Below are 50,138 nucleotides of genomic sequence, written 5' to 3'. Positions count from 1 at the left end.
GGTATTCGTTCCCCAGCCTCCTTTGCGCCAGCCATAAGGAAGACCGGCTTGCGTGGTGGAAGCGGTTTCCAGAGAGGGGTTGGGGACGAGGTTGTCGGAAGATGCGTTTGCCGCGTTGTCGGTCCAAACTAAAGTGAAAAAACAAACCACAAAAACAATGGTAGTTAAATAAAATAATTTTGTTTTTATAAATTTGCTTTTCATTAAGATTTTAGATTTTATTTTTTAGATCTAAGATTGATTTTTGGCTGACATCAGTTCAATCACTTTCTTCAACAGCTCGTCTATCTGGACGCGGATGGCTTTTATAAGGCTTTCTTTCTGCTCCGGCGTCATCTTGGAAACATCTGAAACTTTATAAGCCCCGCTGGAAATGAAAGGTTTTTGAACTGTTCCGGTTGATTCATTTGACGCGCCGGGATTTTTACTTTCTGAGGACGACTCCGCCGAACCGAAAAGTTCATTAAGTTTTTCTCTTGTTTTAGGACCAGCCAGGCCGAAGCCTGTCGTGTCCGGCGTTCCGGCTCCAACCAAACCGTACTTCTTCTGGAATCTCTGCACCGCCCTGACCGTGGCCGGGCCGTAAAATCCGGTAACTTTGCCTTCCGGATATATTTCCGGATCCCTGGCTAGCATATTCTGTAAAATTTCCACCCTTTCGTCATTCATTCCCACGGCGAATTTTCCGGAAAGAAGCTCCGCCTTCACGTCCTGGGTTATATCGGAAATATTTATAACACCGAAAGAAATCCCCCCGCTCTGCCCGCCCGCTCCTCCTCCTTGGTTGGTATTACCGCTCTGTGAAATTATTGGATTTTCCTGTTCTTTTTGAGACTTATCATTTGCTTCCGAAGAGTTAGCGTCTTCCGATTTTTCAGACGAGCTTGAAATCGTTTGAGCAAATGGAGAAAAAATCATTCCTCCTCCTCCGCCCCCGTTGTTGTTATTGTTATTGCCATTGTTGGAATGTTCACCCGAATTTCCGTGACTCTGCTCTGATGAAGATGAAGCTGACTCCGAGCTTTGCGCCGCGCCGGAAACACTTGAACTAGATAAGGATTTAAATGAAGACGAAGAAGATTTAGCCAGAGACGACGATGATTTTAACGAAGACGAGGAAGACTTTTTAACCGAAGAGCTTGAAGATGATTTTTTGGCGGATGCGGACGATGAGGATTTTACCGTTGAAGAGGATGAGGATGATTTGGACGAAGCAGTCGCCGCGGAAGAAACAGCGCTTGAAGATTTACTGCTTGTCGCCAGTGAAGACGACGAGGAAGATTTAGGCAAACTGGAAGCCGCCGCCGAAGAAGAAAAATTAGTTTCTTCTATTGAAGAGGCGGAGCTTGCCACACCGGACGAAGAAAACGCCGAAAAACTGTTTGACGACTCAACAGAAGAAACCGCGGAAGAGGAGGAACTTAGCTCCACTTCTTCTATTTTATAATCGCTGAACTGCACATCCATAAAATCAGTTCTGATGCCGCCATAACCGGCGGCGGTGATTGCCGAACCGCCGTAGCTGGTATTATTGTCTTTGGCCTGGGCGATGAGCGCCCAGGAACCTGTCTTGCCGTTGTCCATATAAAGCTTTATGTCCACCGTGCCGTCGGCGCTGGTGGAAACTTCGCTGCGCAATCCGATCCAGACGTTCTGCGGTATAAGATTGGGATTGGAAGAAGCGTCGTAGGCGCCGTTAAAAACTTTTTCCTGCGCCAACGTGTAGTAATTGCCGTTTTTCTTTTTCTTTATGACGGAAGTCCCGTCCACTCGTATGCCGGTATAATACAAATTGTCGCCGTTCTGGTAACGGTTAAAAAGGAGCAGGCCGTTGGATTGGTTGCGGTTGGTGCTGGCGCTCAAATTATGCTTGGTTATTTTGTAATACACCTCTTGTTTTAAATCCTGCCACTTCGTTCTGGTAACGAGACGAAAAATGTTTTGCGGATAATAGCCGCCGTCGGTGTCTTCCGTGTTGTCGCCTTCGTAATATATTCTCCACGGATCGTCTTTGGGCAAAGGCCCCTGGATGGTGGAGCTGTAACCGTTCTTTATATAAAAATATGCTCCGGAGTTGAGCCACCAGCTCGCGCTGGCGCTGTCGCTCATACTGCCTTCTTCGGCCAGCACGATGTTAGCGGAAAATAAATCCACGAAAGGCGACTGCACTCCGGCCAGCTGCCATTTGGACAGAAGCGCCAGATCTTTAAAAATATTTTTGGCAAACTTTCCTCCGTTTAAAAACAGGAAAGCGAAAGCCGTATTTGCTTTAATTGCCAATCGTCTCGGCGCGCAATTCCCTGACCGACACTTCGCTGTAAGCGGGGTTAGCGTCCCAGGTTTTTAATCCGATGCCGCCGGACTTCGGCATTTCATCGGTATTATACTTTAACACCCACTGGTTGTTAACAAGGCATCTGATGCTGTTGCCGTTGACGCTGACTCCGTAATCGTTGTTAAGCCAAGGCTCCATAAAAGGTATCGGCAAACGGCCGCTTTTACCAAGTGTTTTCGTCTTGCCGTTGACCGTCTGGTAAATTCTCGCGTACTCGCCGTAATGAGAGAAAGTACAAGACATATAATTTTTAGGATCATTGTATCTGGCAATAATCGTGAAAGTGGAGCCCTTGTTCCAATCCAGCTTCGTTCTGAAATTATAATCTGTCCAGTCTTTGGAGCCTGCCAAAACCGTCATGCCGGCAGTGGTGGAAGCGTTAGACGCGATATGCAATGTCCCGCCTTTAACGAAAACTTCTCCGGACAGATTCTTCCAGCCGGAAATATCGTCAAAGTTGTTCGCGGCGTAAGGCGTAGACATGCCAGAAGTATCGGTAAGATAAATAGGCGGAATTGAAATTGAAGAGCTCGAAGAAGAAAATTCCGGTTTTGACGATGACGAAAGCGCGGCAGAGGAACTTACAGATGAACTTGAAGATTGTTTTTTCTTATTAAGGGCGGCTTGCTGTTTCTTTTTTGCCTCTTCTTCTTTTTTCTTCTGTTCCGCCGTGACCGATTCTTTGACGGTCAAATCTTCTTTAAACGACGCCAAAGCAAGCTCAACATCTTCACCAGTTTTAACTTCCTCAACCTTAATATCTTTTACATAAATTAAACTGTTTCCCAATTCCCTGTCCCAGGTCTTTAATCCGATCCCTCCGTTGGCCAAAAGCGGACTTAAATAGTAGGCGTAAGCCACCTCGTTGCCATTGACGTAACATCTCACCGTGTCGCCGATAACGGAGATACCAAGCCGAACATTTTCTTTCGGTATATCGTAGATGTTTTTCTTATCTACTATATTTCTGGTTTTTCCGGCAATTTTTTGTTCTATTCTTAGATTGTCGTCGCTGAAAGCGCAGGCAGCGTAGTTATCTTCGTCTTTAAACCTGGCCGCCAAACTGACATGAGTCCCTTTTTTCCAGTCAATGGCGGTATTGAAAATATAGTTGGTCCAAGGATAAGACCCGTCCAAAAAGACGAAAGATCCGCTGGTGTCTTCTCTTGAACCGAGTTCAATCGTGCCCCCATTCAATTCAACCTGTCCCCATGTTCTTTTCCATTGGTTTTCGTTGGAAAATTTTTCTTCATAAGGCAATTTTTTGCCTTCTCCACCGGATAAATATTCAACAAGATATTCTCCTGACCACTCCGGAGACGGCTCTATTCTTTTGAGCATGTAGTGATAATCCCATTTATAATTGAAGCTGAAACCGCTGTCCTGCGGCCATATCTGGCGGAAAGCCATTTCATAATTTTGTTTCATAAGCTCTGAAATAACTCCTGTCGCGCCGTCATAATTTTCCGTCTGTTGGCCGTAATCGCCGAACGGATAAGAAAAACTTATAACTTTTCCTCCCAGCTTTTCTTCAATGGTTTTTCTGGAATTGGCCAACTCGTCACTGATTCTCTTTTTATAATCCGCGTCATTCTCAAGCCGTCCATCGCTCTCATAAAACATTTTATTGCTCAAAAAGTTTCCTTTCTCGCCTTCGGAATTTATTTTTATGAACCCCCCGTCTATCTGCACGGCGTGGGATTGGACGTCCCATCTTCCGGATTTAACCATTCTCTCCAACTCTTTTTGAGAAAGGTAATATTTTGAGTTGTATGGCGTTTCCGGCAAAGAAGCTCCAGTGGCAGCAAACATCACCGCTTTATAATCAAGCGCTTTAAGCAGGGGGTCGGCGGGGTAATAGCTATCTTTTCTGCCGTCGTCAAAAGTCAGAACAAAAGACTTTTCCGGCAATTCTTTTTCACCCTTTATAAAAGCGTAAAAATCTTCCATCGTTACTGTTTCGTACCCGGCCTTTTTAAGCGCGAACAAATGCTCCCTGAATCGGTCTTTGGTCAGGCTGAACCTGTCCGGATTCTCGTCAATAATGCCATGGTAGACAAGAACTGGAACGGAATTGGCGTTTTTCTTATGAGCAGAATTGCTGGATTCAAGACCACCATTATTTTCTTTTTTAAATGCTGAAACCGCGCTAGCAATCAAACCGCTATTATTGTTTCTGGAAAAAGCGATTTTATACTTAAAAAAATTTGCAAAACTTATTGCGCCGACACTATATTTTTGCGGAAAATCTACAAGCAAGAAACTACCGCTCACCATGGCAAGACCAAGCATCATTATGAATGCAAAAAATAATATTTTTACTTTTACTATGTGTTTATTTAATATCATTTTTATTTTATCTTGTTCCCCACTTTCTATTCTGTATGGTGGCAAGAGCGTAAAAAAGAATATAACTTAGGAAAAACATGTTTAAAAATGTCCAAATGAATGTATAAAACCAATATTTATCTTTAGGTGATAAAATTCTGTAATATACAACAATTATGCAATTTATTAACAATGACCCAGCTATAAAATAAAACGGATAAACGCCATTTATGGCTATATCCCAAACAAAAACTTTTAATGCTATAAACGGCGATACTAATGTTGTGAGGGTAAGTGGAAAAAAATAACTAAAAGCTACGAATGGTTCTTTTTTCCAAATAAACTTGCCTGCAATTATAGAGTTAACAAGCCAGCCTTTTTTCCACCTAATCTGTTGTTTTATAAACTGTTTCCATTTAGCCGGAGCAATAGTATAAGCCTTAGCCTTATCAGTATATACGGTTTTATAACCTTGTTTTATAACCCAATTTGTAAGGCCTCTGTCGTCACCCCATGTTATAGGCAAACCCCAAAAAGTTTCTCCTAACCACTTGTCAATTATAGGAAGAACAATGCTTTTTCTGTATGCCGATGAACACCCGCTGCAGCAAAAAACAGAAGCAAAAGATGATTCTGCCGCTTTAGATATACGAAAAGCTATGTAATAGTGAGCAGCTTGCATTCTTGTAAGTAAATTTTGATCTGAATTTTCTATGTAAGCATGCGCGCAAACAGCCCCTATTTCAGGATTGTTAAAATATTCAACAAGTTTTGGCAAGGTGCTTGGTTCAATATAACTATCGCTGTCTAATTGAATAATAATTTCTCCTTTTGCCCTTTTAAAACCTTCCGCCATCGCATGTCTTTTGCCTTGATTTATTTTCCAATCAACTACAGTTAAATTATCAAACTCTTTTTGGGCCTTTTTTAAGACCTTGATCGTTCCGTCTGTACTTCCATCATTTACAACTATCACTTCGACTTTATCTGTCGGATAATTAGATTCAAAACATTTTGATATTGTCTTGTATATTGCATCTTCTTCATTTTTACAAGGTATCACAAAAGTAACTGACGGTTCGTAGTTTGTATATTGCTTTACTTCTTTAATTTTCTTATCAACGGAGGGGTAAAGAATAGTTCCTCCAAGTCTCGATAATCTAAATAAAGTAACAAATAGTGTGTAAATATAAACAACAGGGCTTTTAAAGAAATAAGAAGCACTGTGTGTTTTTAACAACGTTATTAAAAACACAATAAGACCCATCAAGATATACAACGAAACTTGGAATAGTATACTTGAATAATTTAAGCTCCAGAAATCAACGCTCTTTTTTAATTTTAAGCTTTGTGTAGTCATTTTTATCTCCCTATACCTTTATAAACAATTCCGCTTTGGGTGAAGTCTTCTTTGTTAAGGCAGTTGCGGCCGTCTACGACGACTTCTGCGCCTTTCCTCTTCAGATAATCCGGTGTCATTTCTTTAAACATCTTGTGATTGGTGGCCACGATAACCGCCACAGCGCCGTCTAATGCTTCGTCCAAACTCTGCGTCGTTGACTGTTTCAACACAAACGGGTCGTAAGAGGCAACATTTGCCCCAACAGCTTTAAGATGTTTGATTATTTCAAACGAGGGACTCTCGCGGCTGTCGTCTATGCCCGCTTTGTAAGCCAGCCCGAGCACTGCTACTTTGGCTCCGTTGATAGCTTTCTTTTTCTCATTTAATCCGGCAATGGCTTGCTCCACCGTGAACTTTGGCATATGGTTATTTATTCTTCTGGCCTGTCGCAAGAAATCGTGCTCAAAGCCTTTTTCCTTGGCATACTCAATAAGGTAATAAGGGTCTACCGGAATGCAATGGCCGCCCACGCCGCAACCAGGATAGTGCGCCATAAAAGCGAACGGCTTGGTGGCGCAGCCGTTGATGACATTGACAATATCTATGCCAAGCTTGGCAAACGACATTGCCAGTTCATTGACGAAAGCGATGTTGATGTCGCGGAAAGAATTTTCCACGACTTTTACCGATTCCGCTTCTTTGAGCGAACCCATCGGCTTGATGGTGCCGGTGATAATGGAACCGTAAAAATCCAAAGCCATTTTTAAACCTTTTTCTTCCAAACTGCCCACGACGCGGTTAATATTTTCCACGTTGTATTTCGGGTCGCCCGGATTTATTCTTTCCGGACAGTGGGCGACGTAAAAATCAACACCCGCTTTCATATTGGTTTCTTTTTCCAGAATGGGGATAACGATGTCGTCGCAGACACCAGGATTGACGGTTGATTCCAAAATTATGAGTTGGCCTTTTTTTACAAACGGCGCGATGCCGCGGCAAGCTCCTTCCACCGGCCTCAAGTCGGGCATATGATTTTCATATACCGGCGTCGGCACGCAGATAACGACGATATCGGATTCTTTAACTTTGGCAAAATCGGCAAAAGCTTTCATCGTCGTTCCGGCTTTGAGTTCGCGCTCGGCCAACTCGTCTTTAAACGGGCTTTTGCCGGAGTTAACAAGTTCAACTTTTTCCTTATTTATGTCTATGCCGAAAACTTCGTAACCTTTCTTGGCCGCGATAAGCGCCAAAGGCAGACCTACGTACCCGAGTCCTATAACGGCTACCGTTTCCGATTTTTTGCCGGTTCTTTCCGCTCTGGCGGCAACTTCCGGCTTAATTTTTATGGTTTTTATCATAATTTTTAAATTAACTTAAAGTTTATTAATAATGTGTTAATAATAAAAAAACCGCTCACCTTATAAAGCGATGACCGGTTGCGCCACTTGCTCCGCGCGGCTTCAGGCGCCCAAATTTAGCCGCGTTTCCTTGCTTTCATCTAATGTTATTGAATTGTTTTTGCCAAATAAAAAATCCATAACCTTGTTTTAATAATTTTTTAATATTGGTTATGGAATGATTATGTTTAGAAGTATACTCGGATTAAAATTTTTGTCAAGTCTTGCCACTTTATTTTAATAATGATACTTTCAGAATTCTTGACTTATTAAAATATAAGTGATAGGAATGACAATTGTTTCCAAGTTATTGATAGTATCTTAAAAATTTTTTATGGGAGGAAATTGTTATGAGAGGAGCGGTAATGACAGGGAAGGTCGAAGTAGAAGCAACGGAACGCGGGCTTGTGTTTAATTGTTTGGAGGGTTTTAAAATTGAGGAGTTGAAACAAAAAGATGGACTTTATATCGAAACGGAAAATGATACTCTTCTACTTCTCCACCCCCAAGGTGATTCCAGGCTTATTGTCAAGAGTCTTAATATAAATCTTGAGAGTAACAATAAGCGTGGATGCTATGGAAATTATATCTTAACCCATGATAGTAAAATAATCGTGGGTGAATGTTTCGAATATAAGGTTGGCAAAGGGGAATGCAAAACGGAGGTCGTTTCATCATTTGCACTACTATCAAGGCAGGAGGCCGAAAGAAAACTTATCGGCAAGATATCGGAAGTAATGGAAAAACAAAGCGCCATGGGGAAAACCGAGCAAATAGAAAGTGTTTAGTTTCTAACTTTATAATTCTTAAGAAAGAGGAGCTGTATGAAAAAAGTAACCAGTTTTAATTTGAAAGAAATTGAGTCAGGAACAACAGTTATTATGAAAACAGATGGAAGCCGATATGAAATAGGTGTTTTCAGCTCTGGTATAGTTAAGTTGGGGGCGCCAAACAAGTTAGTTCCGGCAATTAAAAGTAACAACTCCAAAATATACAAAATTATGGAGAAACACGACATTGTAATAAATGTCGGCGAGCCGCTAAGCTATACGAATGATGGCCAGCAAATAAGTACAGGAAAAATAAACGAGATTATTATCCGTTGCGCCTGACGTTGCTTTCTCGCAGACAATACAGCAATCAGCAAAGCGTTTTATTTCAAGTTAAATTTTAGATCGAAAAAACGGACGCGTGTCCGCGAAGTTAAACTTTATTTTCTTTTTCTGAAAGGAGAAAAAGCAATGAAGAATGGAGTCTTAGTTGCTGTTTTGTTGTTTTTAGGACTGCTGTGGCCTGTTGGTCATACGCAGGCCGAAAAACTGCCGATTTTGTTTTTTAATTTTAACGAAAACGGTGGTTCAATCGTTGAAAACCTGGGGTCGTCCAGAAGCGAAGTTCCTTCGGCTCCAATGATAAACAAGGATGGATTTTTGGCGGATTTGCACTCACTGCCAAAAGTCGGACCGTCCGGACTGGAAGACGACAGGGCTTTTGACAATACAGCTTCAACCGGCCACAGGCGGCTCGGCGGAAGAGTTGAAACCGCCACTGTTGTTGAAAAAAGCCAAAACTTGTTTTCTTTAACGATGACGTTGTGGCTTATGGTTGAGTACGCCAATTTTGATGGCAATGGATGCTTTTTGATTTACAATGGAGATGATTTCGGTTACAACATCTCCCTTGAAAATCAATACTTGCGCTTCCAGGTTAATGGCAAATCCGTTGATTCCCTGCCAATTGTCAATAAAACGGGTTGGGTTTTCGTCGCTGTGTCATACAACAGTAAGACTGGTAATGTTAAATTTTATTCCGGTTCGCCTACCGCATCTGCAAAACTTACTTCCAGTGGTAACGTAAAGGCGGGAATAACTTTACAAAACCCAGAAGGCCTTTGCGTGGGTAATAAAACCCATGACAACGGTCTGCCATTTGACGGATTCATGGACAATGTAGGCGTTTACGGATCGCGGGAAGATGAATCAGGAGAACTATCTCCGGCAGAGATTGAGGAGATAAGGGAAAGCGACCTAAGAAACGGCGCTCCTCCGCCAACCCCAACACCTTCAGAAACGCCATCACCCGGTCCTTCGCCAAGGCAAAGCCCAACGCCGACTGAAACTCCGACACCACCTATGGAACCTACGCCTACACCAGCAACATCTCCGACGCTAATTTCTTCTCCCCAGCCAAGCCCGACGGAAGAACCAACTCCGTCGCCAATGCCGGAATGCAGTGAGATTGGGGAATTTTCCGTCAGGATTAAAGACGGGGATATGAACCTGACAGTCGGGGAAAATATCACCATTGAGGTCATAGTGGGATGCAAGGATACCGGAGAACCGCTTGAGGGAATCAAGGTCTACGGTAAAATCCGCAAGTCCCAACCCAACAGAGTAGTTTCGCTCAATGATAGAACGGAAAAAATCATCGAGCACGAGGTAGTGACCGATGAAAACGGAGTAGCCGTTTTCAGGGTTGCCGGCCTTAAAGAAGGTTTCGCGGAGATAAGATTCCGCCTTCGCGGAAACTTCAACACAAGAATAAAAACAAAATTTAATGTCGCGGATTGAAAATATTTCAACAGCGATTTATCCTCCTTGCCTTTTAAGGCAAGGAGGATTTTTTATAATTTCCGGCGGCAAGGAAAACCGCCACAGGTAATTTTTACAGTGTTTGGCGTAATCAACACCGATTCGTTTTGATTTTTCTATGTTCTTCGGCGCGATTTTTATTCCAGCGTCCTCAATCCAGATTTTATCGCTGGAAATGTCCGACCCATTAAAACTCTTGTCTATGCCAAAATATCGGCACACCCTTCCCGGCCCGCTTATTGCCACATCCTTACTATCGACGTTCGACGTCGATACTGGAATAACGGCGCGGATTAAGACCGCCGCCGGATAGTCTTCTTTTTCCGTGACGATGTTCAGACAGTGGTGCATCCCATAAACAAGATAAACGTAAACCGTGCCGGCTTTTTGGTACATTGTTTCCGTCCGCTTCGTTCTGCCCTTGGAAGCGTGGCAAGCCAAGTCGTCTTCTCCTATATAAGATTCCGTTTCAACAATTATCCCTTTTAAAATTTTGCCGCCGTTTTCAACGGCCAAAACTTTTCCGAGCAGTTCTTGGGCGACTTTCAATGTGTCCCGTTGAAAAAATTCGCTGGAAAGAAGCATAGTGTATATAATAAATCTTATCCACGTTTTATTAAAGACAAAAACGTCATCTAAATGTATGATTATGAAATAAATTAAAAAGTCGCATTAGCGGTAAGTAAACCAAAAACAAAATGAAACAGCGAGCGCTGGCAATAAAATTATCTCTTGTGGTCGCAATAACGATTCCGGCAATGGCGTTAGCGTCGCATAATCAAAATTCGTCCGGGGCCGGAATTCTTCCCGGAAGATCTTTTTACTTTCTGGACAGACTCGGAGAAACATTGAAAGAGTTTTTCACTTTCGGCGCGAAAACCAAGGCTCGACTGAAAATTGAGATTGCCAACGAAAGAATAGCCGAAATAAAATTGATAATGGAAACAAACGGCGCGAAAGTTCCGGAAATTGAAGAAACCAAAAAAATCCTCCAAAAAAACTTGGAAGAAACTGAACTGATAATAGCTAAAGAAAAATCCAAAGGAGAAAACGTGGACGACCTTATTAAAGATATTGATGAAATAAAAATTGAGAAAGATGAGATTGAGGCGGAGGCGGAAGATGACGATGACGCGTCCGAATTGGAAGATCAAATAAAAAACAGAAATGAAAAAGAACCTGAAAAGGAAAATGAAAATCAGAGTTCCAAATCAAAATCAATTTCAAGTTCCAGCTCTCAACCCAACTCCCTTAAATCAAGCGTCAGTTTGAAATCAAGCTCAAGCGACGGCTTAAGCGACAATAAAGACATAGAAAATCTGCAAACAGAGCTCAAGCAAAACGAGACGGAAACAAATCAAATAGATAAAGAGCTGCAACAGTTGGAAAAAGACATATCGGATCTTGAAGGGCGGATTTGACGTCGCCTTTTTTAATCCAAGAGCATTAACTTAAGAACCTCGTCCATATGCCCGACGAATTTTAATTTCAATTCATTCCGGGATTCTTCCGGAATATCAACTAAATTTTTTTCGTTGCTTTTGGGCAGAGCCACCGTTTCCACGCCGGCGCTGTGAGCGGCAAGAACTTTTTCTTTAACCCCTCCTATCTCCAGAACTTTACCGGAAAGGGTCACTTCCCCCGTCAAAGCCACTTCTTTTTTTACCCGTCTTTTAGTAAGCGCCGACGCTAAGGCGGTGGCGATTGCGATTCCCGCCGAAGGACCATCTTTTGGTATGGCGCCGGACGGCACGTGGATGTGAATGTCGTTTTTATAGAAAAATTCCGGATCAATTTTCAACTCGGCGCATCTGGAACGGATGTAAGAGAGAGCGGCTTTGGCCGACTCCTGCATTACGTCCCCAAGCTGGCCGGTAAGCGTGAGATTGCCTTTGCCCGGAACAACCGTCACCTCTACGAACATTATTTCACCGCCCATAGGCGTCCAAGCCAGTCCGGTGGCAATACCGACCTCGTCTTTTTCTTCCTTCATTGTTATCTCGTAAATTTCAGGCCCTATGAAGTCGGCTAAATTGGCCGGGGTGATTTTGGTTTGTTTGTCGACCTTGTTTTCAGCCATTTTTTTCGCGGTTTTGCGCGCTATTTCGGCGATTTTTCTTTCCAAGTTTCTGACCCCGGCCTCCCGGGTGTATTTTGATATTATTTCATAAAGAGCTCTGTCTTCTATTAGAAGTTTATCCGTCGAAAGACCGTGGCCGGAAAAAACTTTCGGAATGACGAATTTTTTGGCAATATGGAATTTCTCATCCTCGGTGTAGCCGGGAAATTCTATAACCTCCATCCTGTCGCGCAAAGCCGGCGGTATCGGATCAAGCAAGTTGGCGGTGGTGATAAAAAACACCTCCGACAAATCATAAGGCATCTCCAGATAATGGTCGGAGAAAGCGTTGTTTTGTTCAGGGTCAAGCACTTCCAAAAGCGCCGACGACGGGTCGCCGCGAAAATCGGCGCCCAGTTTGTCTATCTCGTCCAGCATAAAAACCGGATTCTTGGTTCCGGCCGTTTTCATCCCCTGCAAAATTCTCCCCGGCAAAGCGCCGACGTAAGTGCGGCGATGACCCCTTATCTCGGCCTCATCGCGCACTCCGCCCAAAGAAATTCTGACAAAACTTCTTCCGAGCGCCCGAGCGATGGAACGTCCGACGGAAGTCTTGCCCGTCCCGGGCGGCCCGACAAAACAAAGGATATTGCCGCGGCTTTTGCCTTCCGTCAGCTTCTGCACGGCCAGATATTCCAGCACTCTTTCTTTGGCTTTCACCAGGCCGTAATGATCCTCATCTAAAACCACTTGGGCTTTTTTGATGTCAAAAACCACTTCGCTTTTTTTGCTCCAGGGCAGTTCTATTATCCAATCCAAATAAGCGCGGATGTAAGGCGCTTCGGCGCCGGCTGACGACATTCTTTTTAAACGATAAAGTTCTTTTAATGCCCTGTCTTCCGCCTCTTTGGTCAGTTTGGCTTCCTTTATTTTCTTCTCCAATTCGTCATACTCCTTACTTTCCTCGCCGAGACCAAGTTCTTTTTCTATCGCCTTAAGCTGTTCCCGCAGCAAAAATTCTTTCTGCGCTTTTCCCATTTCCTTTTCCACCTCTCCTCTGATTTTTCTTTCTGTTTTTATTATGTTTATTTCTTTGGCCAGACGGGAGTTTAAAATTTCCAGCCTTTTTTTAATATCAAGCTCTTCCAGCAGTTCCAGTTTTTCTTGGAAATTCAAAGACAAAGAAGAGGCCACGATATCGGCCGTTCTTTCCGGATCGGCGTAACCTTTTTGCAGTTCTCCGACAACGGCCAGCGATATCACCCCTTCCATCTGCATCATCTTGCGAAACTGGTCAAAAACGCTGCGAGCTAAAGCTTCCAGATTTATCACATCATCACTCTCCGGCTTTCCCGAGCTTATCTCGGAAACTTCGGCATAGCTTACCTCTCCTTTCTCAAGCTTGTTTTTAATAAGCGCCCGGCGAGTTCCCTCTATGGTCATTCCCATCGCCGTCCGGCTTAGAAACCAGTACTGCAAAATTTTGGCCGTTACGCCAATTTTACTTTCCTCGCCATTATCTTTAAAAATTAAAACAACTTCGCCTCCTTTGTTTAAAGCTTCGTTTACCGTCCGCACCGGTTCAACGCCGTTTATCATCATCGGAGCTTTTTCGCCGGGAAAAACAACCGTTTCCCTCAACGCAATGGCGGGATAAACTTTGTCGCTTCCTTTTTCCGGCTTCTTGTTTTTACCAAAAATGTTTTTTATAGCCATAAAACAATGCTAGCCTTTTAATTTAAGATTATCAACAAAAAACAATCTAAGCAGTTTTTATGGCGCAAGAGTAAATATCCAACAGAGCAAAAAGAAGGCTTAAAATTATCGGCCCTATCAAAAAGCCAACCGGCCCGAAAAGAGCGATGCCGCCCAAAACCGAAAGAAGAACGATCAGCGGATGCAAGCGCATCCCCCGTCCGATAAGCTTCGGCCCCAGAAAATTATCAATCATGCCCACGACAGCCGCGCCCCAAACAAGCAAACCCGCGGCGGGAACAACCTTGCCGCCGAGAAAAAGAAACAAAACCGCCGGAACAAACACGATAGCCGTGCCGACTCCCGGCACCAAAGCGGCCACGGCCGAAACAGTGCCCCACAAAACCGGGTTACTTATTCCAAAAATTATAAACCCGATGGCCGATAATGCCCCTTTTATAAGAGCGATTATCAAATTGCCCTTGATGACCGAGTTGACCGATTGCCTAAGTTTTCTGAAAATCGTTTCGTCGCTGTCGTCAGCCAAAGGGCTTAAGTCTACCAGTTTTTTCTTGAGATTATGACCGTCTTTAAAAAAGTAATACACGGCGATGATAAAAACAATAAAACTGAGGCCCATTTTGGCAAAATTGGAAAAAATATCCCCGAGATGACCAATCAGCCAGCTTAATCCTTGCCTTAGATAAGATTCAACATCAAGAGAAAACTCCGATGGAATCGGGAAAAACTCTCCCAGTCTGTTTGCCAAATCGTTTAAAATATTTATAACGCTTCCCTCTCCGCTTTGCAAAAGCGAAACATAAAGCTGTTGGGATTCCTTAAAAATCCTTATTCCCAGAAAGACCGATGGCGCGGCAATAAGGGCTAAAATTGCCAGAGTGGACAAAAACGCCGCTAAACCCTGATGATTCGGCCAACGCTTTAAAATTAAGCGCTGGAAAGGCTCAAACACAATTACCACCGCCGCCGCCAGCGCCAGCGCGTAAATAAACGGTCGAAAGATAAAAAACGAGAGAACAAGAACACCGATAACCAACGTAAAAAGAAAATAGGTTTGGAGATTCCGGCTTAGCATAAATTAATTTTAGCACTTCTTAATAAATAAAAAAGTGTTTTTTATTTATTAAGAATATGCTAGATTGTTTATGTGTTGGGATATTTGTTGGGGGATCGTCTAACGGTAGGACAGTGGCCTTTGAAGCCATTAATCGGGGTTCGAATCCCTGTCCCCCAGTAATTTAAATTTGTGATTTCTTAAATGCCAAATTTGTGATTTTGTGATAAAATACTATTTATGAACAAAATTTTAAAAATTACAACAAGCGCGCTGTTTTTGGCCGTTGTGATTATTCCTTCTTTTTCTTTGGCTCAAACAAGCAATATGCGGATGAGAAATCTGGCAACAACCACCAACGCGACCCAAAGCGTCAACATTAAACGTCTTAACATCAACCTCTCCTGCATGGCCGACGCGATAGAAAAAAGGGACAACGCCCTTATCGCGGCGCTGGACGCCAAAAACAACAGCTTGAAAGCCGCTCTGACCGCCAGAAAAAATTCCCTCTCCGACGCGTGGAGAAATATGTCGGGAATAACCAGAAACAAAGCCATACGGGAAGGCTGGAAAAATTACGGCAACTCTTTAAAGCAAACACAAAAAGAATTCAAAAACAACCGCGAGGCCGCCTGGAAACAGTTTGAAAAAGAAAAGCGGTCCTGCAAAACGGACTTAAGAGCCACCGTGGACAAAACCGACTCTTCGGTTGACGCTAATCTATAAAACAATCTAAATTCCAAATCACAAATTCCAAATCCCAAACAAATTTCAATAACCAAAATTAAAAATAATCAAACGTTTAGAATTTTTAATTTAGAGTTTGGATATTGTTTGGAATTTGGTGCTTGGATTTTGGTGCTTTTAATTTATTATCTTCAAAAACGCCAACTCTAAAGAAACTTGAGGCATATAATTCCTGCCTCTGGCTTCGTAAGCGTCCAGCAAAGTTTTTAAAATTTTCTCCAGCTCGCCCGGTTTGGCTTCTTTGGCAATTTTGTCCGCGAATTTAAACTCGCGCGCGCCGCAAATTTTTTCCAACTTCTGCCTCATCGCCGGAGCCAGTTTGAGCAGCAGAGCGAAACGAACGCCGCGCAACAAAAGTTTTGACAAAGTTTTAAAATCCAGATTGGTTTCGGAGGCTTTTTGGATAATTTCAATTCCCTTCTCGGCGTTTTTCCCCATCATCGCTTCAATCAGGCCTTCCACCGCTTCCTCCGGCGGAGCCGACAGAATTTTCCTGGCTTCCGCTCCGCTTATCGCTTTGCCGCCGGCGGAGATGAGCTGGTCAAGCAGACCCTGCGCGTCGCGGAAAGAACCTTCCGCCAGAAGCGCGATAAGCGCTGCCGTCTCCTCGTCTATTTTAAAATCTTCTTTTCCGGCGATTGCCATTATCGTGCGGCGCATCACCTCGTCGGAAATGTGTCGAAAAGAAAAACTCTGGCAGCGGGAGACGATGGTTTCCGGCACTTTTTCCAGTTCGGTGGTAGCCAAAATGAAGACGGCGTGCGCCGGAGGCTCTTCCAAAGTTTTAAGCAGGGCGTTGAAGGCCTCTTTGGTGAGCATGTGCGCCTCGTCTATGATGTAAACTTTTACTTTGCCGGCCACCGGAGAAAATCTAACCGCGTCCCGCAACGCCCGTATCTCGTCTATGCCGCGCGAGGATGCGGCGTCTATTTCCAGCAAATCAATATCCGCGCAGCCGATTTCTCTGGCCAAAATCCTGGCGACGCTGGTCTTACCCGTACCCCTCGGCCCCGCGAAAAGATAAGCGTGCGCAACCCGCCCCGATTTTACGGCGTTCTTCAAAACTCCGACGATATGGTCCTGCCCCAGCACGTCGGCAAAACTTTTTGGTCTGTATTTGCGGTATAAAACGGTTTTATCGCTCATTTTTTTCCTGCGTTTCTTCTTTGATAATTTTCCACGGCGCGGGCAGTTTGGCGTCAAAGCCGAATCCGGCGGCGGATTTGTGCCCGCCTCCGCCGTACTTCTCCGCCAGCTTCGCCACGTCAACTTTACTACCCGACCTTAAAGAAACCGCTTTCTCCCCTTTTCTCTCGCTCCAGATTATGCCCACCTCGGCGCCGCTTTTTACCAAAAAATTGCCAATTTCTGATTTTAAGACGGTAGAATTCACCACCATCGCCTGATACCCCTCAAACTCCGCCTTCTCCGCGTCGCCGCTTATCTCTTTTACCAAATATTCCTTATACCTCAAGGCCGCCGACCCTTCCTCAATATTTTTCTTTAATTTTTCTTCGTCTTCAAGCTCGGTGGCCAGTTTGTCCCATTTATCAAAATCAAACTCGGTCATCTCCACAAGAGCCATTATTTCTTTAGTGTTGGGAATTTTAAATTTCCACAAGTCATAATCTTCAATATAAAAAAGCAGAACAGGAACTTTATTGCCGGGATGAAAATATTGCCAAGCCAGAACCGCGCCGGAATGATCAATGTCGTAAACGTATTCACTGGCGATTTTAATGTCGTCCTTTTTGCTTTTGTGGTGGTCAATAATTACAACTTTTTTATTGTTTTTTATAAGTCGTTGCAAGTCGCTTTTTTTGTCATAGCAAAAATCCAGCATGTAAATTTCTTTGCCGGATAATTCCGCCGGTTTCATTTCGTAGCTTACCGGAATGTATTCCGCTTTATCACCGAACTTTCTCCACGCGGCGTAAGCGGCGCCGAAACCGTCTTCATCGTTATGATGCAAAACAACAATTTCCTTTTTCATGCTTTTGCTTTTTTAAACAATTCCCCATCCTCTTCCTGCGTCGGCAAAACGATAGACTTTTTTTTAAACACTATCAGTTTGAGCCCCGCAAAATTCCAAACCAAGCCGGCGGCAGCCGCCAAAATGGCAGAGAATTGCGCCCAAGTTTTGGGAGGCATGGAACCGAATGGTTTTACAAGATTGACGAAGAAATAATCTAATCCAACGTTTATCAAAAAACCAATAATGGTGACAAAAAAGAAACTGATAATTTCTTTTTTGTTGTGTTCCTCCTGGGAATTGAAGGACCAGTGCTTGTTCCAGAGATAACTGCTGACGACGGTAACGACGAAGGACACGCTCTTGAAAACCGATTGTTGGAATCCGGCCGCTATCCCAGTAGCGAAGATAAAAATGTTTAAAATCGTGGCGTCCAGCAGGAAGTTAAATCCGCCCACGAGGCAAAATTTTCCCAACTGGTAAACCCCCACACCTGTTTTCTTAGTGTGAAAACTGGTGTGGGGGTAAATGAATTTTTTTACAAACAGGCTTAGCCAATAAGAGATAACTAAAACCCCAAGGCAAAAAAGAGGAAATACGGCCAAGAGATAATTGGCATACGGCATCACAACGGCAAAAGCGCTGTTTTCCGCGCTCAAATTGCGCCCGATAAGAATCATCATCAGCGCCGCCGCCAGCCCTATAACCAACGCCAAACCAATGTCAATTTTTCTTAATTTAAACACAAAATAATTATAACAGATGTTTTTATATTTTCTAATATTTTAAAAAGTCATTAATTCATTATTAAAAAATGATACACAAAAATAGGCTGGAGCATAAAATCGTGTGCCATTTTGGAAAGATAAAAATTTTGAGCAATAAAAAATCCTGCGCTGTTTAGGCGATAGCAAGATTAAGGAAGGGTTCAGAATCTTAGAAATTTAGAAATATTGTTTAAAAAAACAAGGGTTGGCATAACGCCAACCCTTTACAATTCATTATTAGGGTAAAATCATATGGCAAGATTATTTTTTATCAATCGGAGTTTCTTTCCTCCTTGATATAAAAATATCTTTCGGGAAAATATATACCGTACTTTCGAGTATGTTCTTGCCTGTTCGTGATTCAACTATTACCTTATTTTCAGTTTCTTTTCTAATATTCACTATTTCAGTTTTTTCCTCAGTATTTTTCATTTAATCCTCCTTTTTCTTTTAAATGTACGATCTTGGTTATTTTTTACCAAGTATTTTACTCATTGTAGAAGCAAATTCCCATGGTAATAGTTTATCATCAATCGGACCAGTATCTTTCATCCCTTCTGCAATTTCCTCAACAGAAGATATTTGTAATCCGAGATCTCGTGGGGTTAAATAAAAAAACTGCCTAATCTTTTTTAAAACTTTTTTCATGATATATCCCCTTTATTTAAAAGTACGTTACAAATGAAATATCTACCCCAGATTATACTTGTCCGCGATTTCTTTTTCCACTTCGGCGCGCAGGCGGCCGTAGCGCGCCACCGCGAACTTTGCCGCGTCGGCTCCGGTTCGCGCGTCGCCTTTGGCAAACGGCAAAGTTTTAATGTTAAAAGGCCTCGCCGCCTGGCCGCTTATAAGCAATTTCAAATAAGCGTTGTAATTGCCGATATTGAGCAAATCGCTCGGGCCGAACACCGGCTCAAACTGTTTGGCCAAAAATTCCGCGTCTTCCGAGCCGACACGGAAAGCGGCCATGGAACCGACGTTGCCGAATACGGCCTTCTTGATTATCTCTTCCAACTGGCCGATAAATTGATGGGCGATGGTGAGATTGAGTTTGTATTTCCGGGCTTCAGAAAGGATGACGGCGATGGAGTCGGTGGTGACGTTCTGGAACTCGTCTATGTATAAATAAAAGTCGTTGCGTTTTTCCTCCGGCAATTCCACCCGCGACAAGGCGGCCATCAGGATTTTGCCGACAAATATCAACCCGAGCATGCTGGAGTTGATGTCGCCCAGCCGCCCTTTGGACAAGTTAACCAGCAGGATTTTTTTCTCGTCCATTATTTTACGAAAGTTGATGGTTGATTTTTCCTGGGCGATGATCGGCCGCATTATCTGGTTGCCCAAAAACACGTCAAACTTGCTGGTGATGTAGGGCACGACGTTCTGCAAGGCCGCCTCGCCGCCGGCCTTTTCCGCCACGTCCCGCCAGAACAGTTTGACCATTGGGTTCTGGCACTTGGCCAGCTTCATGTCGCGGAATTTTTTGTCGCTTAAAACGCGGACCACTTCAAAAAGCGTGTTGCCGGAAGACGGGTCGTCCATCACCAAGAGAACGGCGTTGCGGTAATACTGCTCAAACATCGGGCCGAACGCCTCCGGCACATCCTTCCAGATTTTGCGGAAGATGCTGTAAATCTCGTTGGCGATAAAAGTCTTCTGCTCCGGGTAATTCGGGTCGTACTCCAGCATGTTGAGTCCGATGGCTCTGTCGGCGTCGGCCGGGTCAAAGTAAACAAGGTCGTCTATCCGGTTTTCCGGAATCCTGGCCAGTATGTCCTGCAAGTCGGAGCCGTGCGGGTCTATGTAGCAGACGCCGCGGCCCGCTTCCATGTCCTGGATTATCATGTTTTTGAGCAGAACCGACTTTCCGGTGCCGGTCTGTCCTATGACATAGAAATGGCGGCGCCGGTCGTCCTCGTTCATAAAAATTTTCTTCTCCTCGCCGCGGTAAAAATTTACCCCCATCAGCAGGCCGGATTCGGGAACGTTAAGCGGCGGCGGCGCGTCTTTGGCCTCCGCGTATTTGAGCTGGGAGACGGCGGAAATTCCGGCCGGGAAGTGGAACAACGTGGAAATTTCGGCCGTGTTGAGGCGAACGGTTTCTTTATCGCTGAAGTTGCGGAAAGAAAAATCGTAAAACAAATTTTCCAAATCTTTGCCTTTCTTCTCGCTGAACTTTACGGAGTTGCCGGCCGTTTCCACGAATTGCAGGAAAGCGCTTTCCAGCTCTTTCAAGATGACCTGGGCGCGGACGGCGGTGTCGGCGGAAACAAGCAGCCGCAAGTTAGCCAGCATCACCGGCTTGGCGGCCTTTTCTTCTAGCAATTTTACCACCGTTTCATCCACCGGTCGTTTCGACTCCTCTTCTTTTTTCTTGTCTTTGTCTTTATCTTTGCCGCTTCCGCCGGAGAAAATATCAAAAATAAAATCCAGCGCCCCGCCGGCCAGTCCGGCTTCCTTCAAAGCGGCATAAAATTTCTTCCCTTTGCGCATCTCTTCGGCGGTCTTTCTCGCTTTTTTGCCGTAACCGTCGTCGGTTCCGGATACCACCACCTGCAAAGCCGCCCCTTCGCCGATTTTCTTTAGTTTGGAAAAAGAATTTATCACCACTCCAAGCGGGTCAACCTCAAACTTGTCGTAAGTTCTGATGGGCAAAACGTGATGAGTTTTAAGCGTGATTACCGCTCCAGCGCCTACTCCTTCCGGTTTAAATATATTGTAGTCTTCTCTTTTTTCCGTAATTTTAGCGTCGGGGAAAAGCGCCCCGATGTGCTTCTCCAACAATCCGGCTCTGGTCCTGGGTACGGCGGCGTAAAATGCTATTTCTTCCCCAACAGTCGGAATGCCCAGTTCCAGGGCGAAATTGGGCGCGTCGCCGTCTTTCTGGATCATGCCCATGCCGGAGTAAAACTGCTCCATGGCCGAAACCATTTCTTTGAAAGTTTTCGCGCTGTCTTTATTTTCCTCGCCCTCCTTTCCGCGCGGCAGAGCTATCTCGTACAAAACCATGCTCAATGAACCGGAAAGCGGTTTTTTTATTTTCTTCTTGGGCAAATCCGTCCGCAGATAATATTGCACCAGAGCGCGGTGCAAGTCGTCCTCCAGATGAGGGTTGTTTAGCTTTCGGGCGACATTGACGGCGTTGATGATGCCGCGCTCTTCGGCCACGCTCAAAAGCTCCTCTATTTTTTTGTCATGCGGCTCCGGCGGAAGTTTGAGGATTTTGGCCACCAAATCTTCTTCCTTTTTCTCCTCTACTTTATAGTAAGGCTGCAAAACATCTTCCGGCTTCCGGGCGATGTGTTCTTTGAAAACAGTTTCCGCCGCTTTGGCGCCTTCCGCCGTTTCTCCAGTTTTTTCCAGCTCCGCCTTTTTCTCCTCGTATCTTTTCTTCAGCCACTCCAGCTCCTCCGCCGGCGTGCCGAACTTTTGCTCAAAATTAGGTTGCATAGGTTATTTTATTTACAAAATGTATAATGCAAATATTCAAAAAATTAACTTGCAGTTTCAAAAATCTTTTTAACTAAACTTATTCGGGCATAAAACGCGCGAGTGATTGGACGGCGTTTTCCTGTTTTTAAATTTATCCCGCCGATTCCTTTCGTTCTGGCTTGTATCCATTTTCCGTCTTTGCCAGTTAACGCGTTAAAACCTCTTTTAATAAGCTTTTCACGGATAAAATCATAATCAGCTTTAATTTCCTTGATAAGTTCGTCATCTTCGGCAAAATCTAAACTTGCCACTTTCAACAATTCCGCTCCGTCTGAATTTATGCCATCCCATTTTACGGCGCAAAAAACAATAGATTTTAATTTCGCCCAACAATGGCTTTCAAAAAATGAATGGTGCTTTAATTCTTCGGGGTTGATCATTGTAATTGCCATTGTTTCTTTTGGCACAAGTTCGTTTTTAACCTTACGAAAACTTACTGATTTCAATTCGTATGAAAGCCCGTTTGGCGCTTTAGAAACATTTGTTTGCAATCCTGCCAATCTTTCCAAAACCAAACCCTTCCAGCCTTTGTTTTGTTTTCCCGTTTCGTAGGTTGTTATTCCATGTTGCAAAGCAAGTTTTCGCAAATCTTTTCCGATGTGTTTTTTCAAATTGTTTATCGCTGTTGTTCTTGTAACTATTTTCATACTATTTTTTAGAAAATTTACTTTTCATGTTTTTATTCAACTCTTCAAAACGTTTTATTGATAAATCAAGATATTGTTTTTCGCTGTCAATGCCGATAAAATTGCGACCATAAAGATAAGCAGCTAGACCTGTCGTAGAGCTTCCCGTAAACGGATCCAAAATTAAACCGCCTTTGTTAGTGCTTGCCAAAACAATTCTTTTTAACAAATCGAAGGGTTTTTGCGTCGGGTGTTTGCCGAATTTTTTTTCAATCGGTTTGGGCGTATTGATTGACCAAACGGATCGCATTTGAAGTCCTTGTTTTTTTAGTTGATCTCCCATCCAGTCGCTATTTTTCATTAATTCGTAATTGAAAGCGTGCTTTGCTTTTTTTTCTTTTTTCGCCCAAATCAAAGTTTCATGGCTGGCCGTGAAAAATCTGCATGATAAATTCGGCGATGCATTTGGCTTAAACCATGCGATATCATTTAAGATATGAAATTTTTTTATTTCTAATGCAAAGCCGCACTGATAAATTGAGTGATAAGTTCCACTAACCCAAATTGTTCCATTCGGCTTTAAAACTCGCCTGCATGCTTCAATCCATGCAAGATGAAATTCAAAATTCTTTTTTGTGCCGTTGGTTAAATCCCAGTCGCCCTTTTTAACGCTGACCATTTTCCCGTTTTGACAAGTGAAACTGCCGCTTGATAAAAAATAAGGCGGATCAGCAAAAATCATGTCTACCGAATTCTCTGACAGAGAATTTAAAACATTCAAACAGTCATCTTTATATAGCTTAAATCTTGGTTTTTCGTAGTATGGTTTTTGCATAATTTTAAATCACCCAAACAACCTCAATTTTCTTAGTATATAACTAATATATACTAATCATTATAACCTTATTCACTTATATTTAAAATACACCTTGTTGCCGAAGCGCAGGTCTATGTAGTCCAGTTTTTTGCGGGAGTCCTTTATTTGGGAGTCTAGGGCTGTGATGAGATTGGAAAAGGTGACTTTCGGCTCGCTGTTTTCTTTGAGCATTATCTTCCAGCCTTCTTTGACGAATATCTCGTAGACGCCCTCGTCTTTTAAAATTATTTTCACAACTTCGTTTATTGATGAATTAACCTTACCGGCAAATAAAAATAGATTTTTAAATTCTTCCGTCGGCAGGACGCTCGCCCCTAAACCGACAACCATTGTCGGTTTAGGCTGGGTTGAGGACGCCGCTATGCCGTTATTTTCTTCATCGTTCCGCTCATCATAAATTTTAAGATACAACCCGCCGGAGAAATCGGGCGCTTTTTCAAAAACAAAACCGTTCTCGTCGGCGAAATAGCATTCCTGGCCGCGGCAGGCCAAAACTACGTTTTCTCTTTCCTTAATTTCAACCGCCAAGCCGCTGAAAATTTTCTTTTTAACGCTTACTTCTTTTACTCTTAAAAAATTTTCCAGAATTGCGATTTCTATTTTTTCTTCCGGAAAAAAGAAAAAACCGTCTTTGTTGAAAAAAATTCCGGTCTTGCCCACGGAAACTTCCTTGATTTTAAAAGAAATCTCTTTGGCGGAAACAAAGTTGTTTCCGGTTAACTCAATATTTTTAATTCGCAGAAACGAAGCGTTGAGCAAAAAAACAACTCCGGTAAAAAACCCCGCGAATAAAGCAAAAAAAACGGCGGTCTTGATAATTTTCCTCTTCCGCCGGATTCTTCTTGACGAAGCGAGTAGGTTTTTACGCATTTACCCTGTGAAATAAAATTTGATTAGCTTATAATTTATTTTTTCTTAGCACAGTTCAATTATTCTCTACAAAATAAAATTTAAAAAATAACAATCAAATTTTGATTTTCAATATTAATTGAAAATCATTTCACGGGGTGAATTCCGCATGAGTTTTAGCGGATAACGTCTTTGCCCATGTACTTCCTAAGCGGCTCGGGCACGATAATGGAACCGTCGGCCTGCTGATAGTTTTCCAGTATTGAAACTATTATACGCGGCGTCGGCACGGCGGTGCTGTTAAGCGAATGGGCGAATTTTAATTTTCCGGTTTCGTCTTTGTATTTGATATTCAGCCTTCTTGTCTGGAAATCATGGAAGTAAGACGCCGAGCTTATCTCTCTGTATTTGTTTTCGTTCGGCACCCAAAGTTCTATGTCATACTTTTTAACCTGGCCAAGCCCCAAATCTCCTCCGCAGTTGATAACCGTTCTATATGGTATGCCCAACGATTCCATGAATTCTTCAGTGTTTCGGTTAACCCATTCATGCCATTTCACCGATTCCTGATGATCGGCTTCGCACAAAACAACCTGCTCAAGCTTGAAGAACTCATGCACCCTGATGATGCCTTTTACATCCTTGCCGTAGCTTCCTGCTTCCCTCCTGAAGCATGGTGAAAAGCACAAAAATTTTTTTGGTAGGTCCTTTTTATCTATAATTTCATCTGAATGGTAACCCATGGCGGAAACTTCGGCCGTGCCGGCCAAATAATCGCTGTCTTGCGTTTTATAAAGATCTTCTTCTCCTTGGGGCAAATAACCGGTTCCGTACATCGTTTCTTTTTTAACCAAAGAAGGAACTATCATCGGCGAAAATCCGCCTTTCTTCATGAAAAATTCCATTCCGTGCTGCCATATCGCGAAAGATAAAAGCGCTCCGTCGTTTTTTAAAAAATATCCGCGGAAGCCGGAAACCTTCGTCCCCCTTTCAAAATCCGCCAAATCCAGCTTTTGCATCAGCTCAATATGGCTTTTCGGCTCAAATCCTTTCTGCTTGAAGTCCGGAATTTCTCCCCATTTTTTAAACTCCGCGTTCTGCGTGTCGTCCGCCCCTTCCGGCACGGAAACGTCGGGGATGTTGGGCGCCTGCAGCATCAGCGCTTTCCAGGCTTCGTTGGCCTGCCTCAATTCTTCCACCTTGGTCAAAAGAGTTTCTTTGAGTTTCTTCATCTCCTCTATGGCCGCCTGCCTTTGCGCGGGATCCTGGATTTTGGCAATGTTATCGCTGGCGGCGTTTTGCTTCGCCCGCATATCTTCCACCTCCCGCAAAATTCCAAGGCGTTTCTCGTCGGCGGCCAACAGTTCGGCCACGTCAAACTTAACCCGCTTCTTTCGCGCGGCCTCTTTTATCAAGTCGGGATTTTCCCGAATAAATTTGATGTCTAACATTAAGATTATCTTATCAAATATGCTAAAATTAGCAAAATGCAACGTAAAATTTTAAAGCCGAAAAATTTTCCATACCTGCTCAAGCAAATTTCGGACCCGCCGAAGGAACTTTATCAGATCGGCGAGCTGCCGCCGGAGGACGCCCTGTATTTGGCCGTGGTCGGTTCGCGCAAGTTCAGCAACTACGGCAAAGAAACCTGCGAGAAAATAATCGGCGGGCTGAAAAACAATCAGAGAAAAGTCGTCATCGTTAGCGGCTTGGCTATCGGCATAGACGGCATCGCCCACAAGGCGGCGGTGGAAAATAATCTAACAACCATTGCCATACCCGGCTCCGGTTTGGATGAAAAAGTTTTGCACCCCCGTTCCAACGTTAAACTTTCAAGGCAAATTATTGAAAGCGGCGGCTGTCTGCTCTCCGAGCTTCCCTGGGAGATGCCGGCGGGAATCCACACATTCCCTTCAAGAAACAGAATCATCGCCGGTTTATGCCACGGCGTTTTAGTGATAGAAGCGGCGGAGAAAAGCGGCACGCTCATTACCGCCAAACTGGCGCTGGATTACGGCCGGGACGTCTTCGCCGTACCCGGTTCAATCTTCAGCGAAAATTCAAAGGGCACCAACAATCTTATAAAAGAAGGCGCGGCGCTCGTCCGCCGCGGCGAAGATATTTTGGAATTTTACGACATCAAAAAAGCCGATTCGCGGGAAAACAAACAAGAAAGTCTGGACTTGGAATTTCTTTCTCCCGAAGAGCAAAAATTATATCTGGTCTTAACCGAACCAACGGCAAAAGATGAGCTAATAAGAAAATCCGGCCTGCCTCCGGCCAAAGCCAACTCCGCCATCTCCATGATGCTTCTAAACGGCGTCATCAAACAATCGGGAGGGGAGGTTTATAGGGCGTGAAGAGCGACTACATCAGGTCTTTAAGTTTTTCCGCGTCCAGATTAAGTTTTCCTAAAATATTGGCAAGCGTTCCAGGACGCAATATTTTATGATTAGGAACAATAACAACCTCTTTCCCATAAGAGTGCTTTCTAATAAATTTCATGTGGCTGCCTTTCTGGCTTTTAAATTCAAAACTCAAACGCAACAAAACGCGGGCCATTTCTTTGCCAGAAATCTGAGGCAGTTTGCTCATATAGTAACAGGCGCCATGAATTCTCGTCTTGGTTTAGACAATGCCTCCGGTTCTTCCTCCAAATAAAGACTGATTGCTTCTTTGATATTTTTCACGGCCTCTTCAAAATTATCGCCTTGAGAAAAACATCCTGGCAAAGACGGCACAGAAACACTATACCCCCCGTCCGCTTCCTCAATAAACACGGCGTTAAAATTTAAAACTGATTGGCTTATTTCTTTGTTTTTTTTCGCGGCTTTCATAGTATTACTAATATTACAAAAAAGCCAAGCTTAAAAAGTTTTAGCGGGGGATGTTTAACAAGCTTGCGCCAAACGCCGCCATCTCCATGATGCTTCTAAACGGCGTCATCAAACAATCCGGCGGAGAGGTTTATAGGGCGTAAATTAAAACGCCGAACCATAATCGATAATGCGTTGGTATTTTTTAGGTTGACAATCATCGGAAAAATAACCCGTAAAAAATATTCCAAAAATAAAACCGATTATTAAAAATAAAGTTACAAAAAGATATTTCATATATAAGAATGTAGTTGTGGGTAAAGCCAGAAAATTATTTTGATAAAGGCCCAAAGTACAAAAATATACACAAAAATTAGAAAAAATAACCTCTTAATAAAGTCAAAACCATAAAGAAACCAAAGCACGAATATCGTAAAAATAAATATTAAAATAATTAACAAAATCCAAACCATAATTTTTTAAAGCGTGCTTAGTTCTCGATAATTACATTAATATTTTTATCATTAATCAATCGAGTCTACTTATTCCTAAACCTTTTAAACAGCAAGGAACGGTCGACGCTTCTATAATTCGGCACCGTTATGGATTTTCTGCCATCGCAAGCCAGACGAATATGACTGCCCCGCTGCCGTACTTCCGTGTATCCTATTTTTAACAAAACTTTTATAATTTCCTTTCCTGAAAGTATCGGCAACTGCGTCATATGATTGCGTTAGACAGTAATTGTATGAAGACTCAACTCCACCGGTTTATAATTTTTGAGAATCTCCCTGTTCTCCTTTTCTTCCAAAACGAGGTCAACAACTTCTCTTATATTATTAAGAGCTTCGTCAATAGTTTTTCCCTGCGAGTAGCATCCTCTTAAAATCGGACACTCAACGACGTAAAAACCATCCTGCCCTTTTTCCATCAGAAGAGGAATTTGCCGCCCGCCGTGATGTATAATTTTGGATTTTGACTTCAACATAGTTTTAATTATTTTATTATAAAAAAGCCCAGCGTGTCAACCTCTTTTTTGCAATTTAATTTCGCCTTGTTATAATCGGGTTCATGAAATTAGTCATCGTGGAATCCCCCACCAAGGCCAAAACCATCTCCAATTTTTTGGACAAAGAGTACAAAGTGGAATCGTCTTACGGCCACGTGCGCGACCTGCCCAAATCAAAGCTGGGCATTGACGTGGAAAATAATTTTGAGCCGTCTTACGTCATCCCGACCAAGGCTAGAAAAAAAGTAAACGAGCTGAAAAAGTTGGCCGAGAAAGCCGATGAAGTGATACTGGCAAGCGACGAGGACCGCGAAGGAGAGGCCATCGCGTGGCACGTTTCCCAGCTTTTAGGCGCCCAAAACGCCAAAAGAATCGTCTTCCACGAAATCACGAAAGCAGCCATTGAAGAAGCGGTAAAAAATCCTCGTGAGTTGGACATGAACCTGGTTGACGCCCAACAGGCCAGAAGAGTGCTGGACCGGCTTGTCGGCTACGAACTCTCCCCCTTTTTATGGAAAAAACTTTTCAAAGGCTTGTCGGCCGGCCGCGTGCAATCGGTGGCCGTGCGCCTGATAGTGGACAGAGAAAGAGAGATCCAGACCTTTATCCCGCAGGAATACTGGTCAATAGAAGCCGAACTAGCAAAAAATTCAAATGTTTTTACCGCAAAGCTGCATAAAAAAGACGGCAAAATTCTGGATAAGCTGGAAATTAAAAACAAAGAAGAAGCGGATACTATTTTAAAAGAGTTAAACGGCGCCAATTATATCGTTGACAACGTTGAGAAAAAAGAAGCAAAACGGCAGCCCTTGCCGCCGTTTACCACCAGTACCCTCCAGCAGGACGCGGCAAACAAATTAAGATACTCGGCCAAGCAGACGATGATGATCGCTCAGCAGCTTTACGAAAACGGCCACATCTCCTACATGCGAACCGACTCCGTCAACCTCTCCCGGGAATCGCTGGCCGCCGCCAAAAAATTCATCGGCGAAAATTTCGGCAAACAATATTGTTTGGAAGCGCCGCGCGTATTCAAAGGCAAATCCAAAGGAGCCCAGGAGGCGCACGAGGCCATAAGACCGACCAGCCCGGCTAAAACTCCCGACACACTCAAAGAAAAACTGGATGCCAAACAACACAAACTTTACGACCTGATCTGGAGAAGGTTTATCGCTTGCCAGATGCCGCCGGCCGTTTTTGACCAGACCGCCGCCGACATAACGGCTAAAAATTACGTTTTCCGGGCCAGCGGATCCATCTTAAAGTTTGACGGCTGGCTGAAGGTTTACCCTCTGAAATTTTCGGAAAACATTCTGCCCGAACTGTCGGAAAAAGAAAAACTGGATCTGGTAAAAATTTTGCCGGAGCAGCACTTTACCGAGCCGCCGCCAAGATACAACGAAGCGTCTCTGATTAAAGCTCTTGAGGATCACGGCATCGGCCGACCTTCCACTTACGCGCCAACTATCACCACCATCCAGACAAGAAACTACGTCGCTAAAAACGAACAAAAAAGGCTGGCGCCGACCGAGACCGGAATTATGGTAAACGACATTCTGGTAAAACACTTTCCGGAAATAGTGGATGTCCAGTTTACCGCCAAAATGGAAGAAGACCTGGACAAAATCGCCGAAGGCGAAGAAAAATGGGTGCCGGTGATTAAAAATTTCTATGGACCTTTCCATGAAAACCTGCTTAAAAAAGAAAAAGAAGTGGCAAAACAGGAAGTGGAGGAAACAACGGACGAGGTCTGCGCCAACTGCGGCAAGCCGATGTTGGTAAAACGCGGCCGGTTTGGAAAGTTCCTGGCCTGTTCCGGCTTTCCGGAATGCAAGACCACCAAGCCAATGAAGAAGGACGCGCCAAAGCAAATCGGGATGAAGTGCCCGAAGTGCAAAGAAACTCTTTCTGACGAAGAGGCCGGCGATATAGTAATGAAGCGCACCAAAAAAGGCCGCGTCTTCTACGGCTGTTCCCGCTACCCCAAATGCGACTTTGCCAGCTGGAAAAATCCGCTGGAGAATGAAGGTAAATAAAATAATCTTCTATTTTTTAAAAAGCAGAATAATGTTGTTTGCGACGCCTTGCGCAACGCGACGGCGCGAGCAGAGCAAATTTTCAGCAGAAAATTATGCGAGCCGAGCAAACAATATTGTTCTGCGATTTAATTCTATATGGAAAAACTTTTGAGCAATTCTTCCACCGGGTCAACTTCTTCCGCCGAAGTTTTCTTCGGCGGCGGCAAAATGGTATCGTCTTGAACTGTTTGCTCAATACTCTGTCCTACTTGCTGCCCTTCAGCAGCGGCAGAAGCGGCGGCGGCTATTTCCGCGATTCTTTGCTCCGTCAACCTCTTAAGAAACGCCTCTAACTCTTCGCTGGAGAAGAAGTCAATGTGGATTTTGCCGCGCCCGCCGTCCATTTCTATATGGACGTTGGTGCCCAAGCTGTCGGCTAGCCGCCTTTCCATGCTTTTTACTTCAAGATTAAGCAGCTCTTCCGGCTTCAATGTGCTTCTGATTATGCTTCTTACTATTTTTTCCGCCTGTCTGACGCTGATCTTCCTGCCCACGATTTCGCGGTAAAGCGACATCTGGTCTTCCGGCCGCTCGTCCAATGCCAAAATCGCGCGGCTATGCCCTTCCGTCATATCGCCTTTGCTCAAACTCGTCTGCATTTCTTCCGGCAAGCCGAGCAGACGCAAAGTATTGCTCACGTACTCGCGGCTTTTACCCACTCTGGCGGCGACCTCGTGATGTTTGAGCCGGAATTCGTCAACCAGCTTTTTAAACGCTTTCGCCCTTTCCAGCGCGTTGAGGTCTTCCCTCTGCAGGTTTTCTATGATGGCCAGTTCCAACTTTGTCCGGTCGCTGTACTCTTCGCGGCGGATGACTACCGGCACCTGGTTTAAACCGGCCAGTCTGGAAGCGCGCAATCTTCTCTCTCCGGCGATAAGTTCGTACTCCACGCGGACGCCGCTTTCCGTCTCCGTTTCCCTTCTAGTGACAACCAGCGGCTGGAGCACTCCGTACTGTTTTATTGAGTCGGCCAAATCGCGCAGCTTCTCCTGGTCAAACTCCGTCCTGGGCTGCATCGGATTGGGAATAATTTTACCAACCTCAATCAAAAACACGCTTCCCATCGCCAATAATTTTTCTTCTTCAGGTGTCATGTGATTATTAAGGCGCAGAAAACAAATTTTGAAAATCCTGGGCGGGGGCGGCCAACCGAGTCCGCGAGGTTGGGGCTAGAGGATTTTCCAAAATTTGATTTTCGGAGCCTTTTAAAATACTTACCTATAATTATAGATAATGCCAACATTGACGCAAGTATGGTTTTTAGATTATCATAACTAACGGACTTAAATTGCCAGTGTGGCGATCCGCCAGCTGGCGGAGGCAGACCTGCCTGCCGGCAGGCAGGCGCGCAGGATTCAAAATCCAATGTATTGTGTCTACGCAATTAAAAGTATAGATCGAAATTATCTGCATGTCGGTTTAACCAATAACCCAAAACGCAGAATTGACCAGCATAATAATGGTAAAGAAAGAACGACTAGAATATATGCTCCTTTTATAACACTAGTTGTAGAAAATTATCCAACCAGAATTGAGGCAAGAAAAAGAGAAAAATATTTAAAATCAGGCGTTGGCAAAGAATTTTTAAAAAGTTTAAAATAACAACATGCCGGTGTGGCGAAATTGGCAGACGCACACGACTCAAAATCGTGTGGGAGCAATCCCGTGTCGGTTCAAGTCCGACCACCGGCACCAAATTTTTATGCAAAATAATTTAAGCGAGCTTAAGGGGAAAATATTGGAGTTGGAGAAAATGATAAATTATCAGGATGGCGCCGTGGTCAGCCGCGAGATTTTGAAGTTGCCGACGGGGACGCTTACCGTCTTCGCTTTTGACGCCGGACAAGGTTTGAGCGAGCACACCGCGCCGTTTGACGCAACGGTTTACATTTTGGACGGCGAGGCGGAAGTAAAAATTTCCGGCAATTCTCATTTCGTCAAAAAAGGCGAGCTGATAATTATGCCCGCCGGCCAGCCGCACTCTCTTAAAGCCAACCAGAAGTTCAAGATGCTTCTGATAATGATACGGTCCTAAATTTTAAGATAAGCCAACATCGCCAGAACTACGTGAACAGTAGTCAGGATTATTGTGGTGATAGCCATTCTCGGATGCCACCGGAACGGTATTTTGTTTATGCCGCGCCTGTTCATAATGGCGATTGAAGCCGTAAAAAGCAAGGAAAAATAGGCCAAAAAACCAAAATACATCAGGACCGGCACACCGATAATTTTGTAATAAGCGATTTGGGCAAACATGGACTCATATTATCATTTTCGCAAAAACTTGCATATTAAAAACTGTGTGCTATTATATTGTTAGGTTAGTACTTTGGACAACAAAAGAAGAATGTTTGGCTTTTTTAAGTAAAATTCCGGGCGAGAGCTTTGCCTCAATTATTTCTGAAATTTTTTCTCATGTCTCCATACATGAGAAAGCTACGCCTCATTATTAAGTTCCGCCCGGATTGGCCAAAAATAATTTTTTTCAAAACTCTTACACCCAAACATTCTTCTATATTACAAACGGGCACACCACGAGTGTGCTCTTTCTTTTTTAAATACTTTTGCTATTAATAATAAAAAACCGACCTGCCAGGTTGAAGAAGTTTAAACCTGGCAGGTCGGTTTTTTCTACGCCTCGGAGTATTCTTTAGCGTCGTCAAATTTTACCGAGAGCAGCCTGGAGACGCCGTCGGCGCCCATCGTCACTCCGTATAAAATATCGGCTTGGCGCATCGTTTCCCTGTTGTGGGTGATGACGATAAGCTGGGTTTTTTCTCCCAGTTTTTTGAGCATATCGGCGTACTTGCGGGAATTGGATTCGTCCAGCGCGGCGTCGGTTTCGTCTAATACCAAAAACGGCGGAGGGTTCACCTGCGACAAAGCGAAGAGCAAAGATATTGCCACCAGCGACCTTTCCCCGCCTGACAACATTTCCAGCGAGCTAATTCTTTTCTTGGGGTGGTTGACGGAAATTTCTATCCCCGCTTCCATTTCATATTCCGCCGCTTCGTTTTCCTCATCCTCGTCTTCCAAGCTATTTTTCCCGCGAATTTCTTTGCGGACAAGTTCCAGCCCGGCTTTCCCTCCGCCGAAAATTGACAGGAAAAAATTATTGAACTCCGTGTTTATTTTCTTAAGCCCGTTCTCAAAATCGGAGCTTATTTTTTTATCCAGTTCTTCCATCAATCTTTCCAGCGATTTGGCGGCTTCGGCCAAATCGGAGAGATTTTTTTCGTATTCCTCGTCGCGTCTCCTGGCTTCTTCGTATTCTTTTATTATTTCTCCGGCTCCGACGCCGTAGTCCTCCAGTTTTATTTTCAACCTTTCTATCTGACGAAGAGCCGCTTCTCTTTTTTCGTAATTCCAGCCGCTTGTATTCAAGCCGTCATAAACAATGTCGGCAAAATCGTTTCCAGTGATCGCGGCGGCTTCCTGTTTTTCTCTTCCCGATTCGTCCCGCCGCAACCTTATTTTCTCCCCCTCGGAATCAAGCTGGGCCAGCGCGAACTTCAACTCCCGCGCTTCGGCGCGCGATTGCAAAAGAAGCCTCTCCGTTTCCGCCAGTCTGTTTCGCAGACTCTTTATTTCTTCTCTTTTTTTAGACGACTCCGCCACGGAATTTTTTTCCGCCTCCGCTATTTCGTTGACGGCAAGAGCCAGTTCCGTCTTTTTGTTTTTAAGAGATGCTAACTCGACTTCGTTCCCGCCGCCGCCTGTTTTTATTTTTGAAATTTTGCCGATAAAATTTCCGGTAATATCAACTATGTTAAGCAGGTATTTTTTCGCCAACACCATGTCGGCCGCCATCGCCGCCGCTTTGGCTTCGCCGGCTATTCTTTCCAACACCGGTAAAATTTCCTCGCCGGAAACAACGATCTTTTTCCCCGCGTTATGGCCGACGTTTTCTTTTTCCTTGTATTCAATTATTCCTTCCAGTTTGCCCAGTTCCCTTTCCAGCAAATTCCTTTTCGCTCCCAACTCCGCCGTTATTTTTTCCATGTCCGCCACCTCCCTTTCCAGTCTATCTGTTTCTTTTTTCAGCGCGGCCGCTTCATCGCTTTCCGCTTCCGGCGCGTTGACTGAATCAAATCTTGAAAGTTTCTCCGTTATCTCCCGTTTTTTAATTTTTATTTTTTCCGTCTCCGCCGCCAGATACGCGTCTTCGTTTTTAAAATATTCCGCGTAAAGTTTTTTCAATTCCTCTTTGAGCAAAACAGCTTCTTCGGCGCGCTCAACCTGCTTTTTCAGAAATTTCAGCTGGCGCTGCGCCTCCGCCCTGATGGAGTTGACTTGATTTATATTCTCGCCGGTTTTGGCCAGCCTTTTTTCCGCGTCTTCTTTTTTAGCCTGATATATTTTAAGGCCAAGCGCCTCTTCTATCATCGCCTTTCGCTCTTTGGGCGAAGCGCTCAAAAAGCGGTCCGCTTCTCCCTGGCTTATTATATGGTGGCTGGAAACGCCCAGGCCGACGTTGCCCAAAAGTTCGGTGACGTCTTTAAGCCGGACGGTTGAATCGTTGATGAGATACTCGCTTTCTCCGTCGCGGCTGATGGTCCTGGTGATGACCACTTCGTCGTAGGCGATTGGCAGTTTTTTCCCGCCGTTGTCCAAACATAAAGAAACCGACGCTCTTCCGGCTCTGGAGACGGACGGCGTGCCGTTAAATATGAGGTCTTCGCCCCGCTTGCCGCGCAGACTCTTCATTGACTGCTCCCCCAACGCCCAGCGCAAAGACTCGGCGATGTTGGACTTGCCGGAACCGTTGGGGCCGACGACAGCCGTTACGGCGGAAGGAAATTCCAACGCCGTTTTTCTGGCGAAAGATTTGAAACCTGATAATTCCAGCTTTTTCAGCCGCATAAATGACTACGCGACGACAAACTCCATATGGACATAAACAGCGTCGCCGGGCGCCGCGGAATAAGAAATTTTCTTTTCAATTTTCCACTTCTTGTTTTTGAAATCTTCCTGCAATTTTTTGGCCAGCTTCACCGCCAGCTGATTCTCCGTGGTGGTTATGGTTAATCCTTCTTTGCCGTCCTTCATTTTTATCAGACGATGTTGGGAATCCTTTTCGTAAGCCCTTTGGCAAAAATTTTCGGCGGCATGTTTTAGATCGCCGGCAATCTCCTTCGGAACATTTTTAAGGACGATTTCCCCCTCAAACTCGTGATTGGCTATCATTTTGCAAGCCGGGCAAACAGCAACCTTAAAAGGCGCGCCTTTACTTAAGGTTTTTAAACCTTCCAAATTCATTTGCTCATGCCGCCAGGATTTTTTGTAATAAACTGCGCGGCAGACTTTGCACTGTTCCACCCCCTTCTCGCCTTTCGGGAATTCGTGCTCCTCCCTGTGGGACGCTTCTTGTTTTATTGTGAATTTTTTATTTTTTTGCATTGCTTTGATTATATAGAAAAAAAAGAAAAAGGGAATCTCTTAATTAAGCAGATTCCCTTTTTGGGAGGGCGATTATTTACAGTTATGTTGATTTTACAAAATACATGCTGCCGCTAGAAAGTTTTTACTCTTTGATGTCGATCTCATATCTTTCAAGGTTTGTTCCGCCACCTCGTATAACGCCAACGCCAGTTCGTATAGCTCCACAATCCTTCTGTTTTTTTCCGACATCCCGTCGTAACCGGCCAAATTTTTCCTCGCTATTGCTTGGGAAAAATCATGATAATTTCTTTTTTGTTCTTCCTTATTTGTTTTGTAAGAAGGAAAAACAACATTGACTTTTCCCACAATGTCAGCAATTTTTCTGGCGTTTTTTACCACAAACTCAATTGCTTCCGTGTCTTTGACACAATTCTTCATGACCGTTCACCCCCTCTCGCTTTTTACTTCTATATTTTAAATTAAAAAATTTTTTAAGCGCCCTCTATATTCTCAAAAGCCCGAATAATACCGAGTCCGGCAGATTTTACAAAGCCGCTGTTTGAACCGTTTATCGCCCGATATTTAAAGCTTTTGCTTATTTCAAAGTCCTTTGTTTATTAAAGACTAAACCTTATAACAATATTGTCAATAAGCCGGTTTTAAACATCAAGGAGTCGCCTTGCTGCAAGGCGACTCCTTGATGTTCTGTCTCGTAATATTACTACTCCACAATCAACTGGCCCTTCATTCCGTTCTGCCGGTGCTGGCCGACGCTGCAATAATACTCAAACGTCCCGGCCTTGTCCGCCGTGAACTCAACGCTGACTTTGCCGCCGTTCTCCACCCTGTCCGTTTTGGCGTTAAATTCGTCAATCGCCCAGTCGTGGAATCCTCCGGCGCTGGTGAAATTTATCCTGACCTTGTCGCCTTTTTTAACTCTTATTTCCTTCAGCGAGAAAGAAAAATTTTCTCCTGAAACATCAAAAGTTTTTAGCGCCGCGGGAACAGACTCCGATGATTTTTGCTCGCCGCCGGTCCCGTTTTCGGAACTTTTATCGCCGGTGATCAAAAAGTAAACTCCAAACCCGATTAAAACTATAATCAAAAAAACGATAAATTTTTTCATATATTTTATTTATCCGTTAATTTATAAACAATCGGCGGCTCGCCGATATGCCGACATTACAGCTCTATCATCGGCCATTAAAAATTAAGATTGCGTTAAGAAAGCCAGTTCTTTTTCTCCAAAGCGGCGCGCGCGGCCTCTTGTTCCGCTTCCTGTTTGGATGCCCCTGCCCCCTCCGCCACAATTTTCTCGCCCAGAAAAACGCCGACGGTAAAAACCTTCTCGTGGTCCGGACCGATCTCCTTCAACACTTTGTAAGACGGAGTGATACTTTCCATCTCCTGCGCCTTTTCCTGGAAAAGGCTCTTGGCGTCCACCCACAATTTGTTTTTTATTATATCATCAAGTTTCGGCAGCAAAAAATCTTTTAAAAAGACCTCGGCCTTTTTGTAGCCGCCGTCAAGATAAACCGCCCCGATAAAAGCCTCAAAGGCGTTAGCCAAAATGTACTGCCTGGCCTTACCTCCACTTTTGGACTCCCCTTTGGAGAGCAGCATAAAATCACCCATATTCAACTCGCCCGCCGCCGCCGACAAGGTGACGGCGTTTACCAGCGCCGCCCTTAGCGCCGTCATTTCCCCTTCCGGTTTTTGGGGATATTTATTGTATAGATATTCGGTGACGACAAGCTCCAGAACCGCGTCGCCCAGAAATTCCAGCCGTTCGTTGTGCTCCAGCTTCAGGGCCGGATTTTCGTTGAGATACGAACGATGAACAAACGCCTGCTTCAGCAGGTTTTTGTCTTTGAAGTTTATTCCGGTCTTTTTTTCAAAATTGGAAAAATCAACCATTCTTGGCTTTGCTTTTCTTAATTATTTTTATCGCCTTGGCTATTATGCCCCGTATGTCTTCGTACATGTTGAGGTCGCCCAGTTCGCCTAAGGAAAACCATCTGGCGCCGTCCAAGCCGCCCGTCTGTTTCAATTTTATCTCGCCGTCTTTGGCTTCGGCGACGAAATAGGTCACCGTTTTTTTGATTTTGCCTTTTTCCGGATCGGAAGCGACGTATTCGTTCTGCCCGATTTCCTCTCCCATTCTCACGTCCAGCCCGATTTCCTCTTTTATTTCCCTTTTCGCCCCTTCGGCGGAATTCTCGCCCTCCTCTATTTTACCCTTAGATAAAGTCCAGTAGCCGAAGATGTCGTGCACCAAAGCGAATTTGATGTCTTCCGCCTCATTTTTATAAACGACGGCGCCGCCGAGTTTTTCTTCTTTCATGTTTTCCTTGTCCAGAGATCCGTCTTCCGGCTCGCCCATCTCCCGGTAAACGGTGCCCAAAACTCCGTTGACGAATTTGCCGGACGAATCGCCGCCGAAAGTCTTGGCCAACTCAATGGCTTCGTTGATGGCGACCTTGTACGGCACCTCGCTTCTTTTGCCGAAAATGAGTTCGTAAAGGCCGATGCGCAGGACGTTTCTATCCACCGCGGCAATCTGATTAAGCGGCCATTCCGGAGCCGCTTTTTCTATTATTTTGTCTATTGTTTCTTTCTTTTTGACAACGCCTTTTACCAAATCCTTGACGAAAGAGATATCCTCAAGGCCGGGAGCGAAATGCTCCACGTTCCGGCTGATTATGGAATCTATTTTTGAGTCGTTGCTGCCGTGGAAATCCCACTCAAAAAGAGATTGCATAGCCACGCTTCGTGATAAATGCCTGTTTGCCATTTTATTTAAAAGTCAAAACTCAAAGGTCAAAAGTCAAAACCATAAGAAATAAACCAGGCTCGCCGGAATAGCTTATTTATTTTCTTCAGTAGCGGCTTCTTTCTTGCTTCTGGTTTTCTCCCGCTTTTCCAGCCTGGCCTTGACGTCAATTATAACACGGCCGTTGTAATTGCCGCAATTTGAGCAAACCATGTGCGGCAAATTTTCAGCGCCGCATTTGGCGCAAGCCACAAATTGCCTTATTTTTAAGGCGTGATGAGCTCTTCTGTTCCGCGTATGAGAACGCGTGCTTCGCATTCGTACTACCATAATGTTTACAATAATACACTATTTTTTTGTTTTTGCAACAACCGCGTTGATTCCTTTTAAACCCGATGCTAGCATGGCGTAAACGTTTTCGTATTGTACTTTAATAACTTTTTAAACAGGAAGGATGGTGTTTATGAGCGTGATTGAAGTAAGAGTTGCCAAGAAAAGCAAGAAAGATGATTTTTTGGGGCGCAATGTGCATCGGGAGATAGTCAAAATGGGGTTAGCGTCCGTCTTTAATGTCAGGACCGCGAAAATTTTAAAATTTGAAGGGTTGACCGAAAAAGAAGTGGGAAAAATCATTGAAAGCATTGTTGAGTTTGATGATTATTTTTCACTGGAACATCCATTAAAGATAAGTACGGCAACCTCAAGGATAATAGAGGTTGGTTACAAGCCGGGAGTAATGAACCCTGAGGCGGCTTCTCTTGAAAAAGTTGTCAGGGATTTGGGTTTCCACAATCTAAAGGCGGCTGATACAAGCATTGAGTATCACATCATCTCCGGTTTCTTAAAACCGACGAATGAAGAGATTGAAACAATACTCAATCGTTTGCTAATCAATGAGACCACGCAAACGGTAATAAAAGAGAGACCAAAGACGCTTATTATCGAGGGCTGCGTCGGCAAAGTTTTCACGGTGCCGATAAGACACCTCAACGATGAACAGTTAAGTAAGCTATCCTCCGATGGGAAGCTACACCTTAATTTGGAGGAGATGAATGCGATCCAAAATTATTTCCAAAAAATTGGGAGAGACCTGACGGATGCCGAGCTGGAAACAATCGCCCAGACATGGAGCGAGCATTGCGGACATAAGACCTTCAAGTCCAAACTGATAATTGACGGCAAAGAAAAAGAACCGTTAATTAACAGGCTGAAAAAAGTTTCCGCTCTGTACAGCAAGGGAGTTTTGTCTTCATTTGTGGACAACTCCGGCGCCGCCGAATTTTACGAAGGGATGGCAATTTGCGGCAAAGTGGAAACTCACAACAGTCCCAGCGCGATCGCGCCTGAAGGAGGCGCGGCGACAGGAAGCGGAGGGGTATTCCGGGACATAATGGGAACAGGACAAGGCGCGAAAGTGATTGCTTCTACCGATATGTTTTGCCTTGCTCCGCCAAGCCTTGCCGAGGAATTATTGCCGGAAGGCTGTCTGCCTCCGGAAAATATCTTGAGAAATGTCATCAAGGGCGTGGGCGATTACGGAAACAGAATGGGAATTCCGACTAATAACGGATCGCTGCACTTTCATGATGACTTCAGGGCAAAACCGTCAGTCATCGTGGGCGCTTACGGAATAATTCCGGCAGGCCAATGCAAAAAAGGTTCTCCCCGACCGGGCGACAAGATTATCGCCGTCGGCGGTAGAACCGGCAGAGACGGCATACATGGCGCCACATTCTCCAGCGGAGAGATGACTGATAAAACAATCTCGGTCAACTCCGCCGCCGTGCAGATAGGCAACGCCATTGAAGAGAAAAGAATGTTTGACGCGCTTCTGGTTTGCCGGGATAAAGGACTGATTCGCGCGATCACTGATTGCGGAGCCGGCGGATTTTCTTCCGCCATTGGGGAAATGGGTAATGAAACGGGTGTTCGCGTTTTCCTGGAAAGGGCGCCGCTTAAGTATACCGGCCTTGCCCCATGGGAAATATGGATCTCGGAATCGCAGGAAAGAATGATTGTAGCCGTTGCGCCGGAAAATGTTAAAGAATTTATCTCAATATGCGCCGGTTATAATGTGGAAGCGGTTGAGCTGGGAGAATTCACAGATTCAAAGCGGCTTATTGTGACATATTGCGAAAAGACCGATTATAAAGAAGATATTTCGCCAGTTTTTACAATTACAACCGTTTGCGATCTTGATATGGAATTCCTGCACAATGGATTGCCGCAACGGGTTATGGTTGGCAAATTGGAAAAAGGAGCGCATCATGAACCGTCTATCTCCGGTCTTTTGACTGACGAAGATTACGTCAATAAATTTTTTGAAGTCGTCAGCCACTTGAATGTTTGCTCCAAGGAGCCGATTGTCCGGCGTTACGACCACGGCGTGCAAGGGACAAACGCTTTGCCTCCTTATGCCGGAGTTGGTCAGGACGGCCCGAATGACGCCGTTGTTTTAACTCCGATCTTAGGCAAGCTCTATGGCCTGATAATAAGCCACGGGCTTAATCCGGTTCTGAACAAAATTGACCCGTACCATGGAAGCATCTGGGCGGCGGTGGAAGCCTTGTCCAATTTGGTCGCGGTGGGAGGAAATTATCGCGAATCGTGGCTGATTGATAATTTTATCTGGCCGTTTCCGGATGATGAATCTTTGGCTGATTTGAATTTGTCTGTGGATGCGTGCGTTAAAATTATGCATGCGTTCAAAATTCCGTTCATATCCGGCAAAGATAGTTTGTCCAGCACGTACAAGGGAAAACAGAACGGAAAAAATATTGTCATCAAAATTCCCCCGGTGTTATGCGTTTCCGCTTTCGGAAAAATTCCCGATGTTCGGAAAACGATCACGGCTTCCTTTAAAAAACCGGGTTCTTTTATTGTATTGCTTGGCAAGATGGACTTTAACGCCATGGGCGGCTCGGTGTATTACCAGATTCATGGAATAAAAGGAGGGAGGGTGCCAGAAGTTGATCTAAAGCTTCAGCCGAAAATTTTTGATTGCCTGCATAGACTGATTAACGAGGGCAAAATTCTTGCCGCGCATGATATCAGCGAGGGCGGCATAGCGGCGAATTTGGCGGAAATGTGCTTCGGAGGAAATAAAGGAGCGATGCTGGAAAAATGCTTGCATCCACTGCAAATGGACAATAACGTTGGTCCTGATTTTATTTTGTTCAACGAAACCCCCGGATGCTTTTTGCTTGAGATTGATGAATACACCTATCTTACAGAAGGCGCGGAAAAACTTTTCCGCGGACTGCCTCATTATGAACTGGGCCGGGTGACGGAATCAAATATTATCTACATAAACGCCATGGACATGCGGTACGGCGGAAATTATGAGTTAAACATTATTCTTGGTGACTTAAAAAACGCATGGAAGAAACCCATGCAGGAGGTGTTTTGTGGCTTATAAACCGAATGTCTGTATTTTAAAAACTGATGGGACAAATTGCGACAATGAGACCTCTTACGCTTTTGAAAAAGCGGGAGGAATCTGCAAAACAGTCCACCTTAATCAGTTAAGAAACGGCGCTGACAAGCTTTTTAATTATCAGATTCTCGCCATTTCGGGTGGATTTTCCTACGGAGACGACATAGCATCTGGGAAAGTTCTTGCTTTGGAATTAACAACGTTTCTAAGGGATCAATTGCGGTATTTTGTAGCGCTGGGAAAGTTGATTATCGGGATTTGCAACGGTTTCCAGGTTCTGGTCAGAACAGGGTTGCTACCCTTCGGAAATATCGGCAAAATGGAAGCGACTTTGGCTCATAATTCTTCGGGACATTTTGAATGCCGGTGGGTTAACTTGGAAATAAACAGCTCAAGCCCTTGCGTATTTACTTTGGGAATGGCAGGGGTTAAGTTTCTGCAGATCGCTCACGGAGAGGGGAAATTTTACGCGGATGGACAAGCACTTGAGCGAATTGAAAAAGAAAACCTGGCAGTTATCCGGTATCTGGGAGCCAACCCCAACGGTTCGCTCAATTGCATCGCAGGCATTTGCGATCCGACCGGTCGAATCTTCGGCCTGATGCCCCATCCGGAAAGATTTGTGGAGCTGACTCAATACCCGGAATGGAGGAGGTTTCCGGAAAATGTAAAACCGCATGGGTTAAAAATCTTTGAAAATGCGGTTGATTACTTCAAATAAAATTCCTGTTTTCAACTTTAAAAGGGTAACCTGTTGTTTAGGTTACCCTTTTCTTTTTTGTTGAACGAACTTAGCGGATTTTTAATTCGTCTCCGCCAAATTCTATGTTGAGAGGTTTGATTACGACTTTCTTTTCGCCTTCCTCAATATGTCCGGCCCGCGATGCCTCCCGACCTTGCCTACGCGCTATATCAATAACTTGGTCAGAGTCTTTGGGATCGACATACAAGGCAAAGCCCGCGCCCATGTTGAAGGTGCCATAGGCCTCTTTTAAACTCATTCCGGTTGTCTCAATAATAATTTGGAAAACCGGCTGGGGCCTTGGGATCGATTCAATGACATATGTGAATTGTTGCGGCGCCCGCATCAACTTCCGCCAACCATGGCCGGTGATATTCACCGCGTAATGGATATCAATGCCTTTATCAAGACAATCTTCCACAAGGCCGACATAAACATGCGTCGGATCAAGCAATGATTCCCCGTAAGTCCGACCGTCCGACAAAACAGTTTTATATCCCTTAGGCAAACGACGGCTTTTTTTGAACAACCACGGAAATAGCCATCCGCGCAAGCGCCGCCATAACGGTTCTTTTTCGGCAATTTTTCTAGCCAGCGTTAGGCCGTTGGCATGGATGCCTGAACTTTCAATCATAACGATGGCGTCGCCGTGTTTTATTTTGGCCGGATTGATAATCTGGCCTTTCTTCTGCAGTGGTATGAAGCCAACCACAGCTCCGGCAAGATCCACTGTGTCGGGATAAATAATTCCTTGAAGAGTCGGGGTTTCTCCGCCGCCCCAGCAGCATTTGGCCGCATCGCAGGCATTTTTTGTGCCTTTAATAAGTTCCCGCCTTCGCGTTTCCTCCTTAAACCAACTGGAACTTCCCGCCGCCAAATATTGGCCGTACAAAAACGGCCTGGCGCCAACCGTTATCAGATCGTTAAACGCCATTGCCGTATTGCATTGCGCTATATAATCATAGAAAGTTTTTTCATCTCTGCCTGTTTTTCTAAGTATTTTTTTTACCGCGTCGGCCACGAGATTTTTCGTGCCAAGACCTTCAACAACAAAGCCGATATATCCGAAGGGTGTTTCAACAAGAGTGGCGCTCTCGCCGCGCGTCCAGGGAACTATTGAAAAACCAAATCTTTCCAACCACTCATCCGTTTGCATTGCCTCCAACATGGACTCCCTCTTATGCGGGTCCATGTTTCCATAATCAACACCGCAATCTTTGTAAGTTATCATTATAACTACCTCCTTATGTAAAAGTTCCAAAAATAAAAACAGTTTGCTAAAGCCTAGCACGTTGAGAATTAAAAAATCAACTAAACGCCGATATTTTTGCAAAAAGATTTTCGGTGGATTTTACAAAGACTGTTTTCTTTTATTTTTTCGTAATGAGATTTGGTGCCATAGCCCTTATGGACGGCGAAGCCGTACTGCGGATATTTTTTGTCCAACACCAGCATCTTTTTGTCCCGCGCGGTTTTGGCAATGACGGACGCGGCGGAAATCAGCGGTATTTTTTCGTCCCCTTTTATTATGGTTAATTGATTGTATTCTTTCGGCGCTTTAAGCGAACCGTCCATTAAAACCAAATCCGGTTTTCGGGAAAACTTTTCCAAAACTTTTTCCACGCCCAATCTTACCGCCCCGCCGATGCCGATTTTGTCTATCATTTTATGGCTGATAAAAACGCAATGATTCTCAAAATTTTTCCTGATAATTTCTCTCCATTCTTCCCTTTTCTCCGCGCTCAACTTTTTGGAATCTTTGATATTTTTCAGCAGTTTTGCGTTTTGGATTTTGGGGTTTTGGCTTTTTTTAGAAATTAGAAATTCGGATTTAGAAATTACTGTTGCCGCCACCGCGGCAACGGCAAGATGCCCTGCCAACGGCCCCCGCCCCGCTTCGTCAATTCCGACAATAAAATATTCTTTCTTCATTTATTTAATAATATCAGATTGTTTTGATATTATGTTATAATCCAAAACACATTATGCCATCAAATTTCGTTCATCTTCATACACACTCGCACTATTCCCTGCTGGACGGGCTGGCTAAAATTGACGACCTCGTGGATGAGGCGAAAAAACTCGGCATGCCGGCGCTGGCGCTGACCGACCACGGCAATATGTACGGCGCGATAGAATTTTATAAAAAGTGCCAGAAGACCGGCATCAAGCCCATTATCGGCGTGGAAACTTACATCGCCTTTGAATCAATGCTCCAGAAACGATCAGGCATAGATAACAAACGTTATCATCTCATCCTTCTCGCCAAAAACGAAACCGGCTATAAAAATCTGGTAAAAATCGTCACCGCCAGCCATCTGCAGGGCTTCTATTATAAACCGCGGGTGGACAAAGAATTTTTAAGAAAACATTCGGAAGGGCTCGTTGCGCTTTCCGCCTGCATGGCCGGAGAGGTGGCCAGAATGGTGGGAGTAAAAGATATGGAACGGGCGGAAAAAGCGGCCAAAGAATACGAAGAAATTTTCGGCAAAGGAAATTTTTTCATAGAAATAAGCCATCATCCCGACATAGAAAACCACGCTGAAATCCAAAAAGGCCTCGTTGAACTGGCCAGAAAGTCGGGCATTCCACTGGCGGCCACCCAAGACATCCATTATTTAAAACCGGAAGATGCCACCGCCCAAGACCTGCTGGTAGCCATCCAGACAAACGCGGAAATGGCCGACGCCAACCGCCTGACGATGAAGCTGGACGATTTCTCCCTGCGTTCCGGAGAAGAAATGGAAAAACTGTTCAAAGAAAATCCGGACGCGGTTGAAAACACCTTCAAAATCGCGGAGATGTGCGACCTAAAACTAGAACTGGGAAAATGGGTGTTCCCCAAGCTGGACTTGGGCGAAGGCAAAAAACCTGAAGAATACATTACCGAAACGGCGCAAAAAAACTACGCCAAATTGTTTGAGGCCGAAGACGCCAACGGGGAAATTAAAAAAAGAATGGAATACGAACTGGAGGTCATCAACGGCAAAGGTTACGCCCCCTACTTTCTAATCGTCGCCGACCTCATCGCTTTCGCCAAAAGCCGCCACATAATGACCAACACCAGAGGCTCGGCGGCCGGCTCGCTGGTGTCTTATTTGCTGGGCATCACCAACGTTGACCCGGTAAAATACGGCCTACCGTTTGAAAGATTTCTCAACCCCTACCGCCCATCGCCGCCCGATATTGATATGGACTTTGCCGACGACCGCCGCGAAGAAATTTTGGAGTACGCCAAAGAAAAGTACGGCAAGGACCACGTCGCCCAAATCGGCACTTTTGGCACCATGATGGCGCGCGGTTCGGTGCGCGACGTCACCCGCGCTTTGGGCAAACCTTATTCCTTAGGCGACAGTATCGCCAAACTGATTCCGATGGGCTCCCAGGGATTCCCCATGACCATAGACGAAGCTTTGAAGATCACGCCGGAGCTGAACGAGATGTATAAAAAAGACGCCGAGGTGAAAGAAATAATAGACATCGCCAAAAAAATTGAAGGCTGCGCTCGCCATGTTTCCGTGCATGCCGCCGGCGTCGTCATCTCGCCGACGGAACTGACGGACTACGTGCCCCTGCAACTGGAACCAAGCGGCGAGAAAGTCATTACCCAGTACGATATGTATTCGGTAGAAGAAGCCGGCCTGCTTAAAATGGATTTTCTGGGCATAAAAAACCTCTCTATTTTGGGAAATTCGGTCAAACTGGTCAAAGAAACGCGCGGGATTGATATAGACATAGAAAACATCCCTCTGGATGACAAAAACACCTTCACTCATCTGGCCAAAGGAGAAACCATCGGCCTGTTCCAACTTGGCGGCAGCGGCATGACCCGATATCTCAAGGAGCTGAAGCCGACCACCGTCACCGACATCATGGCCATGATCGCTCTCTTCCGCCCGGGGCCGATGGCCAACATTCCCACTTATATCAAGAGAAAACACGGCCAGGAGCCGGTGACTTATCCCGACCCGAGACTGGCTAAGGTGCTGGACAAGACTTTCGGCGTGGTGACTTATCAGGACGACGTTTTGCTGATCGCCATAGAGCTGGCCGGGTACAACTGGGACACGGTGGACAAGTTCCGCAAAGCCATCGGCAAAAAAATTCCGGAAGAAATGGCCAAGCAGGAAAAAATATTCATAGAAGGCTGTCAGAAGCACGGCGGTCTTTCAAAGCAGAAAGCGGAGGATCTCTGGCGGCTGTTTGACCCATTCAAAGGTTACGGCTTCAACAAAGCCCACGCCGCCTCCTACGCCAAAGTGGCTTATCAAACCGCTTACATGAAGGCCAACTTCCCCGCCGAGTTTATGGCGGCGGTGCTGACCGCCGACGCGGGCGAGGTGGAAAAAATCGCCGAAACGATAAGCGAGTGCGTGAGGATGAAGCTGCCCGTTCTGCCGCCGGACGTGAACGAAAGTTTGGGTGATTTTGCCGTGGTAAATATTGACGCGAAGAAAACAGATTTTGAAAATCCTGGGCGGGGGCGGCCGCCCGAGTCCGCGAGGGTGGGGCTAGAGGATTTTCCAAAATCTGTTTCCGGAGCGTCAAAAACAACCGAAGGCATCCGCTTCGGCCTTTACACTATTAAAAATCTCGGCGTGGAAATTGCCAACGCGGTGATAGAGGAAAGAAAAGCCAACGGCCGCTACAAATCTTTCGCTGATTTCCTGGACCGCGTCCAACACAAAAATCTTAACAAAAAATCTCTGGAAGCGCTGATAAAATCCGGCGCGATGGACGCTCTGGGCGAAAGAAACCAGATGCTGTTTAACATGGAAGACGCTTTGGAATACAGCCGTAATTCCGGCAAAGCCAAGAAAAACCAGGGTTCGCTTTTCTCCTTGATGCAAGACACATCCACCTTGCCCGACCTGAAATTAAAACCGGCCGAACCGGCGACCCAGCATGAACGGCTCCTATGGGAAAAAGAGCTGCTGGGTTTGTACGTTTCCGGCCATCCGCTGGACCGCTTTAAAGACAAGTTAGCAAAAATAAATACCAAAATCGGCGAGGCCAAAAAACTGCCCAACAATATGTCGACCGTCGTGGCCGGCATGATAGACGAGGCTAAAAAAATAAACACCAAAAAAGGCGACCCGATGCTTTTTATGAAATTATCCGACTATGCCGACAGCGTGGAAACCGTCATCTTCCCGAAAATCCTGGAAAAATACGCCGGCGTTTTATACGAAGGCAATTGCATCGCCGTCAAAGGCCGGTTGTCTTTCCGCAACAATGAAACGTCCATAATCGTGGAGGAAATAAAGGAGATGAAAAATTGAGTTTTGGCCATTTTTTGCTAATATAATTCATATGGAAAAAGAAAACGGCCGACTGGAAAAAATCCGCCACTCTCTGGCGCATTTGATGGCGGCGGTCATTACCGGCAAACATCCGGAGGTGAAACTGGGCATCGGGCCGACCATTGAAAACGGCTTTTATTACGATTTTGATTTTTCGGCCGTTGACCACTCGCCCACCGAAGAAAAATTGCCTATTTTGGAGGGCTTTGTTAAAGAACTTATAAAACAAGATATCAAATTTGAAAAAGAAGAAATTTCGGCCAAAAAAGCCAGAGAAATTTTTGCCGACCAGCCATTTAAACTGGAGTTGATTGACGAACTGGAAAAATCAGGCCAAAAAATCTCCATTTATAAATCCGGCAATCTGGTTGACCTCTGCGCCGGACCGCATGTGAATTCGTCCAAAGAAATAAACCCCGACGCCTTCAGGCTCACTAAAGTCGCCGGCGCCTACTGGAAAGGCAGCGAGAAAAATAAAATGCTCACCCGCATCTACGGCGTGGCTTTTGAAACAAAAGAAGAATTGGACGCATATCTAAAAATGATGGAGGAAGCGGAAAAACGAGATCACCGGAAACTGGGCAAAGAATTGGAACTTTTTATGATATCGGAGGAAGTCGGCAAGGGTTTGCCGCTCTGGCTGCCCAACGGCGCCTTCATCCGCCGCAAAATGGAGGATTATATGTACCAGAAAGAACTGGAGAAGGGCTACAAATACGTTTACACGCCAATTCTGGCGCACAAAAAATTATACGAAACCTCCGGTCACCTCGCCCATTACAAAGAAGATATGTACAGCCCTTTGGACATTGAGGGCGAGGAATACTATCTCAAGCCGATGAATTGCCCTCATCATCACATGATTTACAAGCACGGGCAAATCAGCTACAAAGACCTGCCTTTGCGGCTGGCAGAATTTGGCCTGGTGCACCGATTTGAAAGGTCAGGCGTTTTGACCGGCTTGATAAGAGCGCGCGCCTTCACCCAAAACGATTCTCATATTTACTGCCAAAAAAATCAGTTAAAAAGCGAGTTGATAGAAGTGCTGAAATTATTTAAAGAGGTTTATAACGATTTTCATATTGAGGATTTTTGGTACAGACTTTCCCTTCCCGATTTTAAAAACGAAGAAAAATACGGCGACATCAAAGACAAGAAAGTGTGGGAAGAAGCGGCAAAAATGGCCGAGGACGCGTTAAAAGAATTCGGCGCGAAATATATTAAAGCGGAAGGCGAGGCCAGTTTTTACGGACCCAAAATTGACGTGCAAACCAAAAACGTCTTAGGCAAAGAGGACACCATCGCCACGGTGCAGGTGGATTTTTATTCCGCCAAAAAATTTGACCTTAATTTTATAAATGAAAAAGGCGAAAAAGAACATCCGGTAATAATACACAGGGCTATTTTCGGCTCGTTTGACCGCACTTTCGCTTTCCTGACGGAAAGAACAGGCGGCAATTTCCCCGTCTGGCTGTCGCCCGTTCAAGTTCTGATTTTGCCGGTGGGAGAAAAATTTAACGATTATGGAAATAAAGTTTTAGCGGAATTAAAAAACGCCGGAATCAGAGCCGAAATGGATATGAGCGCCGAAACGCTCGGCAAAAAAATCCGCGCCGGCAAAACGCGTAAAATCCCCTACCTCCTCGTCGTCGGAGAAAAAGAAAAAGAGGCCGGCACCGTCGCCGTCAACTTCCGCGGTCAAGAAAAACAGGAGACTTTGAGCGTTGAACAATTCATCAAACTCGTTCAGAAAGAGATTGAGGAAAAAAAATAAACTGGCCGGAAAATTTCACTTCCGAACCAGTTTTATTAAAGAATGGCAAGATACGCGGTATTTAGTACTCGGACACAGTCCACAATCCGGATCTTGCCCAAAAAACTTAGCTTTTACTGAATTTTTCCTTATCTATAACCGCCGATATTTTTCTTATCTCGCAGAAATAATGAGCTCTCCCGTAGTTTGTTTTTGCAAACGCCACAACATCCTTTCTCCTTGTGAAATACAGAGCTCCGCCCAGGTTGCCTGGATTTAAAATCATTCCACTGCCGACTATTTCCCAATTTCCTTTTCTCTTATACTCAAGGACACCAAGAGCCAGAAGAATTTCATTTAATTGTGGTTTAATATCATTGTGTACGCCGGAATAAAAACTCCAATCCACGATTATTCCTTTTTTATTTTTGATTAACCTCCCCTGCCAGATATCAAAATTTTTCAGGAATTTTTCTTTGGCGCACTCTTCGCACTGTGATCCTAGTTTCGTAATTTTAAATTTATAACCAGCGAAATTAAAAACCACCTTTCCATACCTTCCCGCACTTCTTCCGCAACCGTGCATGCATTTCCCCATTTTTATCCTCCTCTTTTATCTTTATCTTTGATGTAAATTTACAATCTTTCTGCCTTCATTCCTACCCCAAAACCGCAATTTTTGCAAGAAAAA

At 44.7% G+C, this 50,138-nt stretch carries 47 protein-coding genes, 2 tRNA genes and 1 riboswitch; of the genes, 15 read left to right on the top strand and 34 right to left on the bottom strand.

The annotated features are described in order from the left end of the window. The 5 genes from HUT38_02340 to HUT38_02320 form a co-directional block, all read right to left on the bottom strand. A partial coding sequence (locus tag HUT38_02340) for a hypothetical protein (GenBank protein NUQ57303.1) occupies positions 1 to 204 on the bottom strand: 204 nt, incomplete at its 3' end. A gap of 27 nt (positions 205 to 231) precedes the next feature. Next, positions 232 to 2,280 (bottom strand): peptidoglycan-binding protein, encoded by a 2,049-nt coding sequence (locus HUT38_02335; protein NUQ57302.1) that lies wholly within the window; start codon positions 2,278 to 2,280, stop codon positions 232 to 234. Then, on the bottom strand, positions 2,270 to 4,684 hold the full coding sequence (locus HUT38_02330; GenBank protein ID NUQ57301.1) for a polysaccharide deacetylase family protein: 2,415 nt from the start codon (positions 4,682 to 4,684) through the stop codon (positions 2,270 to 2,272). Before HUT38_02330 ends, HUT38_02335 begins: the two co-directional genes overlap by 11 nt. Before the next feature lie 7 nt (positions 4,685 to 4,691). Beyond that, positions 4,692 to 6,023, bottom strand: a complete 1,332-nt coding sequence (locus tag HUT38_02325; protein NUQ57300.1) for a glycosyltransferase — start codon at positions 6,021 to 6,023, stop codon at positions 4,692 to 4,694. 2 nt (positions 6,024 to 6,025) lie between these two features. Then, on the bottom strand, positions 6,026 to 7,363 hold the full coding sequence (locus HUT38_02320) for a nucleotide sugar dehydrogenase (GenBank protein ID NUQ57299.1): 1,338 nt from the start codon (positions 7,361 to 7,363) through the stop codon (positions 6,026 to 6,028). Positions 7,364 to 7,426: 63 nt separating this feature from the next. Beyond that, a riboswitch (cyclic di-GMP riboswitch) is annotated at positions 7,427 to 7,510 on the bottom strand. 257 nt (positions 7,511 to 7,767) lie between these two features. Between HUT38_02320 and HUT38_02315 the strand changes: the two genes are divergently transcribed. From HUT38_02315 to HUT38_02305, 3 genes are all read left to right on the top strand, one after another. Then, on the top strand, positions 7,768 to 8,190 hold the full coding sequence (locus HUT38_02315) for a hypothetical protein (protein ID NUQ57298.1): 423 nt from the start codon (positions 7,768 to 7,770) through the stop codon (positions 8,188 to 8,190). A gap of 36 nt (positions 8,191 to 8,226) precedes the next feature. Next, on the top strand, positions 8,227 to 8,514 hold the full coding sequence (locus tag HUT38_02310) for a hypothetical protein (GenBank protein ID NUQ57297.1): 288 nt from the start codon (positions 8,227 to 8,229) through the stop codon (positions 8,512 to 8,514). Between the two features lie 129 nt (positions 8,515 to 8,643). Next, positions 8,644 to 9,972, top strand: a complete 1,329-nt coding sequence (locus tag HUT38_02305) for a LamG domain-containing protein (protein NUQ57296.1) — start codon at positions 8,644 to 8,646, stop codon at positions 9,970 to 9,972. Between the two features lie 18 nt (positions 9,973 to 9,990). Here HUT38_02305 and HUT38_02300 read toward each other — a convergent pair whose 3' ends face one another. Next, on the bottom strand, positions 9,991 to 10,578 hold the full coding sequence (locus tag HUT38_02300) for a DNA-3-methyladenine glycosylase (GenBank protein ID NUQ57295.1): 588 nt from the start codon (positions 10,576 to 10,578) through the stop codon (positions 9,991 to 9,993). Positions 10,579 to 10,691: 113 nt separating this feature from the next. Here HUT38_02300 and HUT38_02295 point away from each other — a divergent pair, with 113 nt between their 5' ends. Further along, entirely contained in the window at positions 10,692 to 11,414 is a 723-nt protein-coding gene (locus HUT38_02295) for a hypothetical protein (protein NUQ57294.1), read from the top strand. Between the two features lie 11 nt (positions 11,415 to 11,425). Here HUT38_02295 and lon read toward each other — a convergent pair whose 3' ends face one another. Together lon and HUT38_02285 are read right to left on the bottom strand one after the other, a co-directional pair. Then, positions 11,426 to 13,768, bottom strand: coding sequence for an endopeptidase La (gene lon, locus HUT38_02290; protein NUQ57293.1), 2,343 nt, complete (start codon positions 13,766 to 13,768; stop codon positions 11,426 to 11,428). Between the two features lie 46 nt (positions 13,769 to 13,814). After that, positions 13,815 to 14,843 carry an AI-2E family transporter gene (locus tag HUT38_02285; protein ID NUQ57292.1) on the bottom strand — a complete coding sequence of 343 codons (1,029 nt, stop codon included), beginning with the start codon at positions 14,841 to 14,843 and terminating at the stop codon, positions 13,815 to 13,817. Between the two features lie 88 nt (positions 14,844 to 14,931). Between HUT38_02285 and HUT38_02280 the strand changes: the two genes are divergently transcribed. Next, positions 14,932 to 15,002, top strand: a tRNA-Gln gene (locus HUT38_02280). Positions 15,003 to 15,062: 60 nt separating this feature from the next. Next, complete coding sequence (locus tag HUT38_02275) at positions 15,063 to 15,548, top strand: hypothetical protein (GenBank protein ID NUQ57291.1); 486 nt, start codon at positions 15,063 to 15,065, stop codon at positions 15,546 to 15,548. Between the two features lie 138 nt (positions 15,549 to 15,686). On the opposite strand, the gene dnaX is transcribed toward HUT38_02275, so the two are convergent. The 10 genes from dnaX to serS form a co-directional block, all read right to left on the bottom strand. Then, positions 15,687 to 16,715: a DNA polymerase III subunit gamma/tau gene (dnaX, locus tag HUT38_02270; GenBank protein NUQ57290.1), complete on the bottom strand. Its 1,029-nt coding sequence runs from the start codon at positions 16,713 to 16,715 to the stop codon at positions 15,687 to 15,689. Continuing rightward, the gene (locus HUT38_02265) at positions 16,705 to 17,562 is read right to left on the bottom strand and encodes a DHH family phosphoesterase (protein ID NUQ57289.1); all 858 of its coding nucleotides are present in this window, start codon (positions 17,560 to 17,562) and stop codon (positions 16,705 to 16,707) included. Before HUT38_02265 ends, dnaX begins: the two co-directional genes overlap by 11 nt. Beyond that, positions 17,559 to 18,287: a GtrA family protein gene (locus HUT38_02260; GenBank protein NUQ57288.1), complete on the bottom strand. Its 729-nt coding sequence runs from the start codon at positions 18,285 to 18,287 to the stop codon at positions 17,559 to 17,561. Before HUT38_02260 ends, HUT38_02265 begins: the two co-directional genes overlap by 4 nt. A 282-nt stretch (positions 18,288 to 18,569) precedes the next feature. Then, positions 18,570 to 18,740, bottom strand: a complete 171-nt coding sequence (locus HUT38_02255) for a hypothetical protein (GenBank protein ID NUQ57287.1) — start codon at positions 18,738 to 18,740, stop codon at positions 18,570 to 18,572. 36 nt (positions 18,741 to 18,776) lie between these two features. Next, positions 18,777 to 18,956, bottom strand: a complete 180-nt coding sequence (locus HUT38_02250) for a hypothetical protein (protein ID NUQ57286.1) — start codon at positions 18,954 to 18,956, stop codon at positions 18,777 to 18,779. Positions 18,957 to 18,998: 42 nt separating this feature from the next. Beyond that, positions 18,999 to 21,761 carry a hypothetical protein gene (locus tag HUT38_02245; protein ID NUQ57285.1) on the bottom strand — a complete coding sequence of 921 codons (2,763 nt, stop codon included), beginning with the start codon at positions 21,759 to 21,761 and terminating at the stop codon, positions 18,999 to 19,001. A gap of 44 nt (positions 21,762 to 21,805) precedes the next feature. Beyond that, entirely contained in the window at positions 21,806 to 22,390 is a 585-nt protein-coding gene (locus HUT38_02240) for a hypothetical protein (protein NUQ57284.1), read from the bottom strand. A 61-nt stretch (positions 22,391 to 22,451) separates the two neighbouring features. Continuing rightward, positions 22,452 to 23,264 (bottom strand): site-specific DNA-methyltransferase, encoded by an 813-nt coding sequence (locus HUT38_02235; protein ID NUQ57283.1) that lies wholly within the window; start codon positions 23,262 to 23,264, stop codon positions 22,452 to 22,454. 72 nt (positions 23,265 to 23,336) lie between these two features. Further along, positions 23,337 to 24,176 (bottom strand): FtsQ-type POTRA domain-containing protein, encoded by an 840-nt coding sequence (locus HUT38_02230; GenBank protein NUQ57282.1) that lies wholly within the window; start codon positions 24,174 to 24,176, stop codon positions 23,337 to 23,339. A 155-nt stretch (positions 24,177 to 24,331) separates the two neighbouring features. Further along, a complete protein-coding gene (serS, locus tag HUT38_02225) occupies positions 24,332 to 25,606 on the bottom strand; it encodes a serine--tRNA ligase (GenBank protein ID NUQ57281.1) in 1,275 nt (424 codons plus the stop codon). A 36-nt stretch (positions 25,607 to 25,642) separates the two neighbouring features. On the opposite strand from serS, the gene dprA reads away from it, so the two are divergent. Continuing rightward, the gene (gene dprA / locus HUT38_02220; GenBank protein NUQ57280.1) at positions 25,643 to 26,515 is read left to right on the top strand and encodes a DNA-protecting protein DprA; all 873 of its coding nucleotides are present in this window, start codon (positions 25,643 to 25,645) and stop codon (positions 26,513 to 26,515) included. A gap of 7 nt (positions 26,516 to 26,522) precedes the next feature. On the opposite strand, the gene HUT38_02215 is transcribed toward dprA, so the two are convergent. The 4 genes from HUT38_02215 to HUT38_02200 form a co-directional block, all read right to left on the bottom strand. After that, positions 26,523 to 26,750 (bottom strand): type II toxin-antitoxin system HicA family toxin, encoded by a 228-nt coding sequence (locus HUT38_02215; GenBank protein ID NUQ57279.1) that lies wholly within the window; start codon positions 26,748 to 26,750, stop codon positions 26,523 to 26,525. Beyond that, positions 26,747 to 26,992, bottom strand: coding sequence for a type II toxin-antitoxin system HicB family antitoxin (locus HUT38_02210; protein ID NUQ57278.1), 246 nt, complete (start codon positions 26,990 to 26,992; stop codon positions 26,747 to 26,749). Before HUT38_02210 ends, HUT38_02215 begins: the two co-directional genes overlap by 4 nt. A 517-nt stretch (positions 26,993 to 27,509) precedes the next feature. After that, positions 27,510 to 27,695 (bottom strand): type II toxin-antitoxin system HicA family toxin, encoded by a 186-nt coding sequence (locus HUT38_02205; GenBank protein NUQ57277.1) that lies wholly within the window; start codon positions 27,693 to 27,695, stop codon positions 27,510 to 27,512. A gap of 9 nt (positions 27,696 to 27,704) precedes the next feature. Next, a complete protein-coding gene (locus tag HUT38_02200; protein ID NUQ57276.1) occupies positions 27,705 to 27,959 on the bottom strand; it encodes a type II toxin-antitoxin system HicB family antitoxin in 255 nt (84 codons plus the stop codon). 83 nt (positions 27,960 to 28,042) lie between these two features. Here HUT38_02200 and topA point away from each other — a divergent pair, with 83 nt between their 5' ends. Beyond that, complete coding sequence (gene topA / locus HUT38_02195) at positions 28,043 to 30,016, top strand: type I DNA topoisomerase (protein ID NUQ57275.1); 1,974 nt, start codon at positions 28,043 to 28,045, stop codon at positions 30,014 to 30,016. 134 nt (positions 30,017 to 30,150) lie between these two features. Here topA and HUT38_02190 read toward each other — a convergent pair whose 3' ends face one another. Next, positions 30,151 to 31,152, bottom strand: a complete 1,002-nt coding sequence (locus HUT38_02190) for a ParB/RepB/Spo0J family partition protein (protein ID NUQ57274.1) — start codon at positions 31,150 to 31,152, stop codon at positions 30,151 to 30,153. Between the two features lie 271 nt (positions 31,153 to 31,423). Here HUT38_02190 and HUT38_02185 point away from each other — a divergent pair, with 271 nt between their 5' ends. From HUT38_02185 to HUT38_02175, 3 genes are all read left to right on the top strand, one after another. Further along, positions 31,424 to 31,660, top strand: coding sequence for a GIY-YIG nuclease family protein (locus tag HUT38_02185; GenBank protein ID NUQ57273.1), 237 nt, complete (start codon positions 31,424 to 31,426; stop codon positions 31,658 to 31,660). A 6-nt stretch (positions 31,661 to 31,666) separates the two neighbouring features. Continuing rightward, positions 31,667 to 31,753, top strand: a tRNA-Leu gene (locus HUT38_02180). Between the two features lie 7 nt (positions 31,754 to 31,760). Continuing rightward, positions 31,761 to 32,093, top strand: a complete 333-nt coding sequence (locus tag HUT38_02175) for a cupin domain-containing protein (protein ID NUQ57272.1) — start codon at positions 31,761 to 31,763, stop codon at positions 32,091 to 32,093. Here the strand turns inward: HUT38_02175 and HUT38_02170 are convergent. From HUT38_02170 to rpmF, 8 genes are all read right to left on the bottom strand, one after another. Further along, positions 32,090 to 32,314 (bottom strand): hypothetical protein, encoded by a 225-nt coding sequence (locus HUT38_02170; protein ID NUQ57271.1) that lies wholly within the window; start codon positions 32,312 to 32,314, stop codon positions 32,090 to 32,092. The two genes, HUT38_02175 and HUT38_02170, sit on opposite strands and share 4 nt — an antisense overlap. A 375-nt stretch (positions 32,315 to 32,689) precedes the next feature. Further along, positions 32,690 to 34,921, bottom strand: a complete 2,232-nt coding sequence (locus HUT38_02165) for an AAA family ATPase (protein ID NUQ57270.1) — start codon at positions 34,919 to 34,921, stop codon at positions 32,690 to 32,692. A gap of 6 nt (positions 34,922 to 34,927) precedes the next feature. Next, on the bottom strand, positions 34,928 to 35,458 hold the full coding sequence (locus HUT38_02160) for a hypothetical protein (GenBank protein NUQ57269.1): 531 nt from the start codon (positions 35,456 to 35,458) through the stop codon (positions 34,928 to 34,930). A gap of 93 nt (positions 35,459 to 35,551) precedes the next feature. Then, positions 35,552 to 35,878: a hypothetical protein gene (locus HUT38_02155; protein ID NUQ57268.1), complete on the bottom strand. Its 327-nt coding sequence runs from the start codon at positions 35,876 to 35,878 to the stop codon at positions 35,552 to 35,554. Positions 35,879 to 36,161: 283 nt separating this feature from the next. Further along, positions 36,162 to 36,566: a cupredoxin domain-containing protein gene (locus tag HUT38_02150; GenBank protein ID NUQ57267.1), complete on the bottom strand. Its 405-nt coding sequence runs from the start codon at positions 36,564 to 36,566 to the stop codon at positions 36,162 to 36,164. Positions 36,567 to 36,661: 95 nt separating this feature from the next. Continuing rightward, on the bottom strand, positions 36,662 to 37,357 hold the full coding sequence (rnc, locus tag HUT38_02145; GenBank protein NUQ57266.1) for a ribonuclease III: 696 nt from the start codon (positions 37,355 to 37,357) through the stop codon (positions 36,662 to 36,664). Then, positions 37,350 to 38,234: a transcription antitermination factor NusB gene (gene nusB, locus HUT38_02140; GenBank protein ID NUQ57265.1), complete on the bottom strand. Its 885-nt coding sequence runs from the start codon at positions 38,232 to 38,234 to the stop codon at positions 37,350 to 37,352. Before nusB ends, rnc begins: the two co-directional genes overlap by 8 nt. 72 nt (positions 38,235 to 38,306) lie before the next feature. Then, positions 38,307 to 38,543, bottom strand: coding sequence for a 50S ribosomal protein L32 (gene rpmF / locus HUT38_02135; GenBank protein ID NUQ57264.1), 237 nt, complete (start codon positions 38,541 to 38,543; stop codon positions 38,307 to 38,309). 133 nt (positions 38,544 to 38,676) lie between these two features. On the opposite strand from rpmF, the gene HUT38_02130 reads away from it, so the two are divergent. Both HUT38_02130 and HUT38_02125 read left to right on the top strand, forming a co-directional pair. Then, on the top strand, positions 38,677 to 41,631 hold the full coding sequence (locus tag HUT38_02130; protein NUQ57263.1) for a phosphoribosylformylglycinamidine synthase: 2,955 nt from the start codon (positions 38,677 to 38,679) through the stop codon (positions 41,629 to 41,631). Continuing rightward, entirely contained in the window at positions 41,621 to 42,370 is a 750-nt protein-coding gene (locus HUT38_02125; protein ID NUQ57262.1) for a phosphoribosylformylglycinamidine synthase subunit PurQ, read from the top strand. The genes HUT38_02130 and HUT38_02125 overlap by 11 nt, the downstream gene beginning before the upstream one ends. Positions 42,371 to 42,440: 70 nt before the next feature. Here the strand turns inward: HUT38_02125 and HUT38_02120 are convergent, their stop codons facing one another. Both HUT38_02120 and HUT38_02115 read right to left on the bottom strand, forming a co-directional pair. Then, entirely contained in the window at positions 42,441 to 43,622 is a 1,182-nt protein-coding gene (locus tag HUT38_02120; GenBank protein ID NUQ57261.1) for a phosphoribosylformylglycinamidine cyclo-ligase, read from the bottom strand. A gap of 80 nt (positions 43,623 to 43,702) precedes the next feature. After that, complete coding sequence (locus tag HUT38_02115) at positions 43,703 to 44,323, bottom strand: ribonuclease HII (GenBank protein NUQ57260.1); 621 nt, start codon at positions 44,321 to 44,323, stop codon at positions 43,703 to 43,705. 53 nt (positions 44,324 to 44,376) lie between these two features. On the opposite strand from HUT38_02115, the gene HUT38_02110 reads away from it, so the two are divergent. Together HUT38_02110 and HUT38_02105 are read left to right on the top strand one after the other, a co-directional pair. After that, entirely contained in the window at positions 44,377 to 47,673 is a 3,297-nt protein-coding gene (locus tag HUT38_02110) for a DNA polymerase III subunit alpha (protein NUQ57259.1), read from the top strand. A gap of 31 nt (positions 47,674 to 47,704) precedes the next feature. Then, positions 47,705 to 49,468: a threonine--tRNA ligase gene (locus tag HUT38_02105; GenBank protein NUQ57258.1), complete on the top strand. Its 1,764-nt coding sequence runs from the start codon at positions 47,705 to 47,707 to the stop codon at positions 49,466 to 49,468. 106 nt (positions 49,469 to 49,574) lie between these two features. On the opposite strand, the gene HUT38_02100 is transcribed toward HUT38_02105, so the two are convergent. After that, positions 49,575 to 50,045 (bottom strand): hypothetical protein, encoded by a 471-nt coding sequence (locus tag HUT38_02100; GenBank protein ID NUQ57257.1) that lies wholly within the window; start codon positions 50,043 to 50,045, stop codon positions 49,575 to 49,577. Positions 50,046 to 50,138: the final 93 nt, after the last annotated feature.

Origin of the sequence: Candidatus Paceibacter sp., from assembly GCA_013360865.1 — a bacterium.
Lineage (GTDB): Bacteria > Patescibacteriota > Minisyncoccia > UBA9983 > UBA9983 > SURF-57.
This window is presented reverse-complemented; position numbering and strand designations above follow the sequence as displayed.

What these genes read in the sequence shown, in the direction of transcription:
- lon (NUQ57293.1), bottom strand. Translation starts at nt 13,768, where the DNA reads ATGGCTATAAAAAACATTTTTGGTAAAAACAAGAAGCCGGAAAAAGGA.
- serS (NUQ57281.1), bottom strand. Translation starts at nt 25,606, where the DNA reads ATGTTAGACATCAAATTTATTCGGGAAAATCCCGACTTGATAAAAGAG.
- nusB (NUQ57265.1), bottom strand. Translation starts at nt 38,234, where the DNA reads ATGGCAAACAGGCATTTATCACGAAGCGTGGCTATGCAATCTCTTTTT.
- HUT38_02265 (NUQ57289.1), bottom strand. Translation starts at nt 17,562, where the DNA reads ATGAAAAAGGAAATTGTTGTTTTGCATCATAACGATGAAGACGGTTTC.
- HUT38_02245 (NUQ57285.1), bottom strand. Translation starts at nt 21,761, where the DNA reads ATGCAACCTAATTTTGAGCAAAAGTTCGGCACGCCGGCGGAGGAGCTG.
- dprA (NUQ57280.1), top strand. Translation starts at nt 25,643, where the DNA reads ATGCAACGTAAAATTTTAAAGCCGAAAAATTTTCCATACCTGCTCAAG.
- HUT38_02190 (NUQ57274.1), bottom strand. Translation starts at nt 31,152, where the DNA reads ATGACACCTGAAGAAGAAAAATTATTGGCGATGGGAAGCGTGTTTTTG.
- HUT38_02320 (NUQ57299.1), bottom strand. Translation starts at nt 7,363, where the DNA reads ATGATAAAAACCATAAAAATTAAGCCGGAAGTTGCCGCCAGAGCGGAA.
- rpmF (NUQ57264.1), bottom strand. Translation starts at nt 38,543, where the DNA reads ATGGTAGTACGAATGCGAAGCACGCGTTCTCATACGCGGAACAGAAGA.
- HUT38_02150 (NUQ57267.1), bottom strand. Translation starts at nt 36,566, where the DNA reads ATGAAAAAATTTATCGTTTTTTTGATTATAGTTTTAATCGGGTTTGGA.
- HUT38_02105 (NUQ57258.1), top strand. Translation starts at nt 47,705, where the DNA reads ATGGAAAAAGAAAACGGCCGACTGGAAAAAATCCGCCACTCTCTGGCG.
- HUT38_02315 (NUQ57298.1), top strand. Translation starts at nt 7,768, where the DNA reads ATGACAGGGAAGGTCGAAGTAGAAGCAACGGAACGCGGGCTTGTGTTT.
- HUT38_02185 (NUQ57273.1), top strand. Translation starts at nt 31,424, where the DNA reads ATGTATTGTGTCTACGCAATTAAAAGTATAGATCGAAATTATCTGCAT.
- HUT38_02165 (NUQ57270.1), bottom strand. Translation starts at nt 34,921, where the DNA reads ATGCGGCTGAAAAAGCTGGAATTATCAGGTTTCAAATCTTTCGCCAGA.
- HUT38_02200 (NUQ57276.1), bottom strand. Translation starts at nt 27,959, where the DNA reads ATGTTGAAGTCAAAATCCAAAATTATACATCACGGCGGGCGGCAAATT.
- HUT38_02330 (NUQ57301.1), bottom strand. Translation starts at nt 4,684, where the DNA reads ATGATATTAAATAAACACATAGTAAAAGTAAAAATATTATTTTTTGCA.
- HUT38_02250 (NUQ57286.1), bottom strand. Translation starts at nt 18,956, where the DNA reads ATGAAAAAAGTTTTAAAAAAGATTAGGCAGTTTTTTTATTTAACCCCA.
- HUT38_02210 (NUQ57278.1), bottom strand. Translation starts at nt 26,992, where the DNA reads ATGAAAGCCGCGAAAAAAAACAAAGAAATAAGCCAATCAGTTTTAAAT.
- HUT38_02300 (NUQ57295.1), bottom strand. Translation starts at nt 10,578, where the DNA reads ATGCTTCTTTCCAGCGAATTTTTTCAACGGGACACATTGAAAGTCGCC.
- HUT38_02255 (NUQ57287.1), bottom strand. Translation starts at nt 18,740, where the DNA reads ATGAAAAATACTGAGGAAAAAACTGAAATAGTGAATATTAGAAAAGAA.
- HUT38_02110 (NUQ57259.1), top strand. Translation starts at nt 44,377, where the DNA reads ATGCCATCAAATTTCGTTCATCTTCATACACACTCGCACTATTCCCTG.
- dnaX (NUQ57290.1), bottom strand. Translation starts at nt 16,715, where the DNA reads ATGAGCGATAAAACCGTTTTATACCGCAAATACAGACCAAAAAGTTTT.
- HUT38_02155 (NUQ57268.1), bottom strand. Translation starts at nt 35,878, where the DNA reads ATGAAGAATTGTGTCAAAGACACGGAAGCAATTGAGTTTGTGGTAAAA.
- HUT38_02120 (NUQ57261.1), bottom strand. Translation starts at nt 43,622, where the DNA reads ATGATAACTTACAAAGATTGCGGTGTTGATTATGGAAACATGGACCCG.
- HUT38_02130 (NUQ57263.1), top strand. Translation starts at nt 38,677, where the DNA reads ATGAGCGTGATTGAAGTAAGAGTTGCCAAGAAAAGCAAGAAAGATGAT.
- HUT38_02230 (NUQ57282.1), bottom strand. Translation starts at nt 24,176, where the DNA reads ATGCGTAAAAACCTACTCGCTTCGTCAAGAAGAATCCGGCGGAAGAGG.
- HUT38_02325 (NUQ57300.1), bottom strand. Translation starts at nt 6,023, where the DNA reads ATGACTACACAAAGCTTAAAATTAAAAAAGAGCGTTGATTTCTGGAGC.
- HUT38_02285 (NUQ57292.1), bottom strand. Translation starts at nt 14,843, where the DNA reads ATGCTAAGCCGGAATCTCCAAACCTATTTTCTTTTTACGTTGGTTATC.
- rnc (NUQ57266.1), bottom strand. Translation starts at nt 37,357, where the DNA reads ATGGTTGATTTTTCCAATTTTGAAAAAAAGACCGGAATAAACTTCAAA.
- HUT38_02215 (NUQ57279.1), bottom strand. Translation starts at nt 26,750, where the DNA reads ATGAGCAAACTGCCTCAGATTTCTGGCAAAGAAATGGCCCGCGTTTTG.
- HUT38_02275 (NUQ57291.1), top strand. Translation starts at nt 15,063, where the DNA reads ATGAACAAAATTTTAAAAATTACAACAAGCGCGCTGTTTTTGGCCGTT.
- HUT38_02235 (NUQ57283.1), bottom strand. Translation starts at nt 23,264, where the DNA reads ATGCAAAAACCATACTACGAAAAACCAAGATTTAAGCTATATAAAGAT.
- HUT38_02205 (NUQ57277.1), bottom strand. Translation starts at nt 27,695, where the DNA reads ATGACGCAGTTGCCGATACTTTCAGGAAAGGAAATTATAAAAGTTTTG.
- HUT38_02310 (NUQ57297.1), top strand. Translation starts at nt 8,227, where the DNA reads ATGAAAAAAGTAACCAGTTTTAATTTGAAAGAAATTGAGTCAGGAACA.
- topA (NUQ57275.1), top strand. Translation starts at nt 28,043, where the DNA reads ATGAAATTAGTCATCGTGGAATCCCCCACCAAGGCCAAAACCATCTCC.
- HUT38_02160 (NUQ57269.1), bottom strand. Translation starts at nt 35,458, where the DNA reads ATGCAAAAAAATAAAAAATTCACAATAAAACAAGAAGCGTCCCACAGG.
- HUT38_02115 (NUQ57260.1), bottom strand. Translation starts at nt 44,323, where the DNA reads ATGAAGAAAGAATATTTTATTGTCGGAATTGACGAAGCGGGGCGGGGG.
- HUT38_02295 (NUQ57294.1), top strand. Translation starts at nt 10,692, where the DNA reads ATGAAACAGCGAGCGCTGGCAATAAAATTATCTCTTGTGGTCGCAATA.
- HUT38_02305 (NUQ57296.1), top strand. Translation starts at nt 8,644, where the DNA reads ATGAAGAATGGAGTCTTAGTTGCTGTTTTGTTGTTTTTAGGACTGCTG.
- HUT38_02170 (NUQ57271.1), bottom strand. Translation starts at nt 32,314, where the DNA reads ATGTTTGCCCAAATCGCTTATTACAAAATTATCGGTGTGCCGGTCCTG.
- HUT38_02100 (NUQ57257.1), bottom strand. Translation starts at nt 50,045, where the DNA reads ATGGGGAAATGCATGCACGGTTGCGGAAGAAGTGCGGGAAGGTATGGA.
- HUT38_02175 (NUQ57272.1), top strand. Translation starts at nt 31,761, where the DNA reads ATGCAAAATAATTTAAGCGAGCTTAAGGGGAAAATATTGGAGTTGGAG.